Source organism: Patulibacter brassicae, from assembly GCF_033949425.1.
Taxonomy (GTDB): Bacteria; Actinomycetota; Thermoleophilia; order Solirubrobacterales; family Solirubrobacteraceae; genus Patulibacter; species Patulibacter brassicae.
This window is the reverse complement of record NZ_JAXAVX010000004.1, coordinates 280,587-338,257: the sequence shown is the minus strand read 5'-3', so window position 1 is coordinate 338,257 and position 57,671 is coordinate 280,587. Positions and strand designations below refer to the sequence as shown.

Genomic DNA, 57,671 nt, shown 5'->3' with positions numbered 1-57,671 from the left:
CCGAGCGCCGCGCTGCGCACCGGTGACGGGCGGATCGCCAACATCGCCACCCAGGACGTCTGCCCGACGGACCTCTTCGAGCACCTCACCGTCGGCACGGTCAGCGGCACGGCCTACGCCCTGGCGATGGACGCCTTGGACCACGACGGTCCGGCCGACCCGCAGCGGATCCCGCCGACGACCTGCGTCCTCGCCCCCCTGCACCCGGGGGTCGACGTCACGAACCTCCAGACGCTGCTGCAGCCGCTCAGCGCCCTGCCCGGCCTGCTCTCCGTCCCCGTCCCGGGGATCAGCCTCGTGCCGGGCGTCCCGCTCGTGAAGACCGAGCCCGCGCTGCGCTGCTACGCCACCGTCGCCGGTTGCGCCGGCCAGCACCGCCCCGGCGGCGAGACGCCGACGGACGACGGTGGCGGCACCGACGCCGGCGGCGGACCCGGGACGGACGGCGGCGCAGGGCCGCGCTGCGTGGCGGCGAGGCGCACGACGGTGCGCCTGCCCCGCTCGTGGCGCCGCGCCACCGCGACCGTCGCCGGCCGGCGCGCCGCCGTGCGTCGGCGCGGCGGCCGGCTGACCGTCACGGTCGACCTGCGCCCCCGTCCGGGCCGGTCCGTCCGGCTCGTCGCCCGCGGCACCACGCGCGCCGGCAAGGCCGTCCGCCACACGCGGACCTTCCGCGTCTGCGCAAGGACCTGACCGGCGCCTACCCGAGCAGTCGGCGCACGACGGGGAGGTAGCCGTCGCGGTGCCCGGCGGCGTTCGGGTGGAAGCTCTCGCTCAGCGGGGTCGACGCGCCGTTGAGCCACTCGACCCGGTCGCAGACCGCATGGCCGACGAAGCCCGGGAGGACGTCGCCGAACGCGAACCCGTGGGCCTGTGCGCGCGTCCGCAGCACGTCGCGCAGCAGGTCGGCGGTGGCGTTCAGCCGCCGCTCGTCGTCGGGCGAGAAGAACGTGACGGCGTTGCAGTCCTCGCCGTTGAAGACGCGGGGATAGCCGAGCACCGCCACCCGCGCGGCGGGCGCCCGCGCGGCGATCTCGCCGTACACCCGGTCCAGGCGCCCCGGCAGCGTCCCGCGGATGTACCGCTGGGCGCCCGCGACGGCGCCGGCGCAGTCCGACGCCCACGCGGGCTTCGCGCACTCCTTCAGCACCGCCGCGAATCCGGCGTCGTTGCCGCCCACGGTGATCGACACGAGCCGCGTGCCGCGCGTCAGCGACGAGACCTGGTCGCGCAGCACGTCGCTCGTCGTCGCGCCGGCACAGGCGCGGTGCACGAGCGACGTGCCGGATCGGGCGGCGGCGAGCAGCGCCGGGTAGGCGCGGGTCGAGCGCTGGCAGGACGCCTCGACGTAGCTCCGCGTCCCGGTGCCGGAGCTGTACGAGTCGCCGAGCGCGACGTAGCGGTCGGCGCCGCTCGCGGCGGCGGACGGGACGAGGGCGCCGGCGAGCGCGAGCGCGCCGGCCGCCGCGCGAGCCGCGCGGCGCAGGGAACGGGACATGGAGCTCCTCCTGGAGCGGTGGTCGGGGACGACAGGACCGTCGTGGCCTGCCGTGGGGACGGGCTGAAGGGGCCGGGACGCTCGCGCCGCCGGGGTCGGGCGGTGGCCGGCGCGGACTACGCTGCGTCCGGATGGGGCGGCTGATCGTCGACGGGTCGAACGTCCTGGGCGCGCGCCCGGACGGCTGGTGGCGCGACCGTGCCGGGGCACGCGTGCGCCTGACGGTCGCGATCGACGCGGCGGCGCCGGCGCTGGCGCAGGCGCTGCTCGGCGATCCGGACGCGCCGGTGCTCGTCGTGCACGACGGACCGGCGCTCGCGATGCAGGTCCTGCGGGTCGACGTCCGGTTCGCTCCGGTCGCCGACGACCTGATCGCCGCCCTGGCGACCGCGCACGACCTCGTCGTGACGTCGGATCGCGAGCTCGCTGAGCGCGCGACCGCGCGCGGCGCCGGGACGCTCGGCGCCGGGCGGTTCCGGTGCCTGCTGGACGAGGCGGAGGCGTGAGGTCGACGGCATGGCCGGATGCTCGCCCGGGCGGGCGTGGCGACTCCAGTCCGGGAGCGCACCGGCGGCGCGCCGGTTCGGTGTCGCACCCGTGTCGTCGGGCCGACGGCGACGGGCCGCGCGCTACCGTCGCCCGGTGCCTCGTTCCGGTCCCGTGGGCGTTCGGCTCTTCGTCGCGCTCGAGCTGCCCGCGGCCGTGCGACGCGGTCTCGGCGGATGGGTGCGCGGTCAGCGCGCGCTGCGCACGACGGTGCGGCCGGTGCCCGAGGAGCAGCTGCACCTGACGCTCGCGTTCCTCGGCGAGCGCCCCGCGGCGGAGATCGAGCCGCTCGCCGGGGCGGTCGCCCTCGCGGGCACGGATCGCTCCTGCCTCGACCTGGAGACCGGTGCGCCGATCTGGCTGCCGCCGCGTCGGCCGCGCGCGCTCGCGATCGAGGTCCACGACCTGCGCGGCGACCTCGCCGAGCTGCACCGGTCCCTGACGGACGCGCTCGCCGACGCCGTCGGCTGGCGTCCGGACCGTCGCCTGCGCCCGCACGTCACCGTCGGCCGGCGGCGGCCGGAGGCCGGCCCCGATCCGGGCGCGGCGCCGGACCCCACGCCGGACCTCCGGTTCGACGCCCCGGCCCTCGCCCTCGTGCGCTCGACGCTGCGCCCGAGCGGCGCCGAGCACCAGGTGCTCGAGCGCGTCCCGCTCGCGTGACGGCGGCTCGCCCGAGAGATCGCGAGCCCGCCCCCGGGTACCGCGCGGCCCGCGGTCGCGGCGCGTCGGCGACGGTCGACCGGGCGGGCCGTCCCCGACACGCCCGCCGCGAACGCCGGCGGGCCCCGCCCCACCCGGGCGTCCGCTCGCGGCCGACGCCCTAGGCGATCGAGGGCGCGCCCTGCGGCAGCTCGGCGAGCGCCCGGTCGCGCTCCTGCGCGGAGAACTCCGGATCCTCGAGGTCGCCCGCGAGGTACGCGTCGTAGGCGGCCAGGTCGAAGTGGCCGTGGCCGGAGAGGAGGAAGAGGATCACGCGCTCCTCCCCCGCCTCGTCGGCCTGCTGGGCCTCGATGAGCGCCGAGCGGACCGCGTGCGCCGACTCCGGCGCGGGGATGATGCCCTCGGTCCGGGCGAAGGTCAGCGCGGCCTCGAACGTCTCGTTCTGGCGGACGGCGCGGGCCTCGACCTCGCCGGCCTTCACCATCGCCGAGAGCAGCGGCGCCATGCCGTGGTAGCGCAGACCGCCGGCGTGGACGGGCGGTGGCACGAAGCCGTGGCCGAGCGTGTGCATCGGCAGCAGCGGCGTGAGGCCGGACGCGTCGCCGAAGTCGTAGCCGTAGACGCCCTGGGTGAGCGTCGGGCAGGCGGCCGGCTCGGTCGCCACGAACCGCGTCGACAGGCCGCGGCGCTGCTTCTCGCGCCACCACGGGAACGCGATGCCGGCGAAGTTCGAGCCGCCGCCGGCGGACGCGAGGACGACGTCGGGGGTCTCGCCGGCGATCGCGAGCTGGGCGATCGTCTCCTGCCCGATCACCGTCTGGTGCAGCAGCACGTGGTTGAGCACCGAGCCCAGCGAGTAGTTCGTGTCGGGGCGCTGCGCGGCGAGCTCGACGGCCTCGGAGATGGCGATGCCGAGCGAGCCGGTCTCGAACGCGGCGTTCGCCTTCCCGGCCTCCGTCCGGTCGCTCGGCGAGCGGTGGACCTCGGCGCCCCAGGTGCGCATCATCGAGCGGCGGTAGGGCTTCTGGTCGAAGCTCGACCCGACCATGTAGACCTCGACCTCGAGGCCGAACATCGAGCCGGCGAACGCCAGCGAGCTGCCCCACTGCCCGGCGCCGGTCTCGGTCGTGAGCTTCGTGATCCCGGCCTGCTGGTTGTAGTACGCCTGCGGGACCGCGCTGTTGGGCTTGTGCGAGCCGGCCGGCGAGACGCCCTCGTACTTGTAGTAGATGCGGGAGCGCGTGCCGACGGCCTCCTCGAGCCGCCGCGCGCGGTACATCGGCGTCGGGCGCCAGAGGCCGAGGGCCTCGCGGACCGGCTCCGGGATCCGGATCTCGTGCTCGGCGGAGACCTCCTGCTCGATCACCGCGGGCGGGAAGATCGCCGACAGGTCGTCCGGGCCGGCGGGCTCCATGGTCGCCGGGCTCAACGGCGGCAGCGCGCCGCCGGGCAGCTCGGGCAGGACGTTCACCCAGGACGTCGGGATCTGGTCCTCGGCGAGCAGGATCTTCGTCGGGTCGGCCATGCGGGTGCGGTCCTCGAGGTCGGAGTCGTTCGCGCGCCGGTCCGTCGCGGACAGCGGTCCGTGGCGACGCGCGGGACGATCCTACGGCGCCGCCGCGGTGCGCCGGGACCGTACGCCGCACGCGGACGGACGCCGGGAGCCGCGCCGATCTGCACGGGACGACGCGCGGCCGCGCCGACGTCGCCGAGGACCCGGGGACGGCGTGCGCGGGGCGCGGCCCCTCCAGGGAAAGCACCGCGGGCGGCCGCTCCAGGGGGAGCGGCGGTGGGCGGGAACGCGCCACGAGTCCCGGCCCGCGCCGTTCGCCGATGACTCCGGGCGTCGAACGCGGTCTCGGACGGTGACCGGCACCGCCCATCCCCGAGGACCCTCCATGACCCGCATCCGCGTCGATCACGCCATCTCCGTCGACGGCTTCACCGCCGGCCCCGACCAGAGCCTCGAGGCGCCGCTGGGCATCGGCGGCGAGCGGCTCCACGCCTGGCAGTTCGCCGTGCGGGAGTCGGGCGCCGTCGAAGCCGACGTCCAGGTCTTCGACGAGCACTTCGCCGGCGTCGGCGCCTACGTCATGGGGCGCAACATGTTCGGTGGCGGCCCGGGCCCGTGGGCGACCGACGAGCCGTGGGAGGGCTGGTGGGGCCCCGAGCCCCCCTACCACCGCCCGGTCTTCGTCCTGACCCACCACCCGCGCGAGCCGCTGGTCCTCGGCGACACGACCTTCACGTTCGTCACCGAGGGCCCCGAGCGCGCGCTCGAGCTCGCTCGCGCGGCCGTCGGGGAGCAGGACATCCGGATCGCCGGCGGAGCCTCGACCGTCGCGCAGTACCTGCGCATGGGCGTCGTCGACGAGCTCCACCTGCACGTCTCGCCGGTGCTGCTCGGTGCCGGCGAGCGCCCGTTCGACGGGGTCGGCCCCGAGGACGTCGGACTCGAGATCGACCGCGTGATCGCCTCGCCGCAGGTGACGCACATCCGCTACCGGGTGCAGCCGGCGCGCTGATGCGGCGGCGCGAGGGTCGATCGCCGTCGGCCGGTCGGCCGCCGCGGGTCGGTCGTGGCGACGGCGATCGGCGCGGCTGCGGCGCCGGCCAGGAGGTCGCCGTGGCCGGGCGGGCCGGACCGGACGCGCGTCGCGGCCTCAGCGCTGCCGGTCGACGAACTCGCGCAACGGGCCCGTGGGCAGCGAGCCGCCGGGCTTCAGGCGCGCGGCGAGCTCGCGGTGCAGCTCCGCGACGTCGAGGTTCGATGCGTCGATCCGGACCTCGGCCCCGTCCCGGTCGACGAGGTGGATGTAGCGCCCGGGCCGGCCCACCGGCGGGTCGCCCGCGGCCTGCAGGCGCCGGAGGTCGACCGGTCCCTGCCACGCGGTGAGGCTGCGCGACCAGAGGCGGTCGCCGTCGAGCACGACCGAGAGCTGCCGCACGTAGAAGCAGAGCGCCGCGAAGCCGGCGAACGGCACGAGGACGATCGCGCCCGTCCCGTACTGGCCCGATGCGATCAGGCCGAGCGCGCCGGCGAGGGCGACGATCGCCGGCACGCCCCAGCCGACGATCGCCCACCTCCGCGGGTGCCCGAGGACGCGGGCGTCCGCGGGCGGGGCGGCGGTCGTGGGATCGGCGGTGCTGGAGCGCGTCATCGGGTCCGTCCGGTCGGGAGGTCGCCTCACGATACGAGCGGGCGGGTCTCGGCACCTCGCCCCCCGGTCCGGCCTCGAGCGGCTCCGACGCGCCGCCCGGTGGCAGCGGCCGGTCGCGACCCGCCCCGGCCGCGTACCTCATTCGGCGACGAACCCGAACGGGCGAGCCCGGGGTGGGGCCTCTCCCGCGAGCACGCCGTGGAGCTCCGCGAGCGTCGCCGGACCCGCGACGCGGGCATCGCTGCCCTGCGCCGCGAGCCAGGCGCCGGCCTCCTGGGAGCTCAGCGGCTCGAAGGCGACCGTCGCCCAGCAACGGCCCGGACGGCGGATCGCCGGGTGCAGCGCCCCGACCGACTCGTTCGTCGTGATGAGCACGAGCGTCCGCAGACCCTGTCCGAGCAGACCGTCCGAGAGGTTCAGCAGCCGCGACACCGCCTGGCCGGTGCGGTCCGGCGCGTCCTGCCCGATGAGCTCGCCGGCGTCCTCCAGGACGAGCAGGCGCCACCGCACGTCGTGGTCCCCGCGGTCGCGGTCTTCGGGCTCGCCGTCATCGATGTCGTCCTCCCCCATCGCGACGTCGGTGAGGTACGCCGCTCGACCACCGGCCAGCAGGACGTCGGGATCGGTCACGACGTGGATCCGGCACCACGAGCGCCACGCGTCGGCGAGCGCGCGCAGCGCGGTCGTCTTGCCGGTCCCGGGTGCGCCGTGCCAGAGGAGCAGCCGCCCGGCGCCGGGAGCGCGAGCCGCCACGAGCTCCCCGAGCGCGCGCCGCGTCGACGCGGCGTACCCGTGTTCGACGGCGGCCCACGAGAGCCCGTCGACGTCGCGCCGCGTGCAGCGCCCTCCACGCTCGCCCGAGGACCAGAACGCGACCGGCACCGTCGCCCGTTCGGGCGCGGGGTCCGGCGCCAGCTCGCCGAGCAGCGTCGTCACGGCCGCGGCGGCGGACGGGCGCGTCGCGGCGGCCGTGGTGACCAGCACGGAGCGGCCACGGCACTCCACCCGGGCCAGGACGTCGCCGAGATCCGCGACGCAGGTCCAGCCCGCGTCGTCCTCGAACGACGCCAGCAGCTGCGCGTCGACGAACGGCATCCCGGGCCGGGTCCTCGCCTCGCGCCGCCCGGCCCGCAGGTGGCGCAGCGCGCGGTCCGCGGCGAGCTCCATCAGCAGCTGGTCGACCCAGCCGGACTCGCCGTACAGGTCGTTCGTCGCCAGCGGCGCGCGCATGCGGACGTCGTCCCGGCGGGGCGCGGCGGTGTCCGTGGCGAGTGGGGCGGTCATGGCGTGGGCGACGGCGGGCCGCGGCGGGCCGAGCGGGCCGGTCATCGGACCAGATCGCGAGCGCCTCGACGAGCGGGCACGCCGTCCCACCACGGGTTCGATTCCGCGGCGCCGGACCCACGGGGCGGCGGGTCGAACCCGAGGCCCGCGACGATCGCCGCCACGAGCCGCTCCGCCGCCACCTCGCGAGCGATCGACGGACGCCCGCGGAGGCCGCGCGCGACGATCTCGCGGATCCGCTCGTTCACGTACGGGGATGCGACCGCTCCGCGACCGCGTGCGGCGTTGCAGTCGCGGTGGGCGAGGCGGAGGTTGCCGGCGCCGTCGGCGCCGCCCTCGGCGCGGGGCTGGACGTGGTCGCGGGTCGGGGCAGCGTCGTCGAGCGGGTCGACGTCGCCGGGTACCGCGACCGGCCCTCCGCAGAGCCAGCAGGTGCCCTGGTCCCGGTGCCACAGGCCGTGGAGGGTCATGACCGGACCCACCGCTCAGTCCCCCAGCCGCCAGGTGTAGGAGTGCTCCTCGTAGTCGACGCGCGCGCTGAAGCGATAGCCGCGGCTGCGACCGCCCGAGAGCTTCTCGGTCACGGCCATGCAGTCATAGGTCCCGGCGTCCTCGTCGAGGGCCGTCTCGTTCCCGTCGAGGTTCTCGCACGACGTCGAGAGGATCGGTCCGTCCAGCACGCCCTCGCTCACGCGCTCGCGCGCGTCCTTCGTGATCGACCGGCGCAGGTCGCGGACCGTCGAGCGACGGAGGCTCCGCTCGAACCGGTCGCTCGCCTCCTGGGCGTCGGCCTCCTCCCGGGCCGCCCTCGCGCGGGCCGCGGCCTCGGCGGCCTCGCGGTCGCGTCGCTGCTGCGCCGCGCGCTCCCGATCCTCGGCACGCTGGTCCGCCGCGAGCTTCAGCGCGACGCCGCCGCCCGCGCCGCCGAGCAGCAGCACGACGCCGAGCACCGCGACGACCCGACGGGTGCGCCTCGTCCAGGATCGTGGCCCGCGGCGGCGGCGCTCGTAGGCGGCGCCGCAATGCGGGCAGAACGCGCCGCTCGTCGTCGCCTGCGTCGAGCACCGGCGGCAGACCCGGGTGACCGGCGCATCGGTCGGTGCGTCCTGCGCGCCGGCGCTCGTCGGCGGCAGCGCGTCGTCCCCGGCGCCGTCTCCGGACGCTGAAGGCACGCGATCGGCCCCCTCGTGCGGGTCGTCGTCGGGGTGGTCGGGGCGGGGCGACTCGTCGGTCATGGAGCCGGAGTCGACGTCCGCGCACCGCTCCTGACAGCGGGCCGCTCGCCCTCGGGGCGGGGCCGCGCGTCGGGCACCGCTGTCAGGATCGCTCCGGCCCCGCCGACCTCGCCAGTCCATGCCCGACGCCGCCCCGCTCAGCCTCCTCGACCGCGCCCGCGGGGCGCTCCTGGGCCTCGCCGTCGGCGACGCGCTCGGGACGACGGTCGAGTTCCGACCGCGCGGGACGTTCGCGCCGCTGACGGAGATCGTCGGCGGCGGGCCGTTCGGGCTCCCCGCCGGAGCGTGGACCGACGACACGTCGATGGCGCTCTGCCTCGCCGACAGCCTGCTCGCGCAGCGTCGCCACGACCCCGCCGACGCGCTGCGCCGCTACGTCGCCTGGTACCGCCACGGCGAGCGCTCGAGCACCGGCCGGTGCTTCGACATCGGCAACGCCACCCGGCAGGCGCTGGAGCGGTTCGAGCAGACCGCCGAGGACGCGCCGGGCGTCGCGTTCCCCGACGCCGGCGGCAACGGCGTGCTCATGCGCCTGGCGCCGCTCGTCGTCGCGTACCGCTTCTCGCGCGGGGCCGCGATCGTCGCCGCCACCGCCGAGTCGAACACCACCCACGGCCACCCGGCCGCCCGTGACGCGGCGAAGCTGCAGGCCGGGTTGCTCGTCGACCTGCTGGCGGGCGGCACCCGCGAGTCCGTGCTCGGTCCCGATGGCCGGTTCCTCGCTCCGGGGCTCCTGCACGACGACGTCCGCGCGCTGCTCGACGGCGCCTTCCGCCACCCCGGGGCGGATCCGCCCGCCGGCGTGGTGGGCAGCGGCTACGCGCCGAAGGCCCTCGAGGCGGCGCTGTGGGCGGTGTGGAGCACGGACGACTTCGCCGGCGCGGTCCGCGCCGCGGCGAATCTCGGCGACGACGCCGACACCACCGCGGCGATCGCCGGACAGCTCGCGGGTGCGCTCCACGGTGCGTCCGGGATCCCGGAGCGGTGGCGCTCGATCGTGCATCTCGGCCCCGAGATCGTCGCCCTCGCGGACGGCCTGCTCGCACTCTCCGACGACCTCGCGGTCGAGCACCGCCGGCGTCCGTCGTGGCCCGGCGCCCCCGACGTCGACCCCGGCCTGCCGAACGACGCGTTCTGGTTCCGCGACCACGAGCTGCTCGCCGGGCCGTACCCCGGGGCGCCGGCGATGTCGGAGGCCGCGGCGAAGCTCGACGCGCTGCTGGACCTCGGCGTCCGATGGTTCGTGGACCTGACCGAGGAGGGCGAGGGCCCCGGACCCGTCGGCCTGCACCCGTACGAACGGCTCCTGCGGCAGCGAGCGGCCGCACGCGGGATCGAGGACGTCTGGCACGTCCGGTTCCCGATCCGCGACGTCGACGTGCCTCGTCCCGCCCGGATGCGGGCGATCCTCGACGTCCTGGAGCGAGCGCGCGCGACGGGCACGATCGCCTACGTCCACTGCTGGGCCGGCGTCGGCCGGACCGGCACGGTGCTCGGCTGCCTCGCGGTCGAGGACGGGAGCGGCGGGCAGGAGGCGCTGGACCGGCTCGCGCATGCGCGACGCCACACCGCGCGGGCGCGGGCCGGTCGGGTCGCGCCCGAGACCGCGGCGCAGCGCGCGTTCGTGACGAGCTGGCGGGCGCCGCACGTCCCCCGGGTCGACGAGGACGGAGCCGTGCCGCTGATCGCCGGCGCCGAGCTGCGCGCGCCGGACGTCCCCGCGCCGTGGGACGACTACGACGCGGTGCGGCGCTTCGCCCACACCTTCGACGGCTACGCCGCGTACGCGGGCCGCGCGGAGCCGGACGCGAACGGCGAGCCGGACGTCGTCGGGGCGCTCGCGGCCGTCGCGAAGCCCGTCGAGGAGCGCTGGCACGCGACCGGCGAGCTGCCCGACGACCTCGACGTCCTGCGCGGCACGCTGTTCTTCGGCTTCCGCGCGGACCGCTTCACCTGGGGCGACGACGTCGAGATGAGCGCCCCGGACGACGACGGCGTCACCCACGTCGTCAACGCCCGCCGCCCGGAGGACGGCCCGACGCCGCGGTTCCGGCGCGCGCTGGTGGCGCGGATCGCCGAGCTCGTGCAGGCGCGCGCCTGACCGTCGGCCGCGGGTGGGCCCACACGCCGGTCGGCGGTCGCGAACGCCGGGACGCGCACCCGGGCAGCGCTGAGGCCGACGGACCGGCGGGCCGGGGCGGGCCGGCGGACCACGGTCGGCAGTCGGCAGTCGGCAGTCGGCAGTCGACGGTCGGCGGTCGGCGGTCGACAGTTGGCAGTCGACGGTCAGCAGTTGGCAGTTGGCAGTCGACGGTCGGCGGTCGGCGTCGGCGGTCGGCGGTCGGCGGTCGGCGGTCGCACGAGAGGATGGGTCGGGTGGACGTCGTCGCGATCGACTGGTCGGGCCGGGCGACCGGCGCCGAGCGGTTCCTCTGGACCGCGCACGTGCGGGACGGCCGGTTGCTCGCGCTCGAGGACGGGCGCGACCGCACCGCGGCGATCGACGCCGTCATCACGCTCGGCGGCCGGTGCGACGCGCTGCTCGTCGGGCTCGACTTCTCCTTCTCGTTCCCGGCCTGGTGGTGCGCGGCCCGGGGCTGGCGCACGGCGCCGGAGGTCTGGGCGGCGATGCACGACGAGGGCGAGGGGCTGCTCGCCGCGTGCGCCCCACCGCTCTGGGGCCGCCCGGGCACGCGGGCGCAGACGCTCGGTCCGCCGCTGCGACGGACCGAGGCGCGGCATCCCGGCGCGAAGAGCACCTTCCAGATCGGCGGCGCCGGGGCGGTGGGAACCGGAGCCGTCCGGGGCATGCCGAACCTGCTCCGCCTGCGGGACGCCGGGTTCGCCGTCTGGCCGTTCGACCCGGCCGGGCCGCGCACGGTGGTCGAGGTCTACCCGCGGACCGCCGCCGCGGTGCTGGCGCGCGCCGGCGCGTCGGCCGTCGCGTGTCGGGCGGCGTCCCGGGCGCGGACCCCGGCCGACACTCGCGGCCCGGACCCGCCGATGGTCGCCCGAGCGGATCGCGACGCGTCCGGAGCGCGGACCCCGGCCGACACGCCCGAGCCGGACGCCCCGACGACCGCGCGAGCCGGTCGCGACCAGTCCGGGGCGTGGACCGGGGCCGATACCGCACGACCGGGCGGCGGCCACTGGACGACGCCCGCGGACCGGGTGCTCGTCAAGGGCCGCGAGGACCACCGGCGGGCCTTCCTCGCCGCCCATCTCGCCGACCAGGACGCCGCGCTGCTCGAGCGCGCGGCCCGCAGCGAGGACGCGTTCGACGCGACCGTCGCGGCGTTCGCCCTCGCGCACGACGTCGCGACGACCGGCGCGCCGGCAGCACGTTCTTGCTCCGGGCCGGCCCCCGGTCCGCGCCGGGCCGCCCTGCCCGTGCGCGTCGATCCGACGACCCGGATCGAGGGCGAGATCCTTCCGGCGCCGCCGGGACCCTGACGTGCTCGCGGGGCCCGCAGGCCGAACGCACCCGCACACGTCGGCGTCGGCGTCGGCGTCGGCGTCGGCGTCGGCGTCGGCGTCGGCGTCGGCGTCGGCGTCGGCGAGGATGCGGCCATGAGCGACGCGCGCCGTGCATCCGCCCCGACGGTCACCCGCTCCCGAGCGGTGCTCGCCAGCGACGCCGTCACGAGCGCGCTCGGCGTCGCGGCGAGCGCGGCGGTCGCCGGCTCGGCGGGCGTCGCGGCCAGTGCTGCGGTGTCCGCCTCGGCCGGCGTCGCCGCGAGCGCGGGCGTCGGCCTGAGCGCCGGGGTCGCCGCCAGCTCGGGGATCGTCGCGAGCGCCGGGATCGCGGCGTCCTTCCTGCTCGCGGCGTGCCGTCGGTGCGTCCGCTGCGCGGCATGCGTGGCCTGCGTCGACTGCCGCGACTGCTTCGCGTGCGGCGGCTGCCGCGACTGCTCCGGCCTGCGGTTCGCGGTCGGCGCGGTCGGCGTCCACCGCCGATGAGACCGACGGTGTCCACGTCGTCGCTCGACGCCCATCGCCCGCCGGCCGGCTCGATCGGCGGGCGTCGTCGATAGCCTCCCCGGCGGTGCCGCTCCCCCGCTCGGTCCCCCGCCGACGGCGCCCCCTGCGGGCGCTCCTGCTCGCGTCGGCCGCCGTCCTCCTGCCCGCCCCGGTCCTCGCGCCGGCCGCGACGTCCCCGTCCGACGACGAGCCCGCGCTCGGCCAGCCCGGCCGTTCACGGACCGCGCTCTTCGCCGCCGCGCTGCGACGGGACCCGATCTTCGTCAGCCCGTCCCTGCGGCGGATCGCGACGCCGCGAGAGCTCGCCGCGCTGCGTCGCGAGGTCGCCGCGATGCCGGTCCCGACGTTCGTCGTGCTCGCGCCGAACCTCCTCGGCGAGCCCGACGGCGAGCAGCTCGACCGCCCGGCGCTGCTGCACGACCGGCTCGCCCGGGACGGGGTCTACGTCACCTCGACCGAGTTCGGCTCGCTCTCGGCGGCGTCGTTCGGCGTCCGCACGCGGCTCGACCCGCGCACCGCCGCGAACGACGCGGGCCTCGTGATCGACCGGCGCGACGGGCCGTTCGCCCGGATCCGGCAGACGCTGCGCGAGATCCGCACCGGCGTCCGGCCGGCGGCGGCGATCGCCCAGGAGGAGCGGTTCCGTCGCGAGAGCGCCGAAGGCCGGCCCGACGGCGGTGGCGGAATCCCCTCGTGGCTCGTGCTGCTGGCCGCGTTCGCCGCCGGCGTCGCCGTCCCGCCGATCGCGATGACGCTCACGCCCGCCGCGCGCCGCCGCCGGGCGGCCGCCCGAGCGGCCCAGGGGCCACGGCTCGCCCCGGTCGACGCGGCGGACGCCCGCCGGAGCGCCCTCACCGCGCTGTCGCGGCTGGCGCGGTCGCTCGCGGCGGCCACGGACCCGCCGGCGGCGGCCCAGCGGCGCTACGACGCCGCGTCGAAGCTCCTCGACGACCATCCCCAGGACGGCCTCGCGCTCGTCGCGGCGGCGACGCTCGCCGCGGGCGGCCGGGCGCTCCTCGGTCGTCCGGCGGGCGCGACCTGGCGGCCGTGCTTCTTCGACCCCCGGCACGGCGAGGCGACGGCCGCCGCGCGCTTCCGTCGCGGATCGGCCGAGGTCCCGCTGCCGGCCTGCCGCGCGTGCGCGGAGGCGATCGCCGCCCACCGCGCCCCGGAGGCCCTCGCCGACGACGGCGTCGCCTACTGGGAGCGCGACACGGCGTGGACCCGGTCGGGGTTCGGCGCGGTCGACGACGATCTCGCCGACGCCGTCCTGCGGGGAGCGGCGCCGTGACCCGCCGCTCGTGGATCCGGGTCGCCGTCGGGCTGCTCCTCGCCCTCGTCGCCGCGCTGCCGGCGGCGGGACCCGCCGGCGCCGCGACGCCGCGCGTGCCGGACGACCCGGCGCTGCGCAGCGCCCCGGCGGACCGGCTGGACCGGCTGGCGACGGCCCTGCGCTCGTCCCCGGTCGCGGTCGATCCCGAGCTGGACTGGCTCGTCGACGGATCGATGCGCCGGCGCCTGCTGGACGCGGTGTCCGGGTCGTCGGTCCCGATCCTCGTGGTCGTCCTGCCCCTGGAGACCGAGGACGAGTCCGGCGGCGACGCCGAGCGCGTGCTGCGCGGCCTGCAGCAGCGCCTGCGCGAGGACGCGATGTACGTCGTCATCGACGACCGGGGCACGTTCGAATCCAGTCCGCTCGGCATCGCGCGGACGATCGACGTGCCGTTCGAGCTGCGGTACCCGCCGATCGAGCGGCGGGCCGAGGACGAGCGTCGTCCCGACCCGTTCGCGACCGTTCCGGGGCGCCTGTCCCGGCTCGCGCGGATCGTCGACCGGTCGCCCCGGTCCTCGACCCCCACCCGCGGCGTGACCGCGGTCCGGCGGCTCAGCACCCTGCCGTCGGAGTACGCGTTCGGCGACGAGGACGACGGTGGTCTGCCGACGGCGGTCAGCGCCGTGCTGCTGGCGCTGCTGGGCGGCCTCGCGGGCCTCGGGATCGTGCGCGTGCGTGCGCGCCGCGCGGCCGCTCGCGAGCGCGAGGCCGCCCGGGCAGCGCGGGCACGAGCCCGGGCGCAGCGAGCGGCAGCGGGCAAGCGAGGGCGCCGCCGGCGCCGGAGGAGGCGCCAGCGATGAGCGACGTGACGCAGCGATCGACGACCCGGACCGCGCAGCTCCTCGCCGCGGTCCTCGCGGTGGTGCTGCTCGTGCCGGCGATCGCCCAGGCGGCCCGACCGGCGGCGATCGCCCGCGAGCTCGAGCGCTCGCCGCTGTACGTCGATCCCGCCTACGCCGACGCGCTCGCCCCCGAGGACGAGCGCGCGCTGCGCGCCGCGATCGACCGGCGGCCCGGTACCACCCGTCTCCTGCTGACCGCGTTGGTGCCCGGCGACGCCGCCGACGGCCGGGCGCGGACCCTCATCGAGCTCGTGCGCCAGCGCCTGCGCGACGCCGGCGAGGACGCCGACGGGACGTACGCGGTCGTCGACGGCTCGTACGTCACGGCCACGACCTACCGGCAGGGCGAGGAGGTCCTCGGCGACGACGCTGCGCGCGATGCGGCGTTCCTCGCCAACAACGACGACGGCGAGGGCGGGCGCCCGAGCTACCGCGAGCCGGTCGGCGCCGTCGCCCTGCGGTTCCTGCGCCAGCTCGCCCGACCCGCCGCGCAGCGCTCGGCGGCCGCCGAGCGCCTGCGCGCGACGCTCCGGCGCGAGTACGAGGCGCGTCAGCGGGAGCAGGCCGGCGACGGGGGCGGCGTGCCGCTGGTCGTCGTGCTCGCGGTCGTCGCGCTCGTCGTGCTCGGCGCCGCCCTGCTGCTGTACCGCCGTCGCGGGGCGCGCGTGGCCGACGGGCCGCTGCCGGTGATCCCGGACCGCGTCTTCGAGCACGCGCGCGCCGCTCGGCGGGCCGAGCTGCGCGAGGACGCCGACGAGCAGCTGCTCGCGCTCGGCGAGGCCCTCGACGCCCAGCCGGTGCCGGAGGCCGAGGCCGCGCAGGAGGCCTACCAGGAGGCGCTCGACGCGACGACCGCCGCGCGACGGCGGATGCGACCCGATGCCCCGTCGGTCGACCTCGTCGGCGTGCTCGTCCTCATCGATCGGGCGCGCGGCCTGCTCGCGCGGGCCGCCGCGCTCGACGCCGGCCGCCGTCCCCCGGAGCCGGACCGGCTGTGCACGTACCACCCGCTCCACGGGCGCGCGGCGAGCACCGTCGAGTGGCGCCCGGGCCTGCGCGTCCCCGCCTGCGCGGCCTGCGCGGCCGACGTCCGCGCCGGACGGACCCCGGACGCGCTGCGCGATGGCGACCGCCCGTACTTCGAGGCCGACTCGGTCTGGGCGCGGACGGGCTTCGGTGCGCTCGCCGACGACCTCGTCGCGCGCGTGTCGCGCGGCGAGCGCTGAGCACCGGGCCCGGCGCGCGGAGGCCGCGGGGGCGCGGCGCGGGGCGAAGGCCGGAGGAGCGAGCGACGGACCCGCGGCACCCGAGTGCGGGACGGCGGACGCATCCGCTGGTGTGCACCGCGGCGAGCGCCACGGTCGCCGGCAGAAGCCGACCGTGTGCCCTCGCGAGGCGCCGCGCGATGTCGACACCGCTCCGACGCCGGCCCGCCACGCTCGTGGTCTCGATCCGACGCACGAAGCCGAGGACGATCGAGCCATGACGCACGACGCGCGACCCGCGAGGACCGAATGGACCAGCGACCCCGTGCGAGCGGCCGACGAGATCTCGCTCGCGGTCGCCACCGCCGCCGCCGCGATGCTGTGCGACGGGATCCGCGAGGTCGACGACCACTTCGCGGCCCAGCTCGTCGCGTCCGAGGTCGTCGGGACCTGGTGGTCCCCGGTCGGGGTCCAGGACGACGCGGCACCGGCGCGGCTGCGGCGCGCCGCGCGGGCGCTGCTCGCCCGCCTCGGCGACCGTCCCGACGACACGGCCCTCGCCGCCGTTCGCGCCCTGCAGGTCGGCGGCGGACCCGAGTGGTCGATGCCGGCCTCCGCGGTCGCGCGCCGGCTGTGCGCAGCAGGGTGCGCCGAGCCGGTCTGGTGGCCACCCGGGCCGGCGCGGGTCGGTCACTGCTTCGACCTCACGTGGGCGATGCCCGAGGGACGGTACGAGGTGCTGGTGCTCGAGCTGCTCCACGGCGCGCTGCCGCTCTCCCTGGCCGTGCTCCTCGACCCGGAGGGCGCGGTCGGCGACGTCCTCCTCGTCGTCGAGCCCGCCGAGCTCCTCGACCTCCCGGTCGAGGAGGGCGGACAGGTGGAGGGCGACGCGCGGTGGCGCACGCCGGCCGAGCTCGGAGCACGCCTGCGCGCGGCGATCGACCGCACCGATCTGCTCGGCGTCGGCGCGGCCCCGCGGTTCGTCCCGGGGAGCGGGTACCCGCCGCTCCGTGGCTTGCTGCGGACCTGGGTGGCCTTGACCCACGAGCACGCGTGGACCCCCGCGCAGACGCGACCGGACGGCAGCGACGCCCCTCTTGGCCAATCTTGACCAACCACGGTACGCTCGGTGGCGTGCGCGTGAACGTCGGGCAGGCGAAGACCGACCTCTCGAAGCTCCTGGCCCGGGTCGAAGCCGGCGAGGAGGTCGAGATCGCGCGCGACGGCGTGCCGGTGGCGCGACTCGTCCGGGTGGAGCCGACCACGCCGGGGGCGTCGTTCCTCGCGGCCGCCGGGTCGCTCGCCGGGACGATCGAGATCGGTGAGGACTTCGAGCTGTCCGAGGACGAGCTCGACGAGCTGCTCGCCGACGCGTGAGGCTGCTGCTCGACACGCACGTCGTGCTCTGGCAGCTGGCGGGGACGCAGCCGATCGGACCCCGAGCGCGCGAAGCGATCACCGGGGCCTCCGAGCTGCGCTTCAGCGTCGTCTCGTACGCCGAGATCGGCGTGAAGGTCGCCGTCGGCAAGCTGCGCGTGCCGACCGACCTGCGCGAGCGGATCGAGCAGAGCGGGCTCCGCACGCTCGCGCTGACCGCCGACCACGGACTCCGCGTCGCGACGCTGCCCGTCCTGCACCGGGACCCGTTCGACCGGCTCCTCGTCGCGCAGGCACAGGCCGAGGGGCTCACGCTCGTCACCGCCGACGCGCGGATCGCGGCGTACGACGTCGCGACGCTCGACCCGGTGGACTGACGAGCCGACGCGCACCGCTGGCGCCCGTCCGGCGGAGCCGGCGGCGGACGGCCCGGGCGTCAGTCGCCGGCGGCGACCGGGAGCTCGTCGAGCAGGTCGAGCAGCGCCTCGCCGTGCTTGGCGACGAACGACGCGCCGATGCCCTTGATCGCCAGCAGCTCATCGTCGTGCTTTGGCCGGCGGCGGGCGATCTCGCGCAGGACCGCGTCGGTGGCGACGGTGTAGGCGGGCTTGCCGTCGGCGCGCTCGCGGCGCCAGGCCTTCAGCGGCTCGAGCTCGTCGTCCCCGACCGGCCGTCCCTCCTCCTCGACCGGGGCTGCGGAGCGCGAGCGCCCGCCCTTGACGGTGATCGGCGGCAGCCAGTCGACGGGGTCGTGGACGTCGCAGCAGCGGCCGAGCGGCGCGCCCTCCTCGGGGTCGCCGAAGTGGTCGAGCAGCTGGCGCCGGCGGCAGACCTCGTTCTCGGTCGAGGCGTACTGCTCGATCGAGCGGTACGCCTGCCAGCGGCGGTCCTTCGCCGCGCGGCACATCTCGGAGATCCGGCGGTGGTCGGCCTCGCCCGGCAGCACCCGCACCTGCAGGCGGCCGCCCTCGCCGGGCGCGAGCGCGATCGCGCCGGCCCGCTCGGCGATCGCCAGGGCGATGCGGTCGCGGTCGCTCCCGCCGCCCCCGCCGGCGAGCTCGACTTCGCCGCCGGGACCGGCCTGCGCGCGCAGTCGGCCGATCAGCGCGCCGACCTCCCCCACGGTGACCTCGGCCTGCTGGATGAACCGCACGAGTCGCCCGAGGTCCGCGCGCGAGGCGAGCAGGACCGCGCGGCCCAGTGCCCCGTCGCGTCCGGCGCGGCCGGCCTCCTGGTAGTAGGCCTCGAGCGAGCTCGGCAGGCCCCAGTGCCAGACGGACCGCACGTCGGCCTTGTCGACGCCCATGCCGAAGGCGTTCGTCGCGACGACGACGTCGGCGTCGCCGCGCATGAACGCGTCCTGCCGGGCGGTGCGCACGTCCGCGGCCATGCCGGCGTGGTAGCCGACGGCGCTGATGCCGGCCTCGACGAGCAGGTCGCGGACCTCCTCGGTGCTCTTGCGCGTGCCGCAGTAGACGACGGCGGGCCGGTTGGCCGGGTCGGAGATGCCCGCCACGAGCGTCGCCCGCTTGCGGGCGACGGAGCCCTGCCCGTCGAAGGGCAGGACGTCGAAGGAGAGGTTCGGCCGGTCGAAGCCGGAGCGCACCCGCTCGGCGTCGCGCAGCCCCAGGCGGGCGACGATCTCGTCGGCGACCTTCGGCGTGGCGGTGGCGGTGCAGGCCATGACCGGCGGCCGGCCGAGCTCGTCGATGACCGAGGCGAGCCGCAGGTAGTCGGGCCGGAAGTCGTGGCCCCACTCGCTGACGCAGTGCGCCTCGTCGACGACGAACAGGGCGATCGTCCGCTGCCGGATCGCCGCGCGGAAGGTGCTCGACGCGAACCGCTCCGGCGCGGCGAAGCAGACCTTCGCGGTGCCGTCCCGGATCTCGTCGAGCGCGCGCCGATTCGCGTCTCCGTCGCCGCCCGAGGCGAGCATCACCGCCGGATGCCCGAGGTCGGTGAGCCGCGCGCACTGGTCCCGCATGAGCGCGATCAGCGGCGAGACGACGACGGTCAGGTCGTCCCCGGCGAGCGCGGGCAGCTGGTAGCAGAGGCTCTTGCCCCCGCCGGTCGGCATGACGACGAGCGAATCGCGCCCGTCGAGCGCCGCCTGCACCGCCTCGCGCTGCCCGGGGCGGAACGAGCTGAGGCCCAGCAGCGGCAGCAGCGACTCGGGCGAGACGTCGGCGAGGGAGTCGCCGTGGCTCGCGCTGCGCTGGGGATGCGCCGCCTCGACCGCCGGCGCGGCGACGGCCGGCGGCCCGGCCGCAGGAGCATCGGAGGCGGATCCGCCGGGCGACGGCGCGCGCCCGCGGTCGGCGGCCGCCACGCGCCGCGCCGCGAGCTGCGCCAGCGGCGTCACCGCGGCGCGCTCCTCCGGGTCCAGCGTGCGCCAGATCCCGCGCACCGCGTCGAGCTCCGCGGCCGCCGTCTCCGCGCCGGGGTCGGCCAGGACGCCGGCGAGCCGGTGGAGGACGTCGTGCACGTCCAGCACCGTAGCCCGCGGCCCGGCCGGTCGTCGCTGCCGCCACGGTCGCGGCACGAATCGCGGGGACGCCGACCCGCGCCGGCGCGGTGCCGGCGCCATCCCCGGCCGCCGGTCCGCGTACGGCGCACGTCGGCCACCGGTGGCCGGGCTATCCTCGCGCCCATGCCGCGCCCCTTCGGTCTCGTGCTCGTCGCCGCATCGCTCGCGGCACCCGCCACGGCGTCGCCCGCGACGTCCTCGCCCGCGATCCCGGCGAAGGACGCGCAGGCGATCCGCGCGCTCGCCGAGAAGTACGGCCGGGCGTCGACCCACGGCGTCGCCGGCGCGAAGGTCTGCCGCTGGCTGACCGCGGACGCGCAACGGCGGTTCCTCGAGGCGCGCAGGTCGACCCGCTCATGCGCAGCGACGTGGGATCGCGCCGTCGCCGACGCCCGCGGCAGCCGCGTCGCGCGCTCAGCGCGCTACCAGCTCGTCTCGTTGAAGCCGCTCGGGCTGACGCCCGGCGCCACGGGCCAGGTCGCCGACCGCGTCGCGATCCGCCTGCGGTCGATCGTCACCACGCGCGGACGGGTGACCAAGCGGGTCGGCCGGCTCGTGCTGCAGCGCGACGGCGCCGGCTGGCTCATCGACATCGTCGGCTGACGCGCCTGCCCCCGACGGTCCGTCCGCGACGACCCGCGTCGCCGCGACCGGCGTCCGGGCCGCCCACGACGCGACTCGCCGCGACCGGAATCCCGGCAGCCGACGCCCGTCGATCGAACCGGGATCGCGCGGTCGGACCCGCGCACCGGGCGCACCGGATCCCGGCGTCGCACGACGCGAGCGAGCCGGGCCGAGCGCAGGCGAACCGGGCGACGTCAGCGACGCGGCCACGCGCGGTCGATCTCCCGCGCCACGAGCTTCGCGGCGAGCTTCGAGCCCTCGCCGTTCAGGTGGATCCCGTCGGACTCGCGGACGATCCGCTCGCGCCCGTCGACCTCCATCGCGTCGCGGAAGCGGCGGCCGGGGGTGAAGACCGTCGCGAGGTCGACGAGCCGGACCTGCGCGCGGTAGGCCTGGGCAGCGACGCGGATGCCCTCGTTCACGGCGCGGGCGACCTCGGCGCGCTCGCCGGAGCGCGGGAACGGCAGCAGCAGCCAGTAGATCCGCACGTCGCCGCGCTGCCGGTAGGTGCCCATCATCGTCCGCACCGACTGGGCGTACGCCGCCGTCCAGGCGGTGCCGCAGCACTCGACGGTCCGCCGGCCGAGCGGCAGCGGGAAGCCCTCGTTCGCGCCGAGGAAGACGACGACCGCGTCGGGCTTCTCGGCCGCCTGCTGCGCGGCGAGCTGGCGCCAGTCGACGATCTGCGGCTGCGAGATGCTCGTGCCGATGTGCGGGTCGCGGGTGACCTCGACCCCGCGCGCCGCGAACGTCCGCGCGAGCTCGGCGTCCAGCGGGGTGGCCATCGAGTCGCCGGTGACGAGGAGGTTGCGCAGTGGGCGCGGCGGCCGAGGCGTCTCGCCGACGGCGGCTGGGTCGATCGCGTCCGGGGTGATCGCTCCGGAGCCGGAGACGACCGGCGCGGCGGTCCTCGCCGTGCCGCCCGTGCCGCCGCCCACGACCTCGTTGAAGCGGTCGCCGATGCCGGAGAACGGCAACTTGTCGGCGACCCACCCCGTCGGCTTGCCGACCGCCAGCAGGACCTCGCGCTGCCAGCCGTCCTCCTGCCGCTCGCCCGCGCGCTCGACGGCCTTGCCCTCGAACGCGATCAGGGCGACGACCGCCACGAGGACCGCGATCAGCGCGCCCCGGGCCGTCGACTGGCGGGCCGGGTCGTGGACGCCGGCGGGGGCGTCGCCGTCGCCGGGACGGCTCTCGCTGGTGATCGGGTCGTGTCGCGGTTCCTGGTCCGTCATCGGGCGTGCTCCGGGTCGGTCAGAAGGCGAAGTAGATGAACGTCGGGACGGCGTCCGAGGGCACGCTCGCCCCGACGGTGGCGACCACGAGCGCGAGCGTCAGGCCCAGCGCGACGGGGTGCCAGCGCTCGAACCGCTCGCGCAGCCGGGCGATCGGCCGCTCCGGGAGGAGCTGCGAGCCGATGACGAGCGCGACGATGAAGACCGCCGAGACGCTCCAGAGCGTCGCGGGCTCCCAGACGAAGAGCCGCTCGAAGACGGTCGCGGCGAGGTCGAGGTCGGGTGCCCGGAACGGGATCCAGGCGAGGACGACGACGTGGAAGGTGATGACCCACGCGAGCCACCCGGGCATCCGGACCTTGCCGCGCAGCAGCCGCTCGACGACGAGCGCGCCGCCGTGGATGGCGCCCCAGAGGACGAACCCCCAGGCCGCGCCGTGCCAGAGGCCGCCGAGGAGCATCGTGAGGAAGAGGTTGCGGTACGTCTTCCAGCGGCCCTTGCGGTTGCCGCCCAGCGGCACGTAGAGGAAGTCGCGCAGGAACCGCGAGAGCGTCATGTGCCAGCGTCGCCAGAACTCCTGCAGCGATCGCGAGCGGTACGGGTTGTCGAAGTTCTGCGGGAAGACGATCCCCATGAGCAGCGCGACGCCGATCGCGATGTCGGTGTAGCCGGAGAAGTCGCAGTAGATCTGCGCCGCGTAGCCGTAGGAGGCCAGCAGGACGTCCGGGGTGCCGTAGGCCTCCGGCACCGCGAAGACCGGGTCGACGAGCTCGCGCGCGAGCGTGTCGGCGAGCACGACCTTCTTCACGAGGCCGAGGCAGATGAGCGCCACCGCGGGCCCAACGGCGACCTGGTCGCGCCGGCGCGGCGTCGCGAGCTGCGGCAGGAACTCGCGGGCGCGGACGATCGGCCCCGCGACGAGGTGCGGGAAGAACGAGAGGTAGAGCGCGACGTCGATCGTCGCCGCGCGCTCGCACTGGCCGCGGCGGACGTCGACGACGTAGCTGATCGCCTGGAACGTGAAGAAGCTCAGGCCGACCGGCAGCGCGATCGTGAGCAGCGGCAGCGGCAGGCCCAGGCCGATCCCGTCGAGCAGCCGATCGACGTCCTCGGTGAAGAAGCCGTAGTACTTGAAGACGCCGAGGACGAGCAGGTCGAAGACGACCGCGGCGGTGACGATCCGCGTCCGCAGGCGCTCGTCGGCGGTCCGGTCGATGAGCGTCGCGGCGAGCTGATTGCCGAGCGTGACGCCCGCCAGCAGCAGGCAGAACTTCGGGTCCGCCGCAGCGTAGAAGACGTAGCTGGCGCCCAGCACGAACGGCTTCCACAGCCGTGGTCGCTCCATGAGCAGCCACGAGATCCCGAGGACGATCGGGAAGAAGATCGCGAACTGGACTGTCGGGAAGACCACGGCGCCGGGCGCAGGGGCGACGTCCGTGCGCGAGCGGCACGATAACGCCGTGTGCGGCGGCTCGGACGGCGGGTTCGAAATGCCTGGCCGGCCCCGCCCGGATCTGTCACAGTGCCCGGCGTGCGCGTGGGTGGGACCTCGGATCAGGGTGGCTGGTGAGCCCCACCGGTACCCGACCACGAGGGCCGTTCGGCGCCCTCCTCCTCACCCTCGTCGTCGCGTCGCTCGTCCTGCTCGCCCCGACGGCGCAGGCGGCGTGCGGCCCGCACCTGCATCGCGACGCGGCACGGAACCTCGTCGGCGGCAAGCGCCCACCGTTCGTCATCGGCGACTCGGTGCTCGCCGGAGCGATGCCCCAGGTCTCGCGTGCCGGGTTCGAGGCCGACGCGCAGTGCGCCCGCCAGAAGGGGACGGGCTTCGCGATGGTCGCTCGGCGCCTGCACGCCGGGACGCTCCCCCGGATGGTCGTCTGGGCGCTCGGGACGAACGGCCCGCAGACCTTCGCCGACGTCGCGCGGCTGCGCCGGATGATCGGCCCGGCCCGCGTGCTGGTGGTGGTGACGCCGCGCGGCCCGGTGCCGTGGACGCGCGGCACCGCCGCGGCGTACCGGAAGGCGGCGGCGCGCTGGAGGAACGTCGTGGCCGCCGACTGGGCGCGGGTCTCGTCGGGGCGCGGCGGCTGGCTCGCGCCCGACGGGATCCACCTGCAGGCCGCCGGGGCCGCCGGGTACGCGCGGCTGCTGCGGTCGATGCTGCGTCACTACCCGCAGCCGGCGCCGCCGGAGCGGCCGATCGCGCCGTTCGTGCCGATCCCTGCGCCGCCGGATCCGGAGGGGTCGGCCGCGCCGCGGGCGACTGCCTCGGTCCGTCGTCCTGCTGCTGCTGCGCGCCGGCGCCGCGATACGGCGGCGTCCGGTCCGCGCGACCGGCGGGGTCGAGCGTCCTCCCCGGCGCGGTCCGGCGGCGCCAGAAGCGCGGACCGGGTGCGAACGGTCGACGAAACCACGTCGGACGCGAGCGCCGATCGTCGCCCGCGCGTCGTGCCGCCGCCAGCCACCTCGAGCACCCTCACGAAGGTCGGCTGCGGCGGAACCCAGACGCGGCCGCCGACCCGTCGGCGGGTGCCCGGCCGCGCGCCGCTGGTGATCGGCGACTCGGTGCTGCTCGGGGCGATGCCGCAGGCCGCGCGGGCCGGGTACGCGGTGAACGCGCACGGCTGTCGTCAGATCGGCGAGGGCCTGTCGGTGATCCGCGGTCACGCGCGCGCCGGGACCCTGCCGCAGCTCGTCGTGATCCAGCTCGGCACGAACGGCTCGGTCGGCCCGACGCACCTGCGCCGCGCGCTGTCGTTGCTCGGCACGCGCCGGACGCTCGGCCTGCTGACGCCGCGCGCGGCGGGCGGCGCCGACACCGGCTCGGGCCGCGCGATGCGGGCCTTCGCGAAGCGACACCCGGACCGGGTGCGGCTCGTCGACTGGCAGCGCGACACACGTGGTCGCGCCGGCTGGTTCCAGCCCGACGGCATCCACCTGACCCCGTCCGGGGCCGCGGGCCTGGCCCGCGCCCTCGGACGCTTCCTCCCGGCCGCGCAGCCCGCGCCGGCCGACCCGCCGGCCTGGCAGCCGATCCCCGCACCCCGACCGCCCAGCGTCCACGACCTCCGTGGACCCGACCATTGAGGACCACCATGTCGCTCTCCGTCCCCGCCCGCCGCCTCCTGACCGGTGCCGCCCTCGTCGCGGGAGGCCTCGGCCTGACCGCCGTCGGCGCCACGCCCGCGTCCGCCGCGAACTGCACGTACTCGGCGAAGGTCGGCCGCAGCTTCGGCCCGTCCTACGTCACGTCGATCCAGCAGTCCGGCACGAGCTGCGCGACCGCGAAGAAGGTCGTGAAGGCCTTCCACGCCTGCCGTGGCTCGAAGACCGGCCGCTGCACGAAGAAGGTCCGCAGCTACCGCTGCACCGAGAAGCGCGGCAAGACCTACCAGGGCCAGTTCTCGGCGAAGGTCACCTGCACGCGCGGCAAGGCGCGCGTGGTGCACACGTACTCCGAGTTCGTGTAGACGACCGGCGTCCGGTCGGCGACGGCGACGCGACGCGGCGCGGTCACGTGCGACCAGGGTCTCGGTGGTCTCGCGTAGCAAGGGCCTCCGCACCCCGCTCGTGCTCACGGAACGCCGCTCCGAGAGCGAGCAGTCGCCGAACCTGGCCGGCCGGGATCGGCAGCGCCGCGTCGTCGACGAGCCCGAGCTCGCCGACGCTGCGGACCTGCCTGAGGCGCTCGGTGGCCGCCAGCCGCTCGCCGCCGGGGCGGGCGAGCTCGAACCAGGCACCGCCGGCGGCCGTGTAGCCGGCCGCATCGAGGTCGACGCGGGGCACCGCGACCCCCGTCAGCGCCGCGAACGCATCGGCGTCGACGAGATCGACCTCCGCCGTCACCGCCGGCGCGGCCTGCCACGTCGAGACGCCGAACGGGTCGTCGAACACCTCCTGACGGATCCGCCCACCGGCGCCGAGCCCGACCGACGAGCAGTCCTGGAGGCACAGGATGTCCCCGGCGTCGAGGACGGGCATGCGGTCCACGTCCTCGAGCCGACCGGGGAGCGGATCGAACAGCGCGAGCCGCAGACCGCCCGACTCCGGCTCCTCGGGGTGGAGCTGCGCCTCGATCGACGTGGCCGTTCCGAGCGGCACGGCGACGAACTGCCGCACCCACCCGTCACCCGCGTTGATGCCGTCCAGCCAGGGCTGCTCCGGCAGCACGAGGTAGTCCTGCGGCGCCGCCGACAGACGCCCCGCCTCGAAGCGCTCGCCCGTCACCGCGTCGACGGACCCGAGCCCGACCTTCAACGCCCGCGGCGGTCCGGAGCGCACCTCGAAGCTCAGCCACAGCGCCTCGTACGCGTGCAGCGGCGCCACGTAGCGGCCGTCCGGAGCCGCGTACACCGGCAACGACCCCAGCGACGGCGGCAGTGGGAAGTCGCCACCGTCGTCGGGGACCCGCAGCGTGCGTTGGAACGAGACCCGACATCCGCGTCCGAGCGGGACGGCGTCGAGGGCGAGAACCGGAGCGGTCATGTCGCGGAGGTCGCGCCGAGGCCCGCGATCCTGACGCCTCCCCGTCGCCGTTCCGCGCGACGCGGGATCGCGGAGGCCTCACTCCCCGGCGTGGCCGATCCAGACGTCGAACCGGTCGAACGGAGCGTCGACGCTCCGCGCGCGACCCGAAACGATGTCGATGAAGCTCTGGAAGATCGGCGAGTAGGCGGCGGCGAGGCGCCAACGCCCTCTGCTGGGCGTGACCCTCACCGCATCTCGCAGTCCCCGGATCGAAGTCGTCGAGAGGATCGCGGGAGCGCCGCTCGCCTGGACGGCCCAGAGCGACGGCTTGGTCACCACCGCCGACTGCGGATACCCGAATCGGCAGCCCCGCTGGACACCCCCGCCGAAGTTCGCGAACTCGATCCGCAGACCGATCCGGTTCCAGGTCGCGGTGCATCCCACACGACGCCCGACCCGGAGGGACGACGGCTTGCCGAGCGCGCGCCGGACGAACGGGTACCGCGTGACCCGGCGTGCTGACAGCCGCATCCCGGCCAGCTCGGTCAGGCCGGCGGCACCCACGCGGAGCCGGTAGCGGCGGGCATCCCACAGCGCCTCGAGGTACCAGCCGTACGCCCCTTCCCGCATCGCGTCACACCCGGGCTGAACCGGCTCGAGCCGCCAGGTCGCGGTGCCGTCGGCGACGTGTGCCTCAGCGACCCGCCATGCGGTCGTCGACCCCGGCCGCGGCCGGGCAGGACCGATCCCCTCCTCTCCGAGCGTCTGCCCGGCGGCTGGACGCAAACGCCGCACAGCGACCGTCGGGTCGAGCCGGACCGTGATGGTCCGCGGCTCGCAGGGGATGAGATCCGAGCGGACGAGCGTCCCGGTCTGCGTCGTCACGATCGACGTCCGCGGGGCTCCGGCGGCAACCGGAGCTGCGACGAGCCACGCGACCAGGATCGCGAGCGCGATCGGGGCCGCTCGGCCCGGGCGGGATCCACCCACCCGCGTTGCGAGCCGTCTCATGGCCGGTACGCGGTGAACGTGAAGGCCGTGCTGGTCGTGTACTCGTTGCAGCGCCAGCGGAGGCGTGACGTCTTGCCGCAGTACCAGGTCACGTAACCGTCGTAGAACCGCGAGGGCAGGCGGCTGCTGCGGCTGCGGGCGTACGCCCGGCGCAGCCACTTGTTCATGACGTACCGGGCGCTCGGGCAGTTCATGCCCCGCAACGGCTGGAGGTTCTTGAACACCGCAGCGACGCCGTTGCGGTTGTACGTGACGCCCGAGCCGCCGATCGAGCACGCCGCGGAGGCGTTCGCGGGCGCGCCGAACGACGCGAACGCGAGGATCGCGATCGTCGTGGCGAGGACGCGGCGGATGGTGCGGACCATGAGGAGCTCCTGAGCTCGTCGCGGACCGCCTCGTGCGGCCCGTCGTTTGAACGGGTCGCCGCACGCCGCACCTCCCTGACACCCGCGGCGGGCACGGAGGGCAGACCCGGCGCGCCATCCGGGACGCGCCCGCCGCCCGTGCCCCGGTGCCCGACGCCCGCGAACATCCGCCGGCCTCGCGAACGCGGCGGTTGCGGGTACCGGACGCGCGGGAACCGGGCGCGCCGCACCCGTGGCTTCGGGAGTCCGCCCGCCCGCACCGCCTGGGGAGGCCCAGGACGTCGCCGCGAGGCGCGGTGCCCGGTCACGGCCGTTCGCCTCCGCCGACCCCGTCGGGTGGTCGTCCGCGGCCCCGGTCGAACGGCAGCGAGCCGTTCTCCCGGCGGACCCCCGCGCCGCACGACCACCGGCGACACGTCACAGCAGCGTCGCCCCCCGCCGCCAGGCGTGGCTCAGCGGTCAGCCGCATCGCGGCCCTCCGCTCCCGGGGCGCCGGCCCGTGCCGAGACCCAGTCGGCGATCGCGTCGAGCTTCCGCACGCCGCCCCCGAGGTCGGCGGCGGTCGCAGCGACCGCGACCACGACGGTCCCGCCGCGGTGGCGGACGGTCCCGAACTGCCGGACGAGATACCCGCCGGCCCTGCCCGCCGAGACCCCCGGGCCCCAGCCGCCCTTGACCCGGGCTCCGGGAAGGCCGGCGATCCCCCACCGCTGGCCGGCGACGACCTGGCCCATGAGGGTCCGGACGCGGCGGCCTGCCGGGGTGCAAGAGAGGCGCGCCGCGTACCGGACCTGGTCGGCCAGGCGCCATGTGGTCTGCCCGAACGGCGTGAACCCGGGACGGAGCGTCCGCGACTCGATCTGCGTCGTCGCGTCGCCGCCCGCGCGAAGCACCTCGGTCGCCGCGGACGCCGCGGCGGTCGCGGTCCCCAGCGACGCCCACAGCCGCGTCGCCGCGACGTTGTCGGACGCGGTGATCGCGGCGCGCAGTGATGCGGCCGGCGCGGTGCCCGCCTCGACCGCCGCGACCGCGACGGGCACCTTCGAGGTCGACCACGCCACCCCCGTCCGCAGACGGCCGACGACCTGCACGGTGTCCGGGTCCCGCAGGGGCGCGAGCGCCAGGCCGACCCGCCCGCCGAGCCGGGTGGTCAGGGCCTCGAACGCCGCACGATCCGCGGCGCCGAGCAGCCTTCGCGCGACGGGAGCGCGCTGCTTCTCCGCCGGCGGCTGCGCCTCGACGGTCCGGGTCCCGGCCTGGACCGGAGCCGCGGGCTCGGCGGCCGAAGGCGGCACCGTCCCCGGACGGATCGCCGCCGGCGCGGTCAGCGCACCCTCCCCGCCGCATCCGAATCCACCGCCCGCCGCGGCGACCGCGACGAGGGCGGCGATGCGTCGTCCGGTCACCGGAGGTACACCGCGGCCCGGTCGCCTCCGCGGCAGATCGTCACCGGACGTCCGCTGCAGCGCATGGTGTAGGTCGTCCCGGTCGTCGGGCTGTAGGCCCGCACGGTCCGGGAACCCGAGCCGGCGGCGTCGTCGTACGCCGCCTGGACGTTGAAGGCGAACGAGCACGTGGTCACGGAGTTGACGAAGAGCCCGGACCCGCAGCGCGTGGCGGCGCTGGGGACGCGTGTTCGACGGGCGGCCGAGGACGCCGGAGTCTCGCGGATGACCGTGGTGGCCGTGGCCGTCGCCGCAGTGGTGGTCACGGGCGCGGTGACGGCCGCGACCTCCGGGATCTCGTCCTCTCCGCCGGCGACGAGCACGAGGGTCAGGACCACCGCGACGACGACGACGAAGACCGCCGTACCGGCCAGCACAGGGACCCAGGACGGCAAGCCACGAGGTGCGGGCGGACCGGCTCCGTAGGCGTAGCCCGGTGGGAACGTCGGTGGCGGCCCGCCCGGCGGAACCACCGGACCGGACCATCCGGCAGATGCCGGCGCCGTCGGCGTCGGCGTCCGCGGCGGAGTGGCCGCACCCACCGGAGCAGCCGGCGGCGGAGCCGCAGCGGCCGCGACACCGTCGCGGTCCAGCACCAGCGTCGGTGGATCGACGTCCGCCGCCGGGCCGGGCGGGTCGATGACACGGCCGTCGTCCGCTGATCGATCGTCGACGGCCGCACCGCAGCCGTGACAGAACCGAGCGTCCTCGTCCTGACGTTCCCCGCACTCCGTGCAGAAGACCTTCGGCATCCTCTCCTCTCCTCGGCGCGATGCTAGCGCCGGGGTCCCGACCTGCGGGAACCATCTCCGGGCCGCCGCCGTCGCCGCTCCCCGGGCACGTCCGTCAGAACGTCGGCTTGACGTACGACCTCGTTCGCGACGAGCATGGACGGCAGGCCGAGGAAAGACGGAGCGATGGCGATATGCCCGACGTGCGGCAGCGATGCCGCCGACGACGAGCGGTTCTGCACAGCGTGCGGTGCGCGGCTGCGATCAGCTCCGGACGGGCCAGCGCCGTCCGAGCAGCCCACGACGCCACAGGCCGCCGTGCCACCGGCGTCCGCCGCCACGCCGCCCGATCCCGGCCGCGGGCCGGCGCCCGTGCCGCCTCCGCCCGCCGGCCCACCTCCGCCCCAACCGGGATACGGACCGCAGGCCTACGGCCCGCCGTGGCCGGTCCCACCCGCGCCCGGGGCGCCGCGCCGCCCGGGCCTGCTCGTCCCGGCAGCAGTCGGTGGGACGGCCTTCCTGGTCGTCGCCGCCGTGGTCGGCGTCCTGCTGCTCGCCGGCGACGACGACGGAGCACCGGAGGCGGCCGCGCTGCGGACGACGACCGCCGCCTCCGCGACGGTCACCACCGTGATCGAGCAGGCCGCACTGGCCGAGCGGGCGGCCACCAGCTCGTTCCGCCGCGGGACGACCACCCGGCAGGCGAGCGCCGGGTCGGGTGGGAACGCGATCTCGTCGCGGGGCTCCGCCACCTCCCGCGTGCGGGGCGCGATCCGCCGGCACTGGTCGATGATCGAGGCCGGTCGCTACGAGGAGGCCTACGCGCTGCTCGGTCCGAACCTGCAGACGAGCATGCCCCGGTGGGTCGCCGAGCACCGGGCGGATGCCCTCTCGAGCGCGTCGCTGACGCTCGGCACCCCGGACATCCGCTCCTCGACCCGCGCGTCCGTGCCGGTGCTCTCGATGCGCACGGTGGCGAACTCCGGCTGCTACCGCTGGAGTGGGAGCTACGACATGGTCCGCGTCGGAGGCGTCTGGCGGATCGATCGCTCGACCCTGACGCGGTCGGCATGCTGAGCGACCAGCTCCGCCGGGTGGGACCGGTGCGCGGGATCGCCGTCGTCGCCGTCGGGGCGGCGGTCGCGCTCCCGGTCACCAAGCCGGTGTTCGACGACGCGCTCGATGACGACGCGCCCGTGCCGGCACCCGCCGCGGCCAACGGCCCGCGGGCCCTGCCTCCGTCGGCATCGACCCCCGCCGTCGTCACGAGCGCGGACCGTGAGGCCGAGCGGGCGGCCCGCGAGGAGGCGGCCCGCCGGACCGAGTCCCGGCGCCGCGCGAGCGCGATCCGCCGGTCGGGGGCCCTCGTCGTGACGGGCTTCTCGGGGACGACCCTGCCGCCGGCGACCGCGCGCCAGCTCCGCTCGGGAGCGCTCGGCGGCGTCATCCTCATGGGCCGGAACATCACGGACGCCGGCCAGGTCCGCAGGCTCACCGACGCGGTGCGCGCCGCCGCGGAGGCCGGAGGACGACCGACGCCGGTCATCGCGGTGGACCAGGAGGGCGGCGAGGTGCGCCGGCTGCGGTTCGCCGCCCCGGAGCGCTCCGCCCGCCGCATCGGGGCCCGGGACGCCTACGCCGAGGGGCAGCGGACCGGCGGGGATCTCTTCCGCGTCGGGATCAACGTCGACCTCGCGCCCGTCGCCGACAGCGGCCCGAAGTCGTCGTTCCTGCGCGAGCGGACGTTCGCCGACGCCCCGGCCACCACCGCCGTGGCGGCCTGTGCGTTCGCCGCCGGGCTCTCGTCGACGGGCGTGCGCCCGACGCTGAAGCACTTCCCCGGTCTCGGCCGCGCCGGCGCGACCTCCACCGATGCCGCCGACGTGACGGTCTCCGTCGCGACGGCGGTCCTCCGCGCGGACCTGGCGCCCTACACCCGCTGCGCCGGCGAGCCGCGGACGCTCGTCATGCCCTCGAGCGCCCGGTACCCGGGCCTCACCGGCCCGGAGCCGGCGGTGCTCTCCTCGCGCACCTACCGCCTGCTGCGCGAGACCACCGGCAACCCCCGCCCGGTGACGATCACCGACGCGCTCGACGCCGGTGCCCTCCGCGGCCGCCCCGATGCGGCGTGGAAGGCCGTCCGCGCCGGCGCGACCTTCGTCCTGACGACGCTGCCCGGCGACGCGGCCCGGCTGCGCGAGCAGCTCGCCGACGCGATCCGCCGCGGCCGGCTACGGCCGTCGCACGTGAACCGTTCCTCGACCCGCGCGCGGGCGTTCCGCGAGCGCCTCTGACCCGGAGCCCGACCATGAACGATCCGAACTACCCCTACCACGCCCCACAGCTCCCGCCGCCCGGACCGGCCGGTCCATCACCGGCCCCTTACGGCGGGCACTACCTGGCCCCGCCCGGGTACCCGCCACAGCTGCCGCCGCCCGCCACGCCTCCGGGCGGAGGCCGGTCGTCGGGCTTCTGGATAGCCCTGACGGCCGTGACCGCGGCGCTCGTCGTCCTGACCCTGCTCGGCGGGTTCTTCATCGGACGCGGGTCGCGGATGTCCAACGGCGACGTCCAGCAGCGCCTCAACCAGCAGGTGCAGGCCGACCAGGTGACCCTCGACCAGGAGCTGAACAAGCAGCGGACCGAGATGATCGCCCAGCGCGACCGGATCGTCCGGCGGGCGGAGACCAGGGCACGGCGCGACGGGCGGGCCGACGGCCTGCGCCAGGGACGATCCGAGGGCCGCGCAGAAGGCCGTGCCGAGGGCGAGGCCGCCGGGCGGGCCGCGGGCCGCGCCGAGGGCGAGGTCGCCGGACGGGCCGCCGGGCTCCAGGAGGGCTGGAGCAGCGGGTTCGACACCGGACTCTGCCTCTCGGACACGTTCTACTGCTGATGGCGCGGGGCGCCGCCCACGACGTCGCGCTCGGATCCCCCGACTGGGGCCGGGAGATGCTGCGCCAGCTGTCGGCCGTGGCGCTGGCGGCCCCGGACCGCGAGGTCGCCGGCGTGCTCGTCGGCGACCGGGACGCCGACGGCGCGATCTCGTCCATCGGGGGGATGGTCGAAGCCGCCGAGGGCACCCAGCTCGGACAGGCGGCGATGTTCGGACACGACATCTGGGCGGCGGTCCGGCGGAAGGCGCAGCGCCGGTTCGCCGGACTCGAGGTCGTCGGCTGGTACCTGTCGCGCCCCGGGTACGGCACCGCGCTCCTGCCCGCCGACGAGCACAACCACCGCACCTGGTTCGCGTCCGGCCAGCAGCTGCTGCTGCTGATCGACTCGCGCACCCTGCGCGGCGCGATGTACCTGAGCGACGGGCAGCGCCTCGTCTGCGTCCACGAAGGCCCGATCGAGCGCCGTTACCTGCGCCCGACGCGGCCCGGGGTCCCGGCGCTCGCCGTCGGGCTCCTCCTGATCCTCGGCGCGGCGATCGGCACCACCGCGTCCTTCCTGCTGGCGGCGCTGTGACCGCCGGCTCCCACCACTCCGCACCACGAGACACACCATGACTTCCGAGAAGACCGTGACCTGCCCGTCCTGCGCCACCGAGGTTCGCGCCGGACGATTCTGCGCCGCCTGCGGAGCATCGCTGCCGTCGGACGCCCCGTCCGCGAGCGCCTCCGCCTCACCGGCCGGCGGCCCGGACACACCCGACACCGCCACGGCACCCGCCGACGCGGGCCCCGCCGCTGCTGCGGCGGGCGGCGCCACCGCCGATCCGCCACCACCGGGCGGCGCGGCGACTCCCGCGGCCGGTGCTCCGTCAGCCGCGGGGACCCCCGGACCGGGGGGCGGCGGCAACGGTGCGTCGGTCCCCGGCGGCGACGGCTCCGCGCCCGCCGCCGGCTACCGCACCGGGCCGGCGCCGACGAGTCCACCGCCCCCGGCCGGTGCCGCGATATCGGCGCGCCGGTCGATCCTGCTGTCGGCGGGCGCCATCGTGCTGCTGATCGCCCTCGTCGTCGCGCTGCTGCTCGTCGTCGCCGGTGGTGAGGACGAACCCGCGAAGGCCGAGACGCCGTTCTCCGCCGAGGACACCGCGCTCGCCTCCCGGCCGCTCTACGCGGCGGCCCGGCAGCGCAGCTACGACGTGATGCTGCCGGCCGGGTGGAAGCCCTTCTCGCCGAGCGGCGGTCTGCAGGTGACGGAGCGCTTCGCGCTCGAGAGCTCGGTCGACACGAACCTCAAGCTCGTCCTCGGCAGGCTCGAGGCGAAGCGCGATCGCACGATCGAGGCGGCCCAGGACGCGACGCTGCAGGCCGTGGCATCGGGGACGAAGCCCGAGGTGGACCGCGAGGTGACCTTCCCGAACAAGCGCACCGCGCGGCTCGCCATCTGGGAGGCCGCCGGCGCCCGGAACGTCCTCTACGTCTTCGACCTCTGCGACAACCGCTACGCGTTGCACGCATGGGGGCCGAAGGAGGCGTTCAGCGTCATCGGCGCGCGGATCGACCGGACGGTCCAGCAGATCCAGCCGCGCTGCGTCTGAGTCCATGGCGACCCCCGTCGACCCGACCCGGCAGTGCCCGACGTGCGCCACGGCGATCCGTGGCGCGTCGGACCGGTTCTGCGGGGTGTGCGGCACGCGGCTGCTGCGGGCGGACCTGCGCGCGCAAGGCGCGGCGGCCGCCCCGGCGGGGTCACCGACCCCGTCCCCGCCCGCGTCGCTGCCGCCCGGCGTCTGGACCGAGCTGCCGGCGCCGGGGCCGCCCCCTGCGACACGGACCGGGACGACGCGGGCCACGAGCGAGACGACCTGGGTCGTCGCGGCGCTCATCGTCGTGGCGCTGCTCGGGTCGGCCCTCGTCGGGATCACCGTCCTGCTCGGCGGTGACGACGGGGCACCGGAGCCATCGCCCCTCGTCCTGACCCGACCGGCCACGCCGTGAACCTGCGGGGGCCAGGAGGGCGACGATGGGACTCCGGCGGCTGCTGCGGATCGTCGCCGCCCCGATCGTCCTGCTGGCCGTCGCGGTGCGGCGGATCCGGCGCGAAGTCGGTGCACCGGCGGCTGTCAGATCCGCCGTCCTGAGTCCGACTGCTCCCGCGGCGCCCCTGATCCTCCGGCTCCGCGAAGCCTCGACCTTCGCGGGGCCGGGCGGGATGCTGTGCCGAAGCTCGTGCCGCACGACGACCCTCAGCCGCCTCCGTTCCCGCCCGCTCCGAAGCGCTCGCTGCCCCGGCGGGTGGGAGGGGCGCTCCTCGTCCCGCTCCTGCTGCTGGCCGCCCTCGACGACCTGCACCGAGAGCGGCGACGGCGCGGACGCTCGGACCGCCCGACGAAGACGCCGGAGGAGGTCGCGAAGCAGACGGCGTTCTGGGCGCGGCGCCTGTCGTGACGGCACCGCGTCGGAGTTCGAAGAGCGGCCCGCCCTCGGCGGAGCTTCCTCGGCATCCGCGTCCGGTCGTCAGACGGTCGACCCGCCCCGATCGGTCCGCATCGACCGATCCGAAGTCGCTGATATCCGCCAACTCGAACGTTTGCCTACGCCGCACATCGGCCCAACCTCCTTCGGCGGTCAACGGTCCGTATTCGAGGTAGAACACGGCCCCCGAATCACCACCGATCCGAGAGCCGTGTCAAGTTAGAGCAACCACTGGGATCGAGTCCCGCGCTAACTTGACTCTCGCTCCGAAAAGTCCAGAATCGACGGTGCAGAGCGACCTTTCGACGAGGAGCACCTCCATGTTCGACGACCTTCCCCAGCCCGGCCGGGCACATCTCTACAACTACCCTCACGGCGCCGCAGCACTGACCTGCCGAGCACAGGAGGGTTTCGGAAATTCGGTGGGCGAGTGGTTCGCTCGGCCCGATGGCGAAAACCTCTGGGTGTGGGTGGCGACGTACGAGCCGGACGACCACGACCTGCGCCGCATCGCCCGGGTCCTCCAACGCGTGCAGCCTGATCTCCGCGCCCGCGCGCTGTTGGTCGGCGTGCCGCTCCGCGACGTGCTGAGCGCCGTCGGGTCGATCGCCGACCTCCAGCGGATGACGCTGGACCGGCTCCCCGGGACGCGCCGCGCGGCGATGCGACACGCTCCGGCCCACCTCGTCCACGTCCGTGCCGGCCTCCCGGCCTCCCCGCGCGCGGTGCCCCGCCCGACGCCGGACGTTCCCCGGGATCCGTTCCTCGGCAGGGTCGGGGTCGGCAAGGCGCTTTCCCCGGCGGTCGCTCGAGTGCTCCGCAGGCACCACATGACGACGCTCGAGGACGTCGCACGAGCGTCCCGAGCGCAGCTCGAGGAGATCCACGGCCTCGGCCCTCGTCGTGTCGACGCGATCGAGGCCGCCCTGCTCCGCCATGGCGTGGAGCTCCCGGCGACCCGCCCGGTCCCCGTGCCCGTGGGTCCGCGAGACGACGAGCGGGACTTCCGCGCGCGGCGGCGGCGTGGCGAGCGTGTCGCCACGATCGCCCGCGACGTCGGCGTGGACCGCGCCCACGTGCGTCGGACTCTCCTCGGCCCCCCGTCGCGCCCGTGAACGGCGGCGAGAGCGCGGCGCCTCGAGACGCCGGGACGGCCTCTCTCCGGGGAACGACGTACCGAACGAGGGACGCTTGCGCCCGTGACCGGTGAGCCGTTGGTGATCGGCGAGCAGATCCTCGCCCTGTTGGACGACGCCGCGACGTCCTCGACGTACAAGTCCGCGCTGCCGGTCGCGATGCTCGACCGCGCACCGGAGCACCTCGGGGACGGCCGGATGCCGGTCCGCGAGCTCGCCGAGCGCGTCGTCGAGCTGTACTGGCCGCAGAGCCGCGCCTACGCCACGACGGGCCGCGTCCTGGTGCAGAACCAGAGCGGCGGCCAAGCGGCGGTCCTGCGCGACCTCGCCGCGTTCCGGCGGCTTGCTCTTCCTGATGCCGTCGGGATCGTGATGGTTTCGACGCCGGCTTCCCGAGCTGCAGGCGGGGGATCGGCCACTCCGCGAGGGTCCGCTCCGCCTTCCGCGTGGGGTGCTCCCACGCTCGGCGGCCCAAGGCGGCACCGTCCCCGGACGGATCGCCGCCGGCGCGGTCAACGCGCCCTCCCCGCAACCCGAATCCGCATCCCCCGCGGCGACCGCAACGAGGGCGGCGATGCGTCGCCTGGTCACCGGAGGTACACCGCGCCCTGTCGCCTCCGCGGCAGATCGTCACCGGACGTCCGCTGCAGCGCATGGTGTAGGTCGTCCCGGTCGTCGGGCTGTAGGGCCGAACGGTCCGGGAACCCGAGCCGGCGGCGTCGTCGTACGCCGCCCGGACGTTGAAGGCGAATGAGCCGCGGCAAGACCTACCAGGGCCGGTTCTCCGCAAGGGTCACCTGCAAGCACCGCAAGCCGCGCGTGGTGCACACGTACTCCGAGTTCGTCTGAGTTCGGCCCGCGCCGTCGAGCGCGGGTGGCGGCGCCCGCCGCGAGGCCCGACGGTTCTCCGTCCCGCCTCGCGGCCCTCAGCGCGCGGGTCGCGGCGGCGACCGGATCGTTGTTCGGCCGGCCGCCGTGGACGTTGCGCCCGTTCCGGTGGACGCCGCACACCGGGTTGGCTACGTTCGCCCGCATGGCGAAGCCCGACCAGGACGCCCTCTACCAGACGACGCTGCGAACGATCGGTGCCGTGGCCTCGCTGCCGGTCGTACGCGTCGACCGGGAGGCGTTCCTGCGCAAGCAGTTCGCCGACTCACCGCACCTCGAGATCGTCCTCGCGCAGGGACCGCAAGCGGTCTACTCGCTGGAGTCGCTCCGCCGCAAGGCGGACGTGCTGATCAAGTCCACCGCCAACAAGACCGCGGCGGCGTCGTTCGTGTCCGGTCTGGCCGGCAACCCGGTCGTGATGGTCGCCGCCGGTGGCGCAGACGTCGCGCAGTACTTCGGGTTCGCGCTGAACCTCGCGCAGCAGATCGCCTTCCTCTTCGGTGAGGACGAGCTCTTCGACGGCGACGCGGAGCTCTCCGAGGCCGCCCAGATGCGCGTCATCGCCTACCTCGGCGCGATGTTCGGCGCCGCGGGAGCGGCGGCGCTGATCGCCCAGACCTCGCACGTCGTCGGCCAGAACATCGGCCGCAAGGTCGCGGCCCAGGCGCTGACGAAGACCGCGTGGTACCCGCTCGTCAAGCGGGTGGGCGCGCTGGTCGGCCAGAAGATCACGAAGCAGACCGTCGAGAAGGCGATCACCAAGACGGTGCCGGTCGTCGGCGGCTTCGTCTCCGGCGGCCTGACCTACGTGGCCTTCCGACCGATGGGCGGCCGCTTGGCCGACGCGCTGGTGGCGAACCTCAACGGCGAGTTCGACGACAGCCTCGAGCTGAACCACGAGTTCGCCGCGGCGCTCCGGGGCGACGCCGACGACGAGGCGCCGACGGACGTGACCGCGACGCTGGTCGAAGTCGTCGAGACCGGCGAGGCGGAAGCACTCTAAGCGGGCGTGCCGCGCAGGCCGGAGAGCGGTCCTCGGCCGGCGCTCGGCCGAAGGGCTCGCAAGCCGGCCGAAGGCGCTTCGCCCACCGGTCTGCCACCCCGGCGCGGGTCAGGCCGAGCGATACTCACGAGCGTGACGGGCGAGCCGCTGGCCATCGGGGAGCAGGTCCTCGCGCTCCTGGACGACGCCGCGACCTCGTCGACGTACAAACCCGCGCTGCTGGTCGCGATGCTCGACCGCGCGCCGGAGCACCTCGAGGACGGACGGATGCCGGTGCGCGAGCTCGCCGAGCGCGTGGTCGAGCTGTACTGGCCGCAGAGCCGCGCCTACGCGACCACTGGCCGCGTCCTGGTACAGAACCAGAGCGGCGGCCAGGCGACCATCCTGCGCGACCTCGCCGCGTTCCGGCAGGAAGCGGGCGTCGACGCGATCACGATCCCCGACGGCGTCCGGCGCAGCAGGTCCTGGGAGCAGCTCGTGCGGCAGGCCGAGCGGACCCTCGCGGAGTGGCCGATCCCGCGCCTGCAGCGCCCCTTCGAGCCGTTCCTCTACACCGTGCCCTGGCCGTTCCGGCGACAGGGTGGGTTCACGATGCGCGCCTACCGCGAGTCCGGCGCCGCGATCGAGCTGTTCCCTGGCGTGGCCGACGCGTTCGTGCGCCTGGCCCCGCTGTTGCGGCCGTTCGTCGTGCGCTGGTGGAGCGAGAAGGCCGCCGCGCTGAACCGCGCCGAGGTCCCCGACGCCTCCTCACTGCTGAGCTTCGAGGACTTCCTCTTCGGCCGCGACCGCGTCGCGCTGGGCCGCGTCGCCGAGGGCCTGCTCGACCTGCAACACGGCCGCTGCTTCTACTGCGCCACCGGCGTGGGCACCACCGACCGCGAGGTCGACCACTTCATCCCGTGGAGCCGCAGCGGCGACGACGGCCTCGACAACCTCGTCGTCGCCTGCCGTCGCTGCAACAACGCCAAGCGCGCGTTCCTCGCCGGCCCAAGGCACCTCGAGCCGTTCCTCGAGCGCAACCGGGGCTACGCGGGCGATCTCGAGAGCCTGGCGCGCGAGCGGTCGTGGCCGAAGGACCGGCCGAGGACCGAGGCGACGGTCCGTTCGGCGTACCTGATCGGAGCCGACTTGCGGACCCTCTGGGAATGCGGGGGTTCACCGGACAAGGCCCGACTCCAGCCCTACCGGACGGCGGCCGACGCGCTCCGCAGTCTGCTGGCGCCTGCGTGACGAGCCGTCGCAACCGCGAACGAGGATTCAGGAGGCAGGGGTCTGCTGCACGGATCGGTGACAGGTTTCTCAGGCCGCGATCGCGGTCCTCGGGATCATGATGGTCTCGTACTCGATCGGGGTCAACCGGCCCAACCGTGCTTGGCGTCGGCGGCGGTGGTAGGTCCGCTCGATCCACGTCACGATCGCGAGCCGGAGCTCCTGCCTGGTGGCCCACTGGCGACGGTTCAGCACGTTCTTCTGCAACAACGAGAAGAAGCTCTCCATCGCGGCGTTGTCGCCCGCGGCACCGACGCGGCCCATCGATCCGACGAGCCCGTGACGGTTGAGGGCGTGCACGAAGCGGCGTGACCGGAACTGGCTGCCGCGATAGGAATGCACGATGCAGCCAGCGACCTGCCCACGCCGGCAGGCCGCGCTCTCAAGCGCGCTCACGGCCAGGCGCGAGGTTCATCCGATCATCGATCGAGTAGCCGACGATCCGGCCGGCGTAGGCGTCCTTGATCGCGCACATGTAGAGCTTGCCCTCCAAGGTGCGGTGCTCGGTGATGTCGGTCAGCCACAGCTCGTTCGGGCCGCTGGCGACGAACGGGTGACGAACGCGCCCGTGCTGCTCGGAGACTGCGCAGCGGTCGTCGTGCACCGGCGGCCCCGGCCGCTTGCCGTTGATCGCGCGCTTCTTGCCGAACGCCGACCACCAGCCCATCTGCGAGCAGATCCGCCACGCGGTCCGCTCGCACATCCCCTGCCCCGCCTCGCGGGCTTCCTGCACGAGGAACCGGTACCCGAACTCGGGGTCGTCGCGGTGCGCGTCCAGCAGCGCGTTGGCGCGATACGCCTGCACGAGCTCGCGATCGGTGACGGGCTTCGATCGCCAGCGGTAGTACGGCTGACGCGCGATCTTCAACACCCGGCACGTCACCGTGACGGGCACCCCGTCCTCGGCGAGCTCCCTGACGACCGGGTACATCATTTTCCCGGCAAGCTCGCCTGCGACAGGTACGCCGCCGCCCTGCGCAGGACCTCGTTCTCCTGCTCCAACAGCCGGATCCGCTTGCGTGCCTCGCGCAGCTCGAGATCCTCGCCGCTCGTCGTGGCCGGCTTGCCGCGGTCTTCGAGGTCGGCCTTCTTCATCCAGTTCGTCAGACACGACTCACTGATCCCGAAATCCTTCGCGATCTGCTTGATCGTCGTGTCCTGACCACGCGCCCGAGCGACCCGGACCACGTCCTCTCGGAACTCTCTGGGGGAGGGCTTCGGCACGGTGCACATCCTCTCTGGCGGCGCTCCGCAGAGCGCCGCACGTCAGGTGACACCGATCCGTGCAGCAGACCCCCGTGACTTCCTCGTGGATGAGCCCGACGGGGTAGACGAAGCGGGTCTGGGCGCGAGTTCGGGCGGTGGCCTGCTGGCCGTGTCGCCGTCAGCTGAGGACCGACGCGAAGCCCGAGATCTCGGGCACGAGCCAGAGGCCCGCAGCTCCTGCGCCGACCGCCTCGGTGATCGCAGCTGACCCCACGGCGGTGCTGAGACGATCGACGACAAGTCCTTCGAGCCGCCGACCGGCCAGACCGAGGTGCCCGATCGTTCCGACGCACTCGGCCGTCAGACGCGCGACCGCCACGCCCCGATGGACGACGTCCAGGTCGGTGCGCCCATCCCGGTACGCGGGTTCGATCTGCACCGCGTCGCCCGGCGTGACCGCGGTGCGCAGGTGCCGCTGAACGTACCCCGCGGCACCGTCGTCGAGGAAGGGGACCGACCGGTCGACGTCTCCGACCGAGATCTCGACGCCGAGGGGCTCGTCCCGATTCCACGGGGTGGCGATCCATCGTCCGGATCGACGGCGCATCGCGTGCTTCGGACGGTCCAGAGTCGTGGCGAGAACGGCGTCCCGCGCCCGGGTCGCCGCCACGAACAGCACCCGCGCCTCCTCCGCGGTGGACGCCTCGTCACCGCGGCCGCCCAGGTCGGTGACGATCACGCGATCGAACTCGAGCCCCTTGCTGCGATGGACCGTCGAAAGCACGGGCACGTCGCGCATGAAGCGGGGCAGCTCGGCCATCTCCGCGGCCGAAGACCTGATGCGCGCGAGCAGGATGTCCTCACCGTCGGATGCCAGTCGCTCGAGCTCGGACCAGGCCTGATCGAGCTCTGCGTCGGTCAGCTGGGCCGCCTCGCGATCGAGGTCGGACTTCTGAACCTCGTCCGCCTCGACGTTCCGGAGCAGCGCCGACAGCCAGAACGGCGGCACGGAGGTCTGGGCTGGCTGCTGGATGCGGTGGGCGACGCCGGCCGCCGCGAGCGTCGCCGACAGCTGCAGCACCTGGGCGTTGGTACGGCACAGCACCGCCGTCTCCCCCCGTGAGTACCGGAGGACCGTCATCAGTGCGTTGGGGTCGAGCTGCGGGGCGGTCTTGAGCCTCTGTCGAAGTCGGATGAGACCCTGCTCGTCCGAGCCGGCTGCGACAGCGGAACGTGTGCCGTCCAGGGGACGTGCGGCTGGCGAACGCGTGCGGTGGTCCTCCGTCAGTTCGAGTCGGCGGGCGTCCTCGAAGGTCTTGGCGATCCGGTCCATCGCGTCGATATGAGGTCCCGTCTCCTGCCACCCGTAGATGCCCTGGGCCGGGTCACCGAGGACGGTGAAGCCGTTCGCCGCGGTGAGGAGCTTCGTCACGAAGCTCAGTCGGTCACCGCTGAGGTCCTGAGCCTCATCGACGATCACGTGCTCGTGAGGCGGGTCCTCGGACTCGCAGCGGATCGCGGCGCGGATGATCGCATCGAACCCGCCCGCGGGGGACTGACCGGAGCTCTGAACCGCCTTCCTGGCGTAGCTGTCGATCGTCGACGGTCGGACCTCGCGGGCGACCGAGTGGTCGGCGAGACGCCGATGCAACACATCGACGGCCGCCCTGGTGAAGCTGAGCACCAAGATGCGCTCGGGATCCTCGATCGCGCCCGAGTCGATGAGCTGCCGGACCCGGGCCGCGATGACGTGGGTCTTGCCGGTCCCCGGACCAGCGACGACGATCGTCCTAGCACTCGCGGGGGACAACACGACCTCCCGCTGCTCTTGCGTCAGCTCTGCTTCCACGCCTGCTCGAACTCCCTGAAGGCCAGTCTTAGTCCGAAGGCCACGACGTTGTCGGCGACGTCGATGACCTGACAGACCGGCTTGCCGCCATTGGCCGGTCCACGAAGTCCGCGCCCGATCATCTGGAGATAGCGGTTCGGGCTGTAGGTCGGACGCGCGATGTAGAGCGCACGGATAGACGGTGCATCGAAGCCCTCGGTCAGGACGCCGTAGTTCGTCAGCGTCTGCAGACGTCCGGCGCGGAACTCGCCGATTAGGTGCCGCCTCACAGGGTCGGGCGTGTCACCCGATATGGCTGCCGCCGATCGCCCCTTCCGCGCCACCAGCGCCGCGAGCGTCTCCGCATGAGCGACGGAGGCGGCGAACATCAGGACGGGCCAGTCCGCCGGAAGCTCCGTGACCGACTTGACGAGACGATTCGTTCGGTCGAGGTCGCGGCCGATCTTGTTGAGGACCGACGGGGGCAGGGACCTGTACTTCTGGATGTGCTCCTTCTCGGCCGAGGTGAGGGGGACCTGCTCAGAGCCTTCGAGGACCTGGTGGTCGACGCGGGCGAGGATTCCCTTGTCCTGGAGGAGCGAGATGGAGGCCCCCTCCGCTTCGTCGAAGACGCCCTCGTCGAGCCGGCGTATGCCATAACGTCCGGCGAGGCTGTCCGTCTCCACGGAGTTGAAGCCGCGGTAGGGCGTGGCGGAGAGGCCGATGAGCGGAGCGTGGTCCGTCCCGCGATCGATGCCGGTCCACTTCAGAAGCTCGGTGTAGCTCGTGGTCGTGGAGACGTGGGCTTCATCGACGATCACGACGCCGGGACGGCTGAGCCATTTGTAGGCAGGCTTGCCGAAGCAGCTCGCTCCGAGCTTGGCGATGGTCGCAACGACCACCTGGATTCCCCCGTCCTCACGGGCCTGAGCGCTGTAGCTCCCCCAGAGCCGGCTGATCTTCAGGGAGCGCGCGGGCCCGACCGCCCGCCAAACCTCTGCCCAGCTCTGCACCGCCTGCTCGCACAGCTCCTGCGTCTGCGCGATCCAGAGGATCGGGCTCTCGAGCTCGCCTGCGGCGACGGCTCGGATGAGCGCTTCAACTGTCACACGGGTCTTGCCGGCGCCTGTCGGCAGGGACAGGAGCCCGCGCCGGTCGCCGTCGTCGACGAGCAGCGAGCGGATGCCGGCGGCGGCGCGGTCCTGGAAGTCGTGGAGTTTCGGGAGCGTCGTGGGCCCCGGGACATCGAGCGTGTCCACGAGCTTGACCCCAGCGAAGCCTGCGTACTTCCGCGGGAAGCCGAGGTCCTCGGTCACGAACTTGACCGTGGTTCGCCGACCGACCCACTCGCTAGGAGGGGCGAGCCCTCTCTTCTCCATGCTGTCGCTGAACACCTTCAGCGTCTCCACGCCGAAGACCGTCAGCGCAAGCTCCGCGACATCGAGGTCGGACAGCTCGCCCTCCGATTCCTCGACGGCCTCGATGAGGACGTCGGGGACCCGCGAGCGGAGCTCGTCGACGCCGATTAGAGACAGCAGCCGCGTTGCATCATCAGTCGCCGACCGGACCTCCGCGAGGAGCGCCTGGACTTCTTCGGCCTGCGCGTTGTCGATGACGTTCCGTGCGTCGTCTCTTGCCAGTGGCACTCCCAGTCGCTCCGCCAACCTGCGGAGGAGGGTCACGTCGTCGAGCCGGGAGTCGTAGTACAGGATATCGTCGCGAAGCTCGAAGTCGAGCGGCTCGGACATGCTGCCCTCGTCCGTGAACATCTCCCGGTGGATCTCGGAGCACGGCATGAGCTCGACCCGCTCCACGACCGGCGGCAGCATGAAGCGCAGAAGCGGATAGCGGTCGATCGCCTTCTCGCGATCACCGTCCGCCTGCGCGACGATGCGTGAGCCCACGAGATCCGAGATGCGCCGGAGCCCCCAGGCGGTGATGAGGCGCTCGGCCTGCTCCTCGGCTGCGACGCGGATGAACGGGACGCCGGTTCCGCGCAACACCTTGAGGTCCGCCAGATCGGAGGTGACGCAGACGTCGGCGGGCGTCGCCCAGACCACGTCGCGCCGGACGACCGCTCGGATGCGCTCGGGTGGCGTCCCGAGTGCGGGCTGCAAAGCGACGTACGCGGCACCGATCTGGTCTTCGCGCTCGAGGTCCCCGACGGCATCGCAGGCGATGGCCAGCCGACGGTCGTCGAGTCCCGCCATCGTGTCCGGGAGGCCCAGCGCTCTGCAGGCTGGCCGGGGCAGGTCGACGACCGGCAGTAGAGGGGCCATCGGCTTGAGCAGGTCGGTGACGCAGTCAGCGATCGGTCGAACGCCCTTGTCGGTCGGCAGCACCCCGACCTGGCGGATCCGCCAGAGGAGCGGGTGCTCAACCGACGAGTCCGTGACACGGCCCTTGGTGCGACGGAGGACCCACGGCTCCAGGTCGTCGCAGGCCGCGAGCAGCTCTCGCGCGTACTTTGCCGCCGGCCCTCCGGAGAGCCCATCGAGCGGCGTGGCCGGACCGGGCCAAGAGGATCTCGGGATGAGCTCGAAGTGCTCGGGCTTGACCCGCGCGCCGTGCGTACGCGCCTCGTCGATGGCTGCCTTGACGAGCTGCCGCCGGTATTCCGCGAGCCACGGTTCGTCCGTACTCCCCGCATCCCGGACAGGGCGATCGGTGGCACCGAGCTCACGCAGCACGTCCAGGTGCAGGCGGTGGCGGACGGTGTCGACCAGGAGGCCGCGATGGGTCGCCTTGAAGTCCTCGGGCGAGAGCAGGCTCCCAGGCAGCAGCACGTCGGCCAGGCGGGCCATCCGCCCGCTCATGGTCCGCACGTAGACGTCGGTCGCAACGAGACTGTGGCGGCCGATCAGGATGTCCCGCAGTTCCTGTCCGGTCACGCGGTCGGCCAGCTTCCAGGCCTCGCCCCAGTTCCAGTCACGCGAGGCGTCGCTTCCCGAAACCGCCCGGTCCACCAGCGCGTCGAGGACGGTGGCGGCGCTGACCTGTTGGACCTTCAGGGCGTCGAGGGCTTCTGGGACCCCTTCCTCCTCGAGGAGCTCTGATGCGACGAGTGGCACGTCGACATCGACATCCACCGCTGCCGGCCGGAAGATGAGGCCGCGGGTGGGAGGCACGAGGCGACCATCCGCGGTGAGGATCATCTTCGCCTTACGCATGCCGGCGTCAGCCTCCGAGAAGACCAGCGCGGTGGCGACCCTGAGTGCAGCGGCGCTGCCCTCGATCTTTCGACGGCCGATGAGCGCCTCGAGCCAATCGTCGACGGGCTCCTGCCGGCCGTCGACCGCCTCGATCAGCCGCACCGCGCGCGACCGCCGTGTCGCATTGCGGACGGCCGACGGATGGACCCAGGCGACCGGGCGGGTCGGCTGTTCCGACCAGCACTCGGCCGCGCCTACGCCGACGTCCTCGGGCAGCAGCCGGAGCGTCGAAGGATGCTGTAGGCGCCCCGTCTGGTCGGGCAGCGAATCGGCGTCCGCGGCCCGCTTGTAGACGAGATCGGAGAGGATCTCGTCGGCCCACCCCTTCAGCTCTTTGCCTCGTCCCGGCAGCAGCTCGAGCATGAAGCCGGGGTCATCGGTCCGCGCGACCTCCGCGAGGTTCTCGATGACGACGTCGACGGCGGCCGACAGCAGCTCGGCGTTGAACTCGCCCGGAACGAGCGTCGTCCGGCTCTCGTCGAGCTTCCACGGTGCGTTGATGATGCCGCTCAGTGTGGTCTCGACCTGCGTGGGGAAGAATGCCCACAACTGTCCCGGCTCCGCGCGACTGATCGGCACGGCCCAGTGGATCGGGATCACCGGCCGCTCGGCCATGGTCCCGCCGTCTCGACGAACTGCGCGGCTGAGGGAGTGGTGGACGCCGAAGAGCTTCCACCTCGACGTCTTGTCCTCCGTCCCCGTGTCGTGGAGAACCCAGACCCCGTCCCCCTCCTCGTCGAGGAGGATGTTGCGGAGATACCCCTCGCCGGTCCGATCCTCCAACGTCAGTTGCTCGACATGCGAGGAGAACAGGAGGAACTGCGCCGGGAAGGTCCGGAAGGTGCTCGGTAGCCAGGCCGTTGGGCCCGTGTCGAGCGGCATGACGATGACGGTGTCGGCGTCATCCATCAACTCGGCCAGCACCGGGTCGTCGGCGGCGGCCGCCGCCGGATCGATCGGCTCGGCCATCCTGAGGACCGCCGCGCGGTCGGCGTCGGGCACGATTCGCCGGACCGCGTCGAGGTTGCGGTCGGCATCGAATCCGAAGCTGCCGCTCGTCGAGTAGACGGCAGGCGTCCTTGAGACGCCGAGAACGGACTTGAAGCCGAGACCGAAGCGGCCGATCTCGACGCCGGTCTTGGGCGAGTTGTGCGAGCCCAGGATCGCGCCGACACCCTGTTCGCTGACCGGTCGGCCTTCGTTCGCGCAATAGAGCGCGTGGTCGGTCACGACGACGCGGATCCGACCGCGCCGGTCGATCAGCTCATCCGCGCCGTTCTGGATGAGCTCGAAGAGCTGGCGGCGGGCGTAGCCGCCTTCCGTCGCGATGCGTTCAATGTTCGCGTCCTCGACGACACGGCGCGCGTCGACCCGGTACGTGTCCAGGCAACTTGCGGAGAAGCGCGTGACTGCCGCTCCGACCTCGGAGTCGGGCCCGGCCCAGGTGCGTGTCATCAGCGGGCCTCGTGCTGCTCGGCGACGAGCCGCTCGAGCACCGGTCGGAGCGCATCTGCGTCGGTTTCGAGGCGGTGCTCGAGGGCTGTGCGGTCCACCCCTTGCTCGATGACCGGATCACCGTGGAACTCGATGCGCGACGTCTTCCTCTCCACGGTGTGGCTGAAGGTCCCGGGGACGATCACGGTCGTTCGGATCACTTCCTGCCAGCCTGCGATGCGAACCACCTCAAGAACCGCTTCGCGGTTCGCCGAGATGTCGACGTCGATGCTCGCGAGAAGGTCGTGCAGAGGTTTCGGTGGCAGGGGAACCTCGAGGATGGCTGCACCATCGACCTTCAGCGACGACTTCGCCCCGTCCGCAGCCACCTCCACAGTTGGAGTCCAAGGGCTCCCGATCAGACGGGAGCGCTCCATGCGCGCGAGCACGCTGTCGAGTGCCTCAGGGCGCAGCTCGACGCTCATCGCGTGTCGGCCGTGGACGAGGCCGATGAGCGTGGCCGCCGCGGTGACGGTCCACGCATCACCTCCGATGTCCTCGAGCATCAGCGCAAGCACATCCGCTGGTCGGCCCCGCAGGGCGGCGAGCAGCACCGCCGCCTCGCTCGAATACTCGGTCGTCGTGAGGCGTTCGAAGGTTCGCACCGCATCGACGATCTCACGGATCCGCTCGGCTGCTTTCGCCCAGCGGGCCAGGTCATCGCCGTCGACCTCGTGGTCGGCCTTGAGGAGCTCGTCGATCTCGCCCACGAGCCGTGCGCCGTCCCATACGTCCGACCGCGAGGTCGAGATGCACCGGGCGGCCGCGGCCCGGAAAAGGCGCTCGTCGAAGGAGGCTCCCTCGGACGGCGAATAGGAAGCCAGTGAGTCGTCGATGACGAACCACTCGCCGGGCCCGCCGGCCGCGGTGCGGGCCTGGCCGGCATCGAGCGCAACCAGTGCCACGGCGTCTAGATCGTGGTGGGCCTCTGCGGTCGAGAGCGCCATCAGCCGGGCCCCCGCGAGCCGGTCCTCCAGCTCGAACTTGGGAGCCGGCCCGTCCTGCGTTCCGCTTAGCGCCTCGCGGACCGCTTCGAGTGTGAGATCCCCTCCGGAGAAGAGCTCCGGGCTGACCGCGTACTCGACGCGGGACCAGTCGACGTTGTCGAAGGTGCGGGCGACGAGCTCGTCGAGGTCGTCCTCGGTCTCCAGGTGCACCTTCGCGATCGCGTCGAGCGTCGCCACTTTGAGGCTTCCCACTCGGTCGTCCGTGGTGGACGACACGGCATCGGCGGCGATCTCGAGCGCGACCGGGAAATGGATGGGGCGGTCGGCGACGCGCTCTATGAGCTCGACCGAGAGCGGTCCGGCCACGACCGGGACCCTCAGAGGGACGAGGTCGGAGAGATCTGCGTAGTACTTCTCAAGTCCCTCCTTCGGGCGCACCAGGCCGGACGCGATGTAGTCCACGACGTTGGAGCGGTTCGTCAGGACCAGCCAAGGTCCGGGCGTGTGGCCCGACGGGAAGAGGGGATCGGTCACGGGACCACCTTGATGAGATCGAGCGGCAGGAGCGAGGCGATCGCCGGCCTCCCCTCCCCGGTGTAGCTGAGGAACAGGCGCTCTCGTGCCCTGGAGCACAGCACATGAAGCTGCATGTGGAGCAACGGGGACCCGAGCTCCTGCCGCACGGCCTGCAGCTCGGGGAGGAAGACGGCGTCGAACTCCAGGCCCTTGGCACTCGCCCAATGCAGCAGCGTCACACCGGGGGTGTCGAACTCGACCTCCGTCTTACCCTTGTTGCTGTAGTGCTGAAGGCGCACGGAGTCGGGGAGCGCCGCGGCGAGCCGGTTCCTGTAGATCGAGAGCAGCTTCTTGTCGTTTGGGACGATGACGCCGATCTGCTGCCGCTTGAAGTTGCCGGCGTAGGTCGCGATGCGCTGCGCGGATTCGTGCGTACGCGGGTGGGCGGCGAGCTCCGGCTTGGGTCCGGTCCTCTCGGGGAGCTCAGGAACTCCAGTCGGCGAGTCCGCCACGAAGTGCCGCGCCACGAGTGCGATCTCACGGGTGTTGCGGTAGTTCCGGGTGAGCTTCAGCTCCGCGTCCGGCCGGATCTTCGTCCGGATCTCGGCGAGCGTCGAGTTGTCGTCGGTGATGCGCTGGTTCTCGTCGGCGAAGACCGTCAGGCCCTTCGCGACGCTCTTCGCGAACATGAAGAACTCGGGCGCCATGTCCTGCCCCTCGTCGACGAGGAGGTGTGGCTGGGCCCCGCGGGCCGGGGGCTTCTCGATCGCGAGCTCGATGATCCGCGTCCAATCCGGCCTGTAGGGCTCTACCTGCGGGGTGTTCACCCCCCAGTTCGAGCGGCACCACTTGCCGAGCCAGCTGAAGAAGGTGTTCACGACGCCGTCGATGCCGAGGTGTCCCACGACCTGGCTCGTGTACTGCGACAGCAGCCTGCCGTGCATCAGCAGCTGGACCGACTCGCGACGACCCGCCAGCGCCTTCCCGCGGTACAGGGCCATGACGGTCTTGCCGGTCCCGGGTGGCCCGGTGACCAGGTAGTTGCCCTTCAGCGGGAGGTTGTTGACGTCGTCCTGCTCCTTCGAGAGGTCCTGGTACGTCGGGAACCTCATGAGACGGAAGCCGTCCGGCCCGAGTCCTCGAGCGCCGCAGCGAGCGCATCGCGGAAGAACCCGACTTCGCGGTCGACGAGAACGCCCCGATCGAGGAAGCTGTTCGAGTACTCGCAGCTCGTCTCTGCAACGAGGCTGCAGGCGTGGCATGCACCGCGGTTCAGACCCTGGAACCCCTGGGCGCGAGCATCGATGCAGAGAGGGTCCGCCGAGCACCACGCCGCCTCCTCGAGCGTCGCCAGGAGCGTGTGGAGCATCCTCGGCGGGCGGCCCTGACGGACCAATCCGCCGAGCGTCCCCTCCGCATCGCCCGCGGCGGTATAGATCAGAACACCGGCATACGGGGCGTCGGAGCCTCCGGCCTCGGCGCAGTAGACCCGTTCGCGAAGCGAGGCCGCGGAGTACCCGGACTCGAAGCTCAGCCTCCGGATGAGCAGGTGCGCCAAGGTGTGCACCAACACAAACCGAGGGGACGCCGCTTTGAGCCTGTCCCCGACGAGGCTGTCCGGCCGCCGCTCCTCGAGGACACGTACGCGGCGGATCACCTCGTCCTGGGCCTCCCACTTCTGCAGGGCGTCCTCGTTCAGGCGCAGGAAGAGCCCTTCGCCGTAGACCTCGATGGCCGGCAGCCAGTCGATCTGCTGGGCGTCGAGCTGCGGCGGCAGCTTCGGACCGTCGGTCTGGTAACGGCGGAAGCCGGTCAGCGCGCGCACCTCCCGGAGCCGCGTGACGAGCACCACGGGACCGAAGGCATCCACGAGGAGCTGCTCGGCACGGGACAGCTCTCCGTCGGGCCGGAGCTGCTCGTGCCGGGTCAAGAACCGGTTCCGCTCGTCCTGCTGCCCGCGATCCGCGATGAGGGCGTTCCACTCGTCGCGGCGAAGATCCCCGGTGAGGGCCACCGCCGTCGCCGGGGCCCCCGAGATCTCGGCCTTCGCGCCGGCGACGAGCCGAAGGATGTCGGCTTCCGGGACGTCGTGCTCCTTGGAGAGCCGCGTGACGAGCATCTCGACCATCAGATCGTCATCCGGATCGGTCGACATCAGCATCTCGAACCCGGGAGTGGCGGTGACCTTCCGAGCGACGTCGCTGAAGACATCGAAGTCGGAGTCCGGTGGGATGTCGATCGCCGATCGGATGTCGCTGAAGTAGAGGTTGCTCGCTCCGCGCTGCAGGACGATGGCCTCCTGCTTGCACTGCGGCGCATCGGCCGGCAGGTACTGCCACGGCTGCTTGCCGGGACAGAGGAGGCCCATCGATACCGCTGCGCCCTTCTTCGTGATGCCCTGGAGCGAGCGCCCGGCCTTGCACGACCGGCAGGTGACCCACGACGCGTCCAGCCCGGTGCCGGCGCCCGGCTTCGTGGTGAAGGTCAGATCCCTCGACTTGCACTGCCGCTGCTCAAGGCCCTCGGCACGGCTGTGGGCGAACCGGTCCCACTGCACATCGCCGAGGTGTCCGTCGGGGCAGGTCAGTACGAAACGCATCGGCACGAGCTCGGGCTTCGGAGTCCGGGTGCAGAAGCCGCAGCGGGCGGGCTCGCCGGGGACCTCGAACTCGCTCTTCCACATCGTCATCCGCCGGCACACAGGGCAGAACAGCCACCGCGGGAAGCGGACGAACGTCAGCCGGGCGCCCTTCGTCGAGAACTGGTCTGCGCGAGCGGGCGCCGAGCGGAACCCCTGGACCCCGAGGTCCTTGGCGAGACGGTCGAGCTCAAGACGTTCACCCATCCCGCCCCAGCGCGAGGTGTCGACGGTGGCGAGAGACTCGCCGCGAAGGTCGTAGATCGAACCGACGCCGAACGGCGCGACGGTCTGCGACAGCCGGATCGTGCGTTCCATCAGGCGTCCTCCCCCTGGACCTTCACCAGTACCTGGCGGTCCACGTTGCGCATCGACTGGAGGGTCTCCCAGCCGTCGCCCCGTTCGCCGAAGTTGCGCAGGAGCGACCGGACGGCCTTCCCTCCCGGTCGGAACCGCAGCCTCTTGTCCCGGTCCTCGGCCTCTTGCTTGAGCTCGACCCACCGCTCGATGAGCCGGCCGATCGACTGATCAGCGGACGCGAGCTCCTCGGGATCGGCGGCGCCGATCTTGTCGAGCAGCACCTGGCGTGCCTCGTCCACCGCGGTCGATGCCGGATCGAACGCGTGGGCGTCCTCGTCCTTCAGGAGGTCGGCGAAGGCCCGGACGAGGATGACGAAGGCCGCGTGGAGCGCGCGATCTCGGGACGGCGGCGACCACGGGGTCACGCTCGTCGGTTCCACGCGCCGGTAGAACGCCGCGTGGTAGGGCTCGAACGACTCGTAGTGCGAACGGTCCCGCGGCTTGGTCGCCGTGAAGAGGGAGAAGACGAGTCCTGGCACCTCGCCTCGTCCGACGCGGCTGGTCGCCTGGATGTACTCCGACGTCGTCTTCGGCTGCCCATTGACCACCATGAGCCCGAGGCGTCCGACGTCGACGCCGACCGACAGCATGTTCGTGCAGGCGAGGACGGAGATCACGTCGTCCGACGTCACCGGCCGCTTCATCCGCTCGAGGATCGAGGTCAGGTTCTTGCCCCCGACGTTGCTCGTCAGCTCGACAACGTCGTCGTCGCCGAGCTCACGCGACTTGCCATCGGCACCGATGCCTTTGAGACGGGCGGGGACGTCGTCTCGGGCGAGCGTCACCGTGCGGCCCAGCTCGCGAAGCGAGTTGTGGTACACGACCAACGTCCAGTAGGCGTCGCGCTCGGCGTCGGACATCTCCGTCTCGGCGACGCCCTGCAGGAGGGCGGCGGCGAGGTGCACCATCGCAGTGGAGAGGGTGTGGCTCTGGGCCATGACGCCGGCGTAGAGCCGACCAGGGCTCTTTTCGTCACGCCGTGCGAAGAAGGAATTGGTCGAGTCGACGCCCGAGGGCGGGAACAGACGCACCTGTCGGCCGCCGAACAGCTCGCGGACCTGATCCTGGGAGCGGCGGATGGTCGCCGTCGAGGCGACGATCTTCGGCGGGACCCCGTGCCGCGCGCAGAGCGCCTCGATGGCCGCCTCGTACACCCCCACGGTGGTGCCGAGGGGCCCCGAGAGCAGATGGAGCTCGTCCTGGATGATCAGGGACGGAGCGTCGTGCTCATCGCCGCCGAAGAAGGCGAGACCGGCGGCGTTCCAGGCGAGCTGCGCGAACTTGTCCACCGTTCCCAACAACAGGGTCGGCGGGCGGCGGTAGAGGACCTCATCGACGACCTGGATGGGGAGCCGCTCGTAGAAGGGGCAGCTGCTGGTCGGGCAGTGGATGCGGAAGTCGTCGAGCGTCGGCACGATGCCGTAGTCATCGTCGTCCTCGCTCAAGGTCTCGGGAATGATCTGCGTCCCGCAGTAGGGGCACTGCTCGAGCTGGAACGGGTTGACCGGCCGGTCGTCCTGGCGGATGCCGCTGAAGATCTCGACGGCCTTCGAGCACTTGTTCGGGGTCGCCTCGTCGCCGACCCAGAGACCGATCGAGATCGGTTCGTCGCCGAGAGCGGGATGGCGCCGTCGGAGGACATCGCACGCGCAGATCGTGGCCGCGGCACGCTCGAACTGCTGCGCCGTGAGCAGGCGCAGCGTGTAGCGGGTCAGGATCGCGGTCCCGCCACCGCGCGCGCCGGCCCTCAGCCGGCGGAGGAAGATCTCCGTCACCGCGACGGCGAGGTAGGCCTCGGTCTTGCCGCCGCCGGTCGGGAACCAGATGAGGTCGACGTCCTCGCGATGCGCGTCCGATGGGTCCGCGAGCGACGGAAGCGTCAGCAGCTGGAAGGCCAGCTGGAAGGGGTGCCAGAAGAACTCGGAGCTCGAGATGTCATCGGTCATGTCGACGTCCTCGTCGCGACGCCGACGTGTCCCTCCGAAGTCCTTGCCCTGTCTCAGCCGCTGGAGCGCCATGGCCTCGTTGGCCAGACGGAAGGACCGCCGCACGATCTCGTCGTCGAGTGCCTCGAGACCGGCCCTCATGCGATCCAGAGCGACCCCGATGCGTCCGACGATCCGTTCCCTCGCTGGCTCCAGTTCGCCGGGGATGTCGTCCCGGTCCCGTTCCCCCTTCGCCCAGGTCCCGTACGCGTTCACGAAGGCCTCGAGCTCGGACCGGAGTTCAGGCCACGGGACGGCGTGATCGGCGAGGCGGGCGACGCGGAGGACGGATCGGTCGAGTCCTGGCGGCGCCGACTGGGTGACGCCTCGCACCTCGTGGCGAGGCAGGAGCCGAGAGGTCACAACGTCCTTGCGGTCCTCATCGGCCCCTTTCCAGGTCACCGCGCATCCGTGGCCGATCGCGAAGGTCCTCGACGCGCGGTACATCAGCCTCAGCTCCTGCTCCTCCTCGTCGCGCGACAGGAGCTGCACGCTGGGGTACTCAAGGACCCGTCCCGCGCCAGCCCTGACCCGCAGTCCGACCTGGTAGAGGCAGTGCTCCGGCTCGGGCTCGGCGTCCTCCTCCATGACCTCGTTGTTGACGAGCGAACAGGTCAGCAGCGTCCCCCCGGGAAGGTCACGGCGTCGCACGCGCAGCTTGGCCGCCCCGCCGAGCACGTCGTAGGAGCTCTTCTCCGGACTGAGCGGACACACGTCGGGCGTCTCCTCGTCCGCGAGCGGTCGACGGACGTACCTGCGACGGGGCTTGGTCGCCTCGAGGTCGTACCTCGCGCCCCAGACGTCGACGCTCACCTCGTCCGCCTCCCCATCGACGAACAAGGAGAGACCCATCGAGGACGGCAGCCACTGCCCCGCGAGCGCTACGGGGTCCTCTGCGGTGAGGTCGCCCTCGGACGCGCCGGTCACGTCCTCCTGCTCCTCGGCGAGCACCTCCGCCGTGCTGGTCCCGACCGGGAAGAGGATGCCCATCAGGTAGCGCTTGTTCGGCATGCCGAGCACCTCTTCGAGCTGACCGTCGGAGGGCCCGACGAGCATGCGCTCGACGTAGTCGACGACGGCGTCGCGGGCGCTCATCGCGCCGCCTCCCGAGCCGCGAGGACGAGCTCGAGGTTCTGCTTACGGATGTCGTCGAACCTCTGCGACTGCCCGGGCGGGACGGCGAGCCACAGGCCGATGCGAGCGCGGCTCATCGCTACGTAGACGAGGGCCTTCTCGCGCTGGCTCCCGTCGATGGCATCGAGGCCGCACACGAGGACGAAGTCGTTCTCGAAGCCTTTGAAGTCCTCGATGGCCACAGCGACGGTGCGGTCCGGCGGCCAACCGCCGGAGTTCTTCGCCGTCAGGCGATGGAGACGGATCCCCTCACGTCGTTCGAGCAATTCGACCGGTGAGGGGGCGGCCGGTCCCATCAGCACCGTGATGTCGCCGGGGGCCACTCCGGCCTCGGACAGTCGACGCAGCTCTGCTCCGAGCATCGTCGCCTCGTCCTCGACATCGGACGGCCGCGCGAAGGTCGGGGCCGGGCCCTCGCCCGTCATCGGCGTTCCTAGATCGGCCGCCGTGACCGTCTGCGTCTGCAGTACGACGGGCTTGGTGTTCCGGCAGTTGCGGCGGAGGGGCACCGTCTGGGCTGCCTCGCGGAGCATCTCGAAGGCCTCGACCTCGAAGGTCCCGAACAACCCGGCCTGGTTGTTGAGGTCGTAGAAACAACGCCAGCGTCCCTGTTCGTATCCACCCTCGACGACGGCGTCGAGCATAGAGACGCCGTGCAGGGAGAAGACGTCCTGCGCCTCGTCCACGACCACGACGTCGAAGCGACGCCCCTCCGCCTCGACCACGTCCTCGGCGTCGTCGAGGGCGGCGACGACGGTCCCGCCTTCGGCGCGCGTCTGCAGGTACGCGGCGAGCACCGGGCTCTGACAGGTCAGCAGGACCCGGGCTCCCCGCACCGCCTCCCGTCGGGCGACCTCCAAGGCGAGCATCGTCTTGCCCGTTCCGGCGCCGCCGGCGAACAGCAGACGGTCCGCGTCCTCAACCCAGTCGAGCGCCGAGTACTGCTCCTCTGTGAGCGACTCGAGCCGCGCCGACAGGCCTCGGGCCCGGATGCCCAAGGACGGGACGAGATCGAACGATGCACGAAGAACGTTGCGGACCGTGTCGAGCGTTTCGGCGGACATGTCACCGATGCCGTTGGTCCGCTGCCAGCGGGCGAGGAGCTGCTTCAGCGGCTCGCCGATCTCCGACGCGCCCGCAAAGTAGGACGCATCGATCACCAGATCGGCCGGCGTGTCGACCGAGTCGGCGGTCCACTCGATGTCGGGCAGGATCACGCAGTAGCCGAAGGAGATCTCGTTGAAGGTCGTGCGATTCAGCTTGTCCCTGAGGTCGTTGTGCAGCGACCACATGGCCGACGACCCCTGCTTGAACGGACCTTCGGGCTTGGTGTTGGTCTCACCGTGCCGGTTCGTGAAGTGCCACATGCCATCCGCATCGCGACGGACACGGCCACCCTTGACCTCGCAGACGAGCACGCCGGCTCGGGACAGCACCACGAAGTCGATCTCCCCCATGCGCTTGTACACATGCCGGGGAAGGTCGACCGAGTGCAGCGCAGCTGCCTGACGGTCCAGCTCGGTCTTCTCGAGGAGGCGGAAGAGCCGGCGCTCGGCGTTGCTCTCGGTCGACTCGACAACGACCGGCGGGATCATCTTCATCTATCGGACCTTCCAGGCGGGGTAAGTGCGACGAGGCTCGTGTATCCCTACCCGATCGCCGCAGGGCATGGCTAGGGGGTCGTCAACCCCCAGGGTTCTCTGACATGCGTCCGATGAGGTTTCCGACAGCGTCGGCGATCGCCTCCGGACTTTCGTGCTCCCAGAACTCCGCGACGGTCCAGCCTGCCGCTTCGAGTGCGGCCCTGTTGCGGCGGTCGCGCTCGACGTTGCCGTCCAGCTTGGCCCTCCACCACTCACCGTTCGCCTTAGGCGATGTCCCATGCACCGGACAGCGATGCCAGAAGCAGCCGTGGACGAAGACCGCGAGGCGGTGTCGAGTGAACAGGATGTCGGGCTTGCAGCGAAGGCCGGGGACGGGAGCGAGGTGCTTGCGGAACCGGAGGCCCCGCCTATGCAGCTCGCTCCGCACCCCCCGCTCCACGGAGCTTTCCGCACGGTTCGCGAGCATCGTCGCCCTCGCGGTCGACGAAGACGCCGGCGGGGTCGAGCGGCGACTCACGCCATCGAAGATCGGCGGCGGATGCTGTCGCTGTCCGTCAGGTCGTGCCGGCGCCGGCCAGCGCTCGTTCGTCGGCCAGCACCGCGTCCGCGAGATGGGCCGCCAGGGCCTCGGCGATGGTCCTGGCCAGGAGCGGCGGGACCGCGTTGCCGATCTGGCGCGCGACGCTCGTCATCGACTGCTGATCTCGAGACGGGAACACGAAGTCCGGAGCGTCGGGGAAGGTCATGCAGCGGGCGGCTTCACGGACGGTGATCGGTCGGTGCTCTTCCGGATGGAGGTAGCGACCCTTCTCCGGCTTGTAGAACTCGGTCCGGATCGTGACCGCCGGACGGTCCCACCAAAGGCGGCCGAAGACGTCGGTCGAACCGGTCTTCTTCTCCAACCAGCAGCGAGGAGTGATGTCCGGCCGACGTTCCGCGAGGTCGAAGCGGTTCTCGCCGGGGTTCGGGATCGTCCGGTAGCGCTCAAGGCTCTTCGCCGTCGGATTACGCGGGTCGTGCCAGTCCTGGCCCGTGGGCGTCGAGGACAGCCCCGCCACAGCGTCCTTGAAGGTCCGCCATTCCCGCTCACCTTCGGGGGCCTCGCCCTCGGGGAAGAAGCCTCGCGTGGGCCAGGGCAGCGGTCCTCCGATGCGGGAACCGATGACGATCGCCCGACGGCGGGTCTGCGGAACCCCGTAGTCGGCGGCGTTGAGGATCCGGCCCTCCACCGTGAAGCCGAGCTCGCTCTCCGCCGCCTCCTTGAAGTCTGCGTACTCGGCGGACTTGAGGAGCTCGGGCACGTTCTCCATCACGAACGCGACCGGCTCGGCCTCTTCGAGCGCGCGCAGGTACTGCCTCCAGAGCCCCCGACGTTCAAGGCTGACACCACGCATGTTCAGCGCCGAAAAACCCTGGCACGGTGGGCCACCGATGACCACGTCGGCTGCGGGGAAGTGCTCGACGTCTTCGATCGCCTTCGGGGCACCGTTGCCATCGCGGGCGAGATGTGGGCCGAAGTTGAGCTCGTAGGTGTCGGCAGCGTCGCGATCCA

Annotated in this window: 49 protein-coding genes and 4 pseudogenes (2 of these 53 cut by a window edge); 28 read left to right on the top strand and 25 right to left on the bottom strand. The window is 73.6% G+C overall.

Annotation, left to right across the window (positions count from 1 at the left end; genetic code table 11):
* On the top strand, positions 1-693 hold the 3' portion of the coding sequence (locus SK069_RS11045; RefSeq protein WP_319954285.1) for a lipase family alpha/beta hydrolase. It extends 672 nt beyond the left edge of the window; the window shows 693 of its 1,365 coding nt (coding positions 673-1,365); the start codon falls outside the window, past its left edge; it ends in the stop codon at positions 691-693.
* Positions 694-700: 7 nt separating this feature from the next.
* Here the strand turns inward: SK069_RS11045 and SK069_RS11040 are convergent, their stop codons facing one another.
* Positions 701-1,498 carry an SGNH/GDSL hydrolase family protein gene (locus SK069_RS11040; RefSeq protein ID WP_319954284.1) on the bottom strand — a complete coding sequence of 266 codons (798 nt, stop codon included), beginning with the start codon at positions 1,496-1,498 and terminating at the stop codon, positions 701-703.
* A 131-nt stretch (positions 1,499-1,629) separates the two neighbouring features.
* Here SK069_RS11040 and SK069_RS11035 point away from each other — a divergent pair, with 131 nt between their 5' ends.
* The gene (locus SK069_RS11035; RefSeq protein ID WP_319954283.1) at positions 1,630-2,004 is read left to right on the top strand and encodes a DUF188 domain-containing protein; all 375 of its coding nucleotides are present in this window, start codon (positions 1,630-1,632) and stop codon (positions 2,002-2,004) included.
* A gap of 136 nt (positions 2,005-2,140) precedes the next feature.
* Positions 2,141-2,707 carry an RNA 2',3'-cyclic phosphodiesterase gene (gene thpR / locus SK069_RS11030; RefSeq protein WP_319954282.1) on the top strand — a complete coding sequence of 189 codons (567 nt, stop codon included), beginning with the start codon at positions 2,141-2,143 and terminating at the stop codon, positions 2,705-2,707.
* 160 nt (positions 2,708-2,867) lie between these two features.
* Here the strand turns inward: thpR and SK069_RS11025 are convergent, their stop codons facing one another.
* Positions 2,868-4,232, bottom strand: coding sequence for a TrpB-like pyridoxal phosphate-dependent enzyme (locus tag SK069_RS11025; protein ID WP_319954281.1), 1,365 nt, complete (start codon positions 4,230-4,232; stop codon positions 2,868-2,870).
* A 373-nt stretch (positions 4,233-4,605) separates the two neighbouring features.
* Between SK069_RS11025 and SK069_RS11020 the strand changes: the two genes are divergently transcribed.
* Positions 4,606-5,232: a dihydrofolate reductase family protein gene (locus SK069_RS11020; RefSeq protein ID WP_319954280.1), complete on the top strand. Its 627-nt coding sequence runs from the start codon at positions 4,606-4,608 to the stop codon at positions 5,230-5,232.
* A gap of 138 nt (positions 5,233-5,370) precedes the next feature.
* Here the strand turns inward: SK069_RS11020 and SK069_RS11015 are convergent, their stop codons facing one another.
* The 4 genes from SK069_RS11015 to SK069_RS11000 all read right to left on the bottom strand — a co-directional run bounded on the left by SK069_RS11015 (position 5,371) and on the right by SK069_RS11000 (position 8,387).
* Entirely contained in the window at positions 5,371-5,868 is a 498-nt protein-coding gene (locus SK069_RS11015; protein ID WP_319954279.1) for a hypothetical protein, read from the bottom strand.
* Between the two features lie 138 nt (positions 5,869-6,006).
* Complete coding sequence (locus SK069_RS11010; RefSeq protein ID WP_319954278.1) at positions 6,007-7,152, bottom strand: DUF5925 domain-containing protein; 1,146 nt, start codon at positions 7,150-7,152, stop codon at positions 6,007-6,009.
* A gap of 41 nt (positions 7,153-7,193) precedes the next feature.
* Positions 7,194-7,622 carry an HNH endonuclease gene (locus tag SK069_RS11005; protein ID WP_319954277.1) on the bottom strand — a complete coding sequence of 143 codons (429 nt, stop codon included), beginning with the start codon at positions 7,620-7,622 and terminating at the stop codon, positions 7,194-7,196.
* 15 nt (positions 7,623-7,637) lie between these two features.
* Complete coding sequence (locus tag SK069_RS11000) at positions 7,638-8,387, bottom strand: hypothetical protein (protein ID WP_319954276.1); 750 nt, start codon at positions 8,385-8,387, stop codon at positions 7,638-7,640.
* Positions 8,388-8,505: 118 nt separating this feature from the next.
* Between SK069_RS11000 and SK069_RS20295 the strand changes: the two are divergent.
* The 10 genes and pseudogenes from SK069_RS20295 to SK069_RS10955 all read left to right on the top strand — a co-directional run.
* A pseudogene (locus SK069_RS20295) lies at positions 8,506-9,432 on the top strand (ADP-ribosylglycohydrolase family protein); the annotation flags it as partial.
* Positions 9,433-9,573: 141 nt separating this feature from the next.
* Positions 9,574-10,488, top strand: coding sequence for a protein-tyrosine phosphatase family protein (locus SK069_RS20290; protein WP_406628283.1), 915 nt, complete (start codon positions 9,574-9,576; stop codon positions 10,486-10,488).
* A gap of 275 nt (positions 10,489-10,763) precedes the next feature.
* Positions 10,764-11,840, top strand: coding sequence for a hypothetical protein (locus SK069_RS10990; protein WP_319954274.1), 1,077 nt, complete (start codon positions 10,764-10,766; stop codon positions 11,838-11,840).
* A gap of 117 nt (positions 11,841-11,957) precedes the next feature.
* Positions 11,958-12,347, top strand: coding sequence for a hypothetical protein (locus tag SK069_RS10985; RefSeq protein ID WP_319954273.1), 390 nt, complete (start codon positions 11,958-11,960; stop codon positions 12,345-12,347).
* 85 nt (positions 12,348-12,432) lie between these two features.
* Complete coding sequence (locus SK069_RS10980; RefSeq protein ID WP_319954272.1) at positions 12,433-13,659, top strand: hypothetical protein; 1,227 nt, start codon at positions 12,433-12,435, stop codon at positions 13,657-13,659.
* Positions 13,656-14,501 carry a hypothetical protein gene (locus tag SK069_RS10975; RefSeq protein ID WP_319954271.1) on the top strand — a complete coding sequence of 282 codons (846 nt, stop codon included), beginning with the start codon at positions 13,656-13,658 and terminating at the stop codon, positions 14,499-14,501. The genes SK069_RS10980 and SK069_RS10975 overlap by 4 nt, the downstream gene beginning before the upstream one ends.
* Positions 14,498-15,769 (top strand): hypothetical protein, encoded by a 1,272-nt coding sequence (locus SK069_RS10970; protein WP_319954270.1) that lies wholly within the window; start codon positions 14,498-14,500, stop codon positions 15,767-15,769. Before SK069_RS10975 ends, SK069_RS10970 begins: the two co-directional genes overlap by 4 nt.
* A 256-nt stretch (positions 15,770-16,025) precedes the next feature.
* Positions 16,026-16,859 (top strand): hypothetical protein, encoded by an 834-nt coding sequence (locus SK069_RS10965; protein ID WP_319954269.1) that lies wholly within the window; start codon positions 16,026-16,028, stop codon positions 16,857-16,859.
* Between the two features lie 23 nt (positions 16,860-16,882).
* A complete protein-coding gene (locus SK069_RS10960; protein WP_319954268.1) occupies positions 16,883-17,125 on the top strand; it encodes a type II toxin-antitoxin system Phd/YefM family antitoxin in 243 nt (80 codons plus the stop codon).
* Positions 17,122-17,502 carry a type II toxin-antitoxin system VapC family toxin gene (locus SK069_RS10955; protein ID WP_319954267.1) on the top strand — a complete coding sequence of 127 codons (381 nt, stop codon included), beginning with the start codon at positions 17,122-17,124 and terminating at the stop codon, positions 17,500-17,502. The genes SK069_RS10960 and SK069_RS10955 overlap by 4 nt, the downstream gene beginning before the upstream one ends.
* 59 nt (positions 17,503-17,561) lie before the next feature.
* Here the strand turns inward: SK069_RS10955 and SK069_RS10950 are convergent, their stop codons facing one another.
* Positions 17,562-19,610: a RecQ family ATP-dependent DNA helicase gene (locus SK069_RS10950; RefSeq protein ID WP_319954266.1), complete on the bottom strand. Its 2,049-nt coding sequence runs from the start codon at positions 19,608-19,610 to the stop codon at positions 17,562-17,564.
* Between the two features lie 165 nt (positions 19,611-19,775).
* Here SK069_RS10950 and SK069_RS10945 point away from each other — a divergent pair, with 165 nt between their 5' ends.
* Complete coding sequence (locus SK069_RS10945; protein WP_319954265.1) at positions 19,776-20,255, top strand: hypothetical protein; 480 nt, start codon at positions 19,776-19,778, stop codon at positions 20,253-20,255.
* Positions 20,256-20,470: 215 nt separating this feature from the next.
* On the opposite strand, the gene SK069_RS10940 is transcribed toward SK069_RS10945, so the two are convergent.
* The gene (locus SK069_RS10940) at positions 20,471-21,511 is read right to left on the bottom strand and encodes a DUF459 domain-containing protein (protein ID WP_319954264.1); all 1,041 of its coding nucleotides are present in this window, start codon (positions 21,509-21,511) and stop codon (positions 20,471-20,473) included.
* 19 nt (positions 21,512-21,530) lie between these two features.
* Positions 21,531-22,922, bottom strand: coding sequence for an MBOAT family O-acyltransferase (locus SK069_RS10935; protein WP_319954263.1), 1,392 nt, complete (start codon positions 22,920-22,922; stop codon positions 21,531-21,533).
* A 155-nt stretch (positions 22,923-23,077) separates the two neighbouring features.
* Here SK069_RS10935 and SK069_RS10930 point away from each other — a divergent pair, with 155 nt between their 5' ends.
* Positions 23,078-24,601, top strand: coding sequence for an SGNH/GDSL hydrolase family protein (locus tag SK069_RS10930; protein WP_319954262.1), 1,524 nt, complete (start codon positions 23,078-23,080; stop codon positions 24,599-24,601).
* 8 nt (positions 24,602-24,609) lie between these two features.
* On the top strand, positions 24,610-24,984 hold the full coding sequence (locus SK069_RS10925) for a hypothetical protein (protein WP_319954261.1): 375 nt from the start codon (positions 24,610-24,612) through the stop codon (positions 24,982-24,984).
* Between the two features lie 43 nt (positions 24,985-25,027).
* Here SK069_RS10925 and SK069_RS10920 read toward each other — a convergent pair whose 3' ends face one another.
* The 6 genes and pseudogenes from SK069_RS10920 to SK069_RS20285 form a co-directional block, all read right to left on the bottom strand.
* On the bottom strand, positions 25,028-25,999 hold the full coding sequence (locus SK069_RS10920; RefSeq protein WP_319954260.1) for a hypothetical protein: 972 nt from the start codon (positions 25,997-25,999) through the stop codon (positions 25,028-25,030).
* 78 nt (positions 26,000-26,077) lie between these two features.
* A complete protein-coding gene (locus SK069_RS10915; protein ID WP_319954259.1) occupies positions 26,078-26,866 on the bottom strand; it encodes a hypothetical protein in 789 nt (262 codons plus the stop codon).
* Positions 26,867-26,988: 122 nt separating this feature from the next.
* Entirely contained in the window at positions 26,989-27,357 is a 369-nt protein-coding gene (locus tag SK069_RS10910) for a hypothetical protein (RefSeq protein WP_319954258.1), read from the bottom strand.
* Positions 27,358-27,809: 452 nt separating this feature from the next.
* Positions 27,810-28,652: a hypothetical protein gene (locus SK069_RS10905; protein ID WP_319954257.1), complete on the bottom strand. Its 843-nt coding sequence runs from the start codon at positions 28,650-28,652 to the stop codon at positions 27,810-27,812.
* A 107-nt stretch (positions 28,653-28,759) separates the two neighbouring features.
* Positions 28,760-29,179: a hypothetical protein gene (locus SK069_RS10900; RefSeq protein ID WP_319954256.1), complete on the bottom strand. Its 420-nt coding sequence runs from the start codon at positions 29,177-29,179 to the stop codon at positions 28,760-28,762.
* A gap of 303 nt (positions 29,180-29,482) precedes the next feature.
* Positions 29,483-29,554: pseudogene (locus SK069_RS20285) on the bottom strand (zinc-ribbon domain-containing protein); the annotation flags it as partial.
* A gap of 135 nt (positions 29,555-29,689) precedes the next feature.
* Between SK069_RS20285 and SK069_RS20280 the strand changes: the two are divergent.
* From SK069_RS20280 to SK069_RS10850, 11 genes and pseudogenes are all read left to right on the top strand, one after another.
* Positions 29,690-29,788, top strand: a pseudogene (locus tag SK069_RS20280) (zinc-ribbon domain-containing protein); the annotation flags it as partial.
* A gap of 279 nt (positions 29,789-30,067) precedes the next feature.
* Positions 30,068-30,610, top strand: coding sequence for a hypothetical protein (locus SK069_RS10895; protein ID WP_319954255.1), 543 nt, complete (start codon positions 30,068-30,070; stop codon positions 30,608-30,610).
* Positions 30,604-31,827: a glycoside hydrolase family 3 N-terminal domain-containing protein gene (locus SK069_RS10890; RefSeq protein ID WP_319954254.1), complete on the top strand. Its 1,224-nt coding sequence runs from the start codon at positions 30,604-30,606 to the stop codon at positions 31,825-31,827. Before SK069_RS10895 ends, SK069_RS10890 begins: the two co-directional genes overlap by 7 nt.
* A gap of 197 nt (positions 31,828-32,024) precedes the next feature.
* The gene (locus tag SK069_RS10885) at positions 32,025-32,426 is read left to right on the top strand and encodes a hypothetical protein (RefSeq protein ID WP_319954253.1); all 402 of its coding nucleotides are present in this window, start codon (positions 32,025-32,027) and stop codon (positions 32,424-32,426) included.
* Positions 32,426-33,001 carry a hypothetical protein gene (locus SK069_RS10880; protein WP_319954252.1) on the top strand — a complete coding sequence of 192 codons (576 nt, stop codon included), beginning with the start codon at positions 32,426-32,428 and terminating at the stop codon, positions 32,999-33,001. The genes SK069_RS10885 and SK069_RS10880 overlap by 1 nt, the downstream gene beginning before the upstream one ends.
* Before the next feature lie 472 nt (positions 33,002-33,473).
* Positions 33,474-34,022, top strand: coding sequence for a hypothetical protein (locus SK069_RS10875; protein WP_319954251.1), 549 nt, complete (start codon positions 33,474-33,476; stop codon positions 34,020-34,022).
* A gap of 4 nt (positions 34,023-34,026) precedes the next feature.
* Complete coding sequence (locus SK069_RS10870; protein WP_319954250.1) at positions 34,027-34,422, top strand: hypothetical protein; 396 nt, start codon at positions 34,027-34,029, stop codon at positions 34,420-34,422.
* A 297-nt stretch (positions 34,423-34,719) separates the two neighbouring features.
* Positions 34,720-34,872, top strand: a complete 153-nt coding sequence (locus SK069_RS10865) for a hypothetical protein (RefSeq protein ID WP_319954249.1) — start codon at positions 34,720-34,722, stop codon at positions 34,870-34,872.
* Between the two features lie 347 nt (positions 34,873-35,219).
* On the top strand, positions 35,220-36,014 hold the full coding sequence (locus SK069_RS10860) for a helix-hairpin-helix domain-containing protein (protein ID WP_319954248.1): 795 nt from the start codon (positions 35,220-35,222) through the stop codon (positions 36,012-36,014).
* 1,054 nt (positions 36,015-37,068) lie between these two features.
* On the top strand, positions 37,069-37,926 hold the full coding sequence (locus SK069_RS10855) for a hypothetical protein (RefSeq protein ID WP_319954247.1): 858 nt from the start codon (positions 37,069-37,071) through the stop codon (positions 37,924-37,926).
* A gap of 132 nt (positions 37,927-38,058) precedes the next feature.
* Complete coding sequence (locus SK069_RS10850; RefSeq protein WP_319954246.1) at positions 38,059-39,156, top strand: HNH endonuclease; 1,098 nt, start codon at positions 38,059-38,061, stop codon at positions 39,154-39,156.
* Positions 39,157-39,225: 69 nt separating this feature from the next.
* Here SK069_RS10850 and SK069_RS10845 read toward each other — a convergent pair.
* The 10 genes and pseudogenes from SK069_RS10845 to SK069_RS10800 form a co-directional block, all read right to left on the bottom strand.
* Positions 39,226-40,419, bottom strand: a pseudogene (locus SK069_RS10845) (IS3 family transposase).
* Positions 40,420-40,579: 160 nt separating this feature from the next.
* Positions 40,580-42,250, bottom strand: a complete 1,671-nt coding sequence (locus tag SK069_RS10840; protein WP_319954245.1) for a UvrD-helicase domain-containing protein — start codon at positions 42,248-42,250, stop codon at positions 40,580-40,582.
* On the bottom strand, positions 42,235-46,896 hold the full coding sequence (locus SK069_RS10835) for a DEAD/DEAH box helicase (protein ID WP_319954244.1): 4,662 nt from the start codon (positions 46,894-46,896) through the stop codon (positions 42,235-42,237). The genes SK069_RS10840 and SK069_RS10835 overlap by 16 nt, the downstream gene beginning before the upstream one ends.
* The gene (locus SK069_RS10830) at positions 46,896-48,416 is read right to left on the bottom strand and encodes a hypothetical protein (RefSeq protein ID WP_319954243.1); all 1,521 of its coding nucleotides are present in this window, start codon (positions 48,414-48,416) and stop codon (positions 46,896-46,898) included. Before SK069_RS10830 ends, SK069_RS10835 begins: the two co-directional genes overlap by 1 nt.
* Positions 48,413-49,510: a DEAD/DEAH box helicase gene (locus SK069_RS10825; protein ID WP_319954242.1), complete on the bottom strand. Its 1,098-nt coding sequence runs from the start codon at positions 49,508-49,510 to the stop codon at positions 48,413-48,415. Before SK069_RS10825 ends, SK069_RS10830 begins: the two co-directional genes overlap by 4 nt.
* Positions 49,507-51,354 carry a DUF1998 domain-containing protein gene (locus SK069_RS10820; protein ID WP_319954241.1) on the bottom strand — a complete coding sequence of 616 codons (1,848 nt, stop codon included), beginning with the start codon at positions 51,352-51,354 and terminating at the stop codon, positions 49,507-49,509. Before SK069_RS10820 ends, SK069_RS10825 begins: the two co-directional genes overlap by 4 nt.
* On the bottom strand, positions 51,354-54,437 hold the full coding sequence (locus SK069_RS10815; RefSeq protein WP_319954240.1) for a helicase-related protein: 3,084 nt from the start codon (positions 54,435-54,437) through the stop codon (positions 51,354-51,356). Before SK069_RS10815 ends, SK069_RS10820 begins: the two co-directional genes overlap by 1 nt.
* Before the next feature lie 35 nt (positions 54,438-54,472).
* Positions 54,473-56,116, bottom strand: coding sequence for a nuclease-related domain-containing DEAD/DEAH box helicase (locus SK069_RS10810; RefSeq protein ID WP_319954239.1), 1,644 nt, complete (start codon positions 56,114-56,116; stop codon positions 54,473-54,475).
* 82 nt (positions 56,117-56,198) lie between these two features.
* Positions 56,199-56,636, bottom strand: a complete 438-nt coding sequence (locus tag SK069_RS10805) for a very short patch repair endonuclease (RefSeq protein WP_319954238.1) — start codon at positions 56,634-56,636, stop codon at positions 56,199-56,201.
* Positions 56,637-56,673: 37 nt separating this feature from the next.
* Positions 56,674-57,671, bottom strand: partial view of a DNA cytosine methyltransferase gene (locus SK069_RS10800; RefSeq protein ID WP_319954237.1) — the 3' portion only. It continues 100 nt past the right edge of the window; 998 of the gene's 1,098 nt are visible here — the last part of the coding sequence; its start codon lies beyond the right edge, outside the window; it ends in the stop codon at positions 56,674-56,676.

Bases quoted from the DNA above. Each gene is read 5' to 3' on its own strand.
- SK069_RS10835 (WP_319954244.1), bottom strand. From the start codon at position 46,896: ATGACACGCACCTGGGCCGGGCCCGACTCCGAGGTCGGAGCGGCAGTC.
- SK069_RS11010 (WP_319954278.1), bottom strand. From the start codon at position 7,152: ATGACCGCCCCACTCGCCACGGACACCGCCGCGCCCCGCCGGGACGAC.
- SK069_RS10820 (WP_319954241.1), bottom strand. From the start codon at position 51,354: ATGGAACGCACGATCCGGCTGTCGCAGACCGTCGCGCCGTTCGGCGTC.
- SK069_RS11005 (WP_319954277.1), bottom strand. From the start codon at position 7,622: ATGACCCTCCACGGCCTGTGGCACCGGGACCAGGGCACCTGCTGGCTC.
- SK069_RS10925 (WP_319954261.1), top strand. From the start codon at position 24,610: ATGTCGCTCTCCGTCCCCGCCCGCCGCCTCCTGACCGGTGCCGCCCTC.
- SK069_RS11035 (WP_319954283.1), top strand. From the start codon at position 1,630: ATGGGGCGGCTGATCGTCGACGGGTCGAACGTCCTGGGCGCGCGCCCG.
- SK069_RS20290 (WP_406628283.1), top strand. From the start codon at position 9,574: ATGTCGGAGGCCGCGGCGAAGCTCGACGCGCTGCTGGACCTCGGCGTC.
- SK069_RS10855 (WP_319954247.1), top strand. From the start codon at position 37,069: ATGGCGAAGCCCGACCAGGACGCCCTCTACCAGACGACGCTGCGAACG.
- SK069_RS10860 (WP_319954248.1), top strand. From the start codon at position 35,220: ATGTTCGACGACCTTCCCCAGCCCGGCCGGGCACATCTCTACAACTAC.
- SK069_RS11025 (WP_319954281.1), bottom strand. From the start codon at position 4,232: ATGGCCGACCCGACGAAGATCCTGCTCGCCGAGGACCAGATCCCGACG.
- SK069_RS10910 (WP_319954258.1), bottom strand. From the start codon at position 27,357: ATGGTCCGCACCATCCGCCGCGTCCTCGCCACGACGATCGCGATCCTC.
- SK069_RS11000 (WP_319954276.1), bottom strand. From the start codon at position 8,387: ATGACCGACGAGTCGCCCCGCCCCGACCACCCCGACGACGACCCGCAC.
- SK069_RS11020 (WP_319954280.1), top strand. From the start codon at position 4,606: ATGACCCGCATCCGCGTCGATCACGCCATCTCCGTCGACGGCTTCACC.
- SK069_RS10945 (WP_319954265.1), top strand. From the start codon at position 19,776: ATGCCGCGCCCCTTCGGTCTCGTGCTCGTCGCCGCATCGCTCGCGGCA.
- SK069_RS10880 (WP_319954252.1), top strand. From the start codon at position 32,426: ATGGCGCGGGGCGCCGCCCACGACGTCGCGCTCGGATCCCCCGACTGG.
- SK069_RS11015 (WP_319954279.1), bottom strand. From the start codon at position 5,868: ATGACGCGCTCCAGCACCGCCGATCCCACGACCGCCGCCCCGCCCGCG.
- SK069_RS10870 (WP_319954250.1), top strand. From the start codon at position 34,027: ATGGCGACCCCCGTCGACCCGACCCGGCAGTGCCCGACGTGCGCCACG.
- SK069_RS10920 (WP_319954260.1), bottom strand. From the start codon at position 25,999: ATGACCGCTCCGGTTCTCGCCCTCGACGCCGTCCCGCTCGGACGCGGA.
- SK069_RS10940 (WP_319954264.1), bottom strand. From the start codon at position 21,511: ATGACGGACCAGGAACCGCGACACGACCCGATCACCAGCGAGAGCCGT.
- SK069_RS10985 (WP_319954273.1), top strand. From the start codon at position 11,958: ATGAGCGACGCGCGCCGTGCATCCGCCCCGACGGTCACCCGCTCCCGA.
- SK069_RS10815 (WP_319954240.1), bottom strand. From the start codon at position 54,437: ATGCTCGTCGGGCCCTCCGACGGTCAGCTCGAAGAGGTGCTCGGCATG.
- SK069_RS11040 (WP_319954284.1), bottom strand. From the start codon at position 1,498: ATGTCCCGTTCCCTGCGCCGCGCGGCTCGCGCGGCGGCCGGCGCGCTC.
- SK069_RS10810 (WP_319954239.1), bottom strand. From the start codon at position 56,116: ATGAAGATGATCCCGCCGGTCGTTGTCGAGTCGACCGAGAGCAACGCC.
- SK069_RS10825 (WP_319954242.1), bottom strand. From the start codon at position 49,510: ATGAGGTTCCCGACGTACCAGGACCTCTCGAAGGAGCAGGACGACGTC.
- SK069_RS10965 (WP_319954269.1), top strand. From the start codon at position 16,026: ATGACGCACGACGCGCGACCCGCGAGGACCGAATGGACCAGCGACCCC.
- SK069_RS10970 (WP_319954270.1), top strand. From the start codon at position 14,498: ATGAGCGACGTGACGCAGCGATCGACGACCCGGACCGCGCAGCTCCTC.
- SK069_RS10890 (WP_319954254.1), top strand. From the start codon at position 30,604: ATGCTGAGCGACCAGCTCCGCCGGGTGGGACCGGTGCGCGGGATCGCC.